General features: G+C 63.4%; 60 protein-coding genes (2 of these 60 cut by a window edge). 30 read left to right on the forward strand and 30 right to left on the reverse strand.

The features are described from left to right. Positions 1–372: the beginning of a M28 family peptidase gene (locus RBH26_RS05165; protein ID WP_306757025.1), read on the reverse strand. The gene continues 939 nt to the left of window position 1, outside the view; the window shows 372 of its 1,311 coding nt (coding positions 1–372); it begins with the start codon at positions 370–372; the stop codon falls past the left edge of the window. A gap of 145 nt (positions 373–517) precedes the next feature. Between RBH26_RS05165 and RBH26_RS05170 the strand changes: the two genes are divergently transcribed. From RBH26_RS05170 to RBH26_RS05210, 9 genes are all read left to right on the forward strand, one after another. Beyond that, complete coding sequence (locus RBH26_RS05170) at positions 518–1,582, forward strand: polyprenyl synthetase family protein (RefSeq protein WP_306757026.1); 1,065 nt, start codon at positions 518–520, stop codon at positions 1,580–1,582. 155 nt (positions 1,583–1,737) lie between these two features. Next, complete coding sequence (locus tag RBH26_RS05175; protein ID WP_306757027.1) at positions 1,738–2,112, forward strand: hypothetical protein; 375 nt, start codon at positions 1,738–1,740, stop codon at positions 2,110–2,112. Positions 2,113–2,500: 388 nt separating this feature from the next. After that, positions 2,501–2,764: a hypothetical protein gene (locus tag RBH26_RS05180; protein ID WP_306757028.1), complete on the forward strand. Its 264-nt coding sequence runs from the start codon at positions 2,501–2,503 to the stop codon at positions 2,762–2,764. A gap of 59 nt (positions 2,765–2,823) precedes the next feature. Then, complete coding sequence (locus RBH26_RS05185; RefSeq protein WP_306757030.1) at positions 2,824–3,624, forward strand: hypothetical protein; 801 nt, start codon at positions 2,824–2,826, stop codon at positions 3,622–3,624. 77 nt (positions 3,625–3,701) lie between these two features. Next, a complete protein-coding gene (locus tag RBH26_RS05190) occupies positions 3,702–3,947 on the forward strand; it encodes a hypothetical protein (protein ID WP_306757032.1) in 246 nt (81 codons plus the stop codon). A gap of 264 nt (positions 3,948–4,211) precedes the next feature. Further along, positions 4,212–5,756 carry a thermosome subunit alpha gene (thsA, locus tag RBH26_RS05195; protein WP_306757371.1) on the forward strand — a complete coding sequence of 515 codons (1,545 nt, stop codon included), beginning with the start codon at positions 4,212–4,214 and terminating at the stop codon, positions 5,754–5,756. A 202-nt stretch (positions 5,757–5,958) separates the two neighbouring features. After that, positions 5,959–6,228: a HalOD1 output domain-containing protein gene (locus RBH26_RS05200; protein ID WP_306757033.1), complete on the forward strand. Its 270-nt coding sequence runs from the start codon at positions 5,959–5,961 to the stop codon at positions 6,226–6,228. Positions 6,229–6,437: 209 nt separating this feature from the next. Beyond that, positions 6,438–6,881: a hypothetical protein gene (locus RBH26_RS05205; protein WP_306757036.1), complete on the forward strand. Its 444-nt coding sequence runs from the start codon at positions 6,438–6,440 to the stop codon at positions 6,879–6,881. 48 nt (positions 6,882–6,929) lie between these two features. Then, on the forward strand, positions 6,930–7,226 hold the full coding sequence (locus RBH26_RS05210) for a hypothetical protein (protein ID WP_306757037.1): 297 nt from the start codon (positions 6,930–6,932) through the stop codon (positions 7,224–7,226). Positions 7,227–7,462: 236 nt separating this feature from the next. Here RBH26_RS05210 and RBH26_RS05215 read toward each other — a convergent pair whose 3' ends face one another. Both RBH26_RS05215 and RBH26_RS05220 read right to left on the reverse strand, forming a co-directional pair. After that, positions 7,463–8,320, reverse strand: a complete 858-nt coding sequence (locus tag RBH26_RS05215) for an SAM-dependent chlorinase/fluorinase (protein WP_306757038.1) — start codon at positions 8,318–8,320, stop codon at positions 7,463–7,465. 39 nt (positions 8,321–8,359) lie between these two features. Next, positions 8,360–8,878: a nicotinamide-nucleotide adenylyltransferase gene (locus RBH26_RS05220; protein ID WP_306757039.1), complete on the reverse strand. Its 519-nt coding sequence runs from the start codon at positions 8,876–8,878 to the stop codon at positions 8,360–8,362. Between the two features lie 456 nt (positions 8,879–9,334). Between RBH26_RS05220 and lonB the strand changes: the two genes are divergently transcribed. From lonB to RBH26_RS05235, 3 genes are read left to right on the forward strand one after another with little or no spacing between them, the layout of a single operon-like run. Beyond that, a complete protein-coding gene (gene lonB, locus RBH26_RS05225) occupies positions 9,335–11,539 on the forward strand; it encodes an ATP-dependent protease LonB (RefSeq protein ID WP_306757040.1) in 2,205 nt (734 codons plus the stop codon). A 6-nt stretch (positions 11,540–11,545) separates the two neighbouring features. After that, a complete protein-coding gene (locus tag RBH26_RS05230; protein ID WP_306757043.1) occupies positions 11,546–12,547 on the forward strand; it encodes a CPBP family glutamic-type intramembrane protease in 1,002 nt (333 codons plus the stop codon). A 25-nt stretch (positions 12,548–12,572) separates the two neighbouring features. Then, a complete protein-coding gene (locus tag RBH26_RS05235) occupies positions 12,573–12,926 on the forward strand; it encodes a hypothetical protein (protein WP_306757044.1) in 354 nt (117 codons plus the stop codon). A 43-nt stretch (positions 12,927–12,969) separates the two neighbouring features. On the opposite strand, the gene RBH26_RS05240 is transcribed toward RBH26_RS05235, so the two are convergent. Both RBH26_RS05240 and RBH26_RS05245 read right to left on the reverse strand, forming a co-directional pair. Continuing rightward, positions 12,970–14,463 carry an HTTM domain-containing protein gene (locus RBH26_RS05240; RefSeq protein WP_306757046.1) on the reverse strand — a complete coding sequence of 498 codons (1,494 nt, stop codon included), beginning with the start codon at positions 14,461–14,463 and terminating at the stop codon, positions 12,970–12,972. A 209-nt stretch (positions 14,464–14,672) separates the two neighbouring features. Then, positions 14,673–15,143, reverse strand: a complete 471-nt coding sequence (locus RBH26_RS05245; protein ID WP_306757047.1) for an MGMT family protein — start codon at positions 15,141–15,143, stop codon at positions 14,673–14,675. 175 nt (positions 15,144–15,318) lie between these two features. Between RBH26_RS05245 and trpC the strand changes: the two genes are divergently transcribed. Genes trpC through RBH26_RS05265 form a run of 4 tightly spaced genes read left to right on the forward strand, consistent with a single transcriptional unit; the run spans position 15,319 to position 19,140 of the window. After that, a complete protein-coding gene (gene trpC, locus RBH26_RS05250; protein WP_306757048.1) occupies positions 15,319–16,146 on the forward strand; it encodes an indole-3-glycerol phosphate synthase in 828 nt (275 codons plus the stop codon). Between the two features lie 28 nt (positions 16,147–16,174). Continuing rightward, complete coding sequence (trpB, locus tag RBH26_RS05255; protein WP_306757049.1) at positions 16,175–17,446, forward strand: tryptophan synthase subunit beta; 1,272 nt, start codon at positions 16,175–16,177, stop codon at positions 17,444–17,446. Next, positions 17,443–18,318 (forward strand): tryptophan synthase subunit alpha, encoded by an 876-nt coding sequence (gene trpA, locus RBH26_RS05260; RefSeq protein ID WP_306757050.1) that lies wholly within the window; start codon positions 17,443–17,445, stop codon positions 18,316–18,318. Before trpB ends, trpA begins: the two co-directional genes overlap by 4 nt. Before the next feature lie 24 nt (positions 18,319–18,342). Further along, complete coding sequence (locus RBH26_RS05265) at positions 18,343–19,140, forward strand: 2-amino-3,7-dideoxy-D-threo-hept-6-ulosonate synthase (protein ID WP_306757051.1); 798 nt, start codon at positions 18,343–18,345, stop codon at positions 19,138–19,140. A gap of 103 nt (positions 19,141–19,243) precedes the next feature. Here the strand turns inward: RBH26_RS05265 and RBH26_RS05270 are convergent, their stop codons facing one another. Then, positions 19,244–20,200, reverse strand: a complete 957-nt coding sequence (locus RBH26_RS05270) for a phosphorylase (protein WP_306757053.1) — start codon at positions 20,198–20,200, stop codon at positions 19,244–19,246. 393 nt (positions 20,201–20,593) lie between these two features. Here RBH26_RS05270 and RBH26_RS05275 point away from each other — a divergent pair, with 393 nt between their 5' ends. Then, a complete protein-coding gene (locus RBH26_RS05275; protein ID WP_306757054.1) occupies positions 20,594–21,169 on the forward strand; it encodes a SprT-like domain-containing protein in 576 nt (191 codons plus the stop codon). 79 nt (positions 21,170–21,248) lie between these two features. Next, on the forward strand, positions 21,249–21,782 hold the full coding sequence (locus RBH26_RS05280) for a hypothetical protein (protein ID WP_306757056.1): 534 nt from the start codon (positions 21,249–21,251) through the stop codon (positions 21,780–21,782). Between the two features lie 62 nt (positions 21,783–21,844). Here the strand turns inward: RBH26_RS05280 and RBH26_RS05285 are convergent, their stop codons facing one another. Further along, positions 21,845–22,522 (reverse strand): HAD family hydrolase, encoded by a 678-nt coding sequence (locus RBH26_RS05285; protein WP_306757057.1) that lies wholly within the window; start codon positions 22,520–22,522, stop codon positions 21,845–21,847. 120 nt (positions 22,523–22,642) lie between these two features. Here RBH26_RS05285 and RBH26_RS05290 point away from each other — a divergent pair, with 120 nt between their 5' ends. Beyond that, a complete protein-coding gene (locus RBH26_RS05290; RefSeq protein ID WP_306757059.1) occupies positions 22,643–23,464 on the forward strand; it encodes a DUF6293 family protein in 822 nt (273 codons plus the stop codon). Between the two features lie 153 nt (positions 23,465–23,617). On the opposite strand, the gene RBH26_RS05295 is transcribed toward RBH26_RS05290, so the two are convergent. Then, on the reverse strand, positions 23,618–23,935 hold the full coding sequence (locus RBH26_RS05295; protein WP_306757061.1) for a hypothetical protein: 318 nt from the start codon (positions 23,933–23,935) through the stop codon (positions 23,618–23,620). A gap of 298 nt (positions 23,936–24,233) precedes the next feature. Between RBH26_RS05295 and RBH26_RS05300 the strand changes: the two genes are divergently transcribed. Together RBH26_RS05300 and RBH26_RS05305 are read left to right on the forward strand one after the other, a co-directional pair. Beyond that, a complete protein-coding gene (locus RBH26_RS05300) occupies positions 24,234–25,430 on the forward strand; it encodes a 3-dehydroquinate synthase II (protein WP_306757063.1) in 1,197 nt (398 codons plus the stop codon). A 215-nt stretch (positions 25,431–25,645) separates the two neighbouring features. Next, a complete protein-coding gene (locus tag RBH26_RS05305; protein WP_306757065.1) occupies positions 25,646–26,776 on the forward strand; it encodes an NADH dehydrogenase subunit in 1,131 nt (376 codons plus the stop codon). Positions 26,777–26,809: 33 nt separating this feature from the next. Here the strand turns inward: RBH26_RS05305 and RBH26_RS05310 are convergent, their stop codons facing one another. The 5 genes from RBH26_RS05310 to RBH26_RS05330 form a co-directional block, all read right to left on the reverse strand. Further along, positions 26,810–26,977: a hypothetical protein gene (locus tag RBH26_RS05310; protein ID WP_306757067.1), complete on the reverse strand. Its 168-nt coding sequence runs from the start codon at positions 26,975–26,977 to the stop codon at positions 26,810–26,812. 166 nt (positions 26,978–27,143) lie between these two features. After that, positions 27,144–27,563, reverse strand: a complete 420-nt coding sequence (locus RBH26_RS05315; protein WP_306757069.1) for a zinc ribbon domain-containing protein — start codon at positions 27,561–27,563, stop codon at positions 27,144–27,146. A gap of 310 nt (positions 27,564–27,873) precedes the next feature. Next, positions 27,874–28,890, reverse strand: a complete 1,017-nt coding sequence (locus RBH26_RS05320) for a CAP domain-containing protein (RefSeq protein ID WP_306757071.1) — start codon at positions 28,888–28,890, stop codon at positions 27,874–27,876. A 174-nt stretch (positions 28,891–29,064) separates the two neighbouring features. Then, positions 29,065–29,751 (reverse strand): type I 3-dehydroquinate dehydratase, encoded by a 687-nt coding sequence (locus tag RBH26_RS05325; RefSeq protein ID WP_306757072.1) that lies wholly within the window; start codon positions 29,749–29,751, stop codon positions 29,065–29,067. A 54-nt stretch (positions 29,752–29,805) separates the two neighbouring features. After that, entirely contained in the window at positions 29,806–30,798 is a 993-nt protein-coding gene (locus tag RBH26_RS05330; protein ID WP_306757073.1) for a transcription initiation factor IIB, read from the reverse strand. A gap of 219 nt (positions 30,799–31,017) precedes the next feature. Between RBH26_RS05330 and yjjX the strand changes: the two genes are divergently transcribed. Together yjjX and RBH26_RS05340 are read left to right on the forward strand one after the other, a co-directional pair. Further along, positions 31,018–31,551: an inosine/xanthosine triphosphatase gene (gene yjjX / locus RBH26_RS05335; RefSeq protein ID WP_306757075.1), complete on the forward strand. Its 534-nt coding sequence runs from the start codon at positions 31,018–31,020 to the stop codon at positions 31,549–31,551. Between the two features lie 189 nt (positions 31,552–31,740). Next, positions 31,741–31,974, forward strand: coding sequence for a hypothetical protein (locus RBH26_RS05340; protein WP_306757076.1), 234 nt, complete (start codon positions 31,741–31,743; stop codon positions 31,972–31,974). A gap of 206 nt (positions 31,975–32,180) precedes the next feature. Here RBH26_RS05340 and RBH26_RS05345 read toward each other — a convergent pair whose 3' ends face one another. The 5 genes from RBH26_RS05345 to pyk all read right to left on the reverse strand — a co-directional run bounded on the left by RBH26_RS05345 (position 32,181) and on the right by pyk (position 37,069). Next, positions 32,181–32,798 (reverse strand): MarR family transcriptional regulator, encoded by a 618-nt coding sequence (locus tag RBH26_RS05345; RefSeq protein ID WP_306757078.1) that lies wholly within the window; start codon positions 32,796–32,798, stop codon positions 32,181–32,183. Positions 32,799–32,922: 124 nt separating this feature from the next. Beyond that, a complete protein-coding gene (locus tag RBH26_RS05350) occupies positions 32,923–34,065 on the reverse strand; it encodes an SPFH domain-containing protein (RefSeq protein ID WP_306757080.1) in 1,143 nt (380 codons plus the stop codon). Positions 34,066–34,137: 72 nt separating this feature from the next. Beyond that, entirely contained in the window at positions 34,138–34,719 is a 582-nt protein-coding gene (locus tag RBH26_RS05355; RefSeq protein ID WP_306757081.1) for an NfeD family protein, read from the reverse strand. An 85-nt stretch (positions 34,720–34,804) separates the two neighbouring features. Next, entirely contained in the window at positions 34,805–35,215 is a 411-nt protein-coding gene (locus RBH26_RS05360) for a hypothetical protein (protein ID WP_306757083.1), read from the reverse strand. Between the two features lie 96 nt (positions 35,216–35,311). Next, complete coding sequence (pyk, locus tag RBH26_RS05365) at positions 35,312–37,069, reverse strand: pyruvate kinase (RefSeq protein WP_306757084.1); 1,758 nt, start codon at positions 37,067–37,069, stop codon at positions 35,312–35,314. 137 nt (positions 37,070–37,206) lie between these two features. Here pyk and RBH26_RS05370 point away from each other — a divergent pair, with 137 nt between their 5' ends. Continuing rightward, positions 37,207–37,494 (forward strand): GYD domain-containing protein, encoded by a 288-nt coding sequence (locus tag RBH26_RS05370; protein ID WP_306757086.1) that lies wholly within the window; start codon positions 37,207–37,209, stop codon positions 37,492–37,494. 81 nt (positions 37,495–37,575) lie between these two features. Next, a complete protein-coding gene (locus RBH26_RS05375) occupies positions 37,576–39,297 on the forward strand; it encodes a formate--tetrahydrofolate ligase (RefSeq protein WP_306757088.1) in 1,722 nt (573 codons plus the stop codon). Between the two features lie 5 nt (positions 39,298–39,302). Here the strand turns inward: RBH26_RS05375 and RBH26_RS05380 are convergent, their stop codons facing one another. Together RBH26_RS05380 and metG are read right to left on the reverse strand one after the other, a co-directional pair. Beyond that, positions 39,303–40,151, reverse strand: coding sequence for an NAD(P)-binding protein (locus tag RBH26_RS05380; protein ID WP_306757089.1), 849 nt, complete (start codon positions 40,149–40,151; stop codon positions 39,303–39,305). A gap of 308 nt (positions 40,152–40,459) precedes the next feature. Next, positions 40,460–42,562, reverse strand: coding sequence for a methionine--tRNA ligase (gene metG / locus RBH26_RS05385; protein ID WP_306757090.1), 2,103 nt, complete (start codon positions 42,560–42,562; stop codon positions 40,460–40,462). A 362-nt stretch (positions 42,563–42,924) separates the two neighbouring features. On the opposite strand from metG, the gene RBH26_RS05390 reads away from it, so the two are divergent. Then, positions 42,925–44,292, forward strand: a complete 1,368-nt coding sequence (locus tag RBH26_RS05390) for a sodium-dependent transporter (protein ID WP_306757091.1) — start codon at positions 42,925–42,927, stop codon at positions 44,290–44,292. Positions 44,293–44,305: 13 nt separating this feature from the next. On the opposite strand, the gene RBH26_RS05395 is transcribed toward RBH26_RS05390, so the two are convergent. The 7 genes from RBH26_RS05395 to RBH26_RS05425 form a co-directional block, all read right to left on the reverse strand. Next, the gene (locus RBH26_RS05395) at positions 44,306–44,644 is read right to left on the reverse strand and encodes a hypothetical protein (protein ID WP_306757092.1); all 339 of its coding nucleotides are present in this window, start codon (positions 44,642–44,644) and stop codon (positions 44,306–44,308) included. Positions 44,645–44,779: 135 nt separating this feature from the next. Next, positions 44,780–44,998, reverse strand: coding sequence for a DUF2892 domain-containing protein (locus RBH26_RS05400; RefSeq protein WP_306757093.1), 219 nt, complete (start codon positions 44,996–44,998; stop codon positions 44,780–44,782). Between the two features lie 159 nt (positions 44,999–45,157). Next, entirely contained in the window at positions 45,158–46,243 is a 1,086-nt protein-coding gene (gene mfnA, locus RBH26_RS05405) for a tyrosine decarboxylase MfnA (protein WP_306757094.1), read from the reverse strand. A 174-nt stretch (positions 46,244–46,417) separates the two neighbouring features. Next, positions 46,418–48,751, reverse strand: coding sequence for a phosphoenolpyruvate synthase (gene ppsA, locus RBH26_RS05410; RefSeq protein WP_306757095.1), 2,334 nt, complete (start codon positions 48,749–48,751; stop codon positions 46,418–46,420). Positions 48,752–48,900: 149 nt separating this feature from the next. Then, the gene (locus tag RBH26_RS05415; protein WP_306757096.1) at positions 48,901–49,674 is read right to left on the reverse strand and encodes a methyltransferase domain-containing protein; all 774 of its coding nucleotides are present in this window, start codon (positions 49,672–49,674) and stop codon (positions 48,901–48,903) included. A gap of 3 nt (positions 49,675–49,677) precedes the next feature. Beyond that, positions 49,678–50,061 (reverse strand): nascent polypeptide-associated complex protein, encoded by a 384-nt coding sequence (locus RBH26_RS05420; RefSeq protein ID WP_306757097.1) that lies wholly within the window; start codon positions 50,059–50,061, stop codon positions 49,678–49,680. Between the two features lie 107 nt (positions 50,062–50,168). After that, positions 50,169–50,687 carry a VTT domain-containing protein gene (locus RBH26_RS05425; RefSeq protein ID WP_306757098.1) on the reverse strand — a complete coding sequence of 173 codons (519 nt, stop codon included), beginning with the start codon at positions 50,685–50,687 and terminating at the stop codon, positions 50,169–50,171. Positions 50,688–50,912: 225 nt separating this feature from the next. Between RBH26_RS05425 and RBH26_RS05430 the strand changes: the two genes are divergently transcribed. After that, positions 50,913–51,665, forward strand: coding sequence for a phosphatase PAP2 family protein (locus tag RBH26_RS05430; RefSeq protein ID WP_306757099.1), 753 nt, complete (start codon positions 50,913–50,915; stop codon positions 51,663–51,665). 15 nt (positions 51,666–51,680) lie between these two features. Here RBH26_RS05430 and RBH26_RS05435 read toward each other — a convergent pair whose 3' ends face one another. After that, entirely contained in the window at positions 51,681–52,175 is a 495-nt protein-coding gene (locus RBH26_RS05435) for a PUA domain-containing protein (RefSeq protein ID WP_306757100.1), read from the reverse strand. A 122-nt stretch (positions 52,176–52,297) separates the two neighbouring features. On the opposite strand from RBH26_RS05435, the gene RBH26_RS05440 reads away from it, so the two are divergent. Next, entirely contained in the window at positions 52,298–52,480 is a 183-nt protein-coding gene (locus RBH26_RS05440) for a hypothetical protein (RefSeq protein ID WP_306757101.1), read from the forward strand. 84 nt (positions 52,481–52,564) lie between these two features. Here the strand turns inward: RBH26_RS05440 and RBH26_RS05445 are convergent, their stop codons facing one another. Next, positions 52,565–53,062 carry an NYN domain-containing protein gene (locus tag RBH26_RS05445; RefSeq protein ID WP_306757102.1) on the reverse strand — a complete coding sequence of 166 codons (498 nt, stop codon included), beginning with the start codon at positions 53,060–53,062 and terminating at the stop codon, positions 52,565–52,567. Positions 53,063–53,238: 176 nt separating this feature from the next. Beyond that, positions 53,239–54,063: a M48 family metalloprotease gene (locus RBH26_RS05450; RefSeq protein ID WP_306757103.1), complete on the reverse strand. Its 825-nt coding sequence runs from the start codon at positions 54,061–54,063 to the stop codon at positions 53,239–53,241. Between the two features lie 369 nt (positions 54,064–54,432). On the opposite strand from RBH26_RS05450, the gene dapA reads away from it, so the two are divergent. Both dapA and dapB read left to right on the forward strand, forming a co-directional pair. Continuing rightward, positions 54,433–55,380, forward strand: coding sequence for a 4-hydroxy-tetrahydrodipicolinate synthase (gene dapA / locus RBH26_RS05455; RefSeq protein ID WP_306757104.1), 948 nt, complete (start codon positions 54,433–54,435; stop codon positions 55,378–55,380). Then, a protein-coding gene (gene dapB, locus RBH26_RS05460; RefSeq protein WP_306757105.1) for a 4-hydroxy-tetrahydrodipicolinate reductase crosses the window boundary here: on the forward strand, positions 55,377–55,624 show its start. Its footprint extends 520 nt past the window's final position; only the first 248 of its 768 coding nucleotides appear in the window; the start codon lies at positions 55,377–55,379; the stop codon falls past the right edge of the window. Before dapA ends, dapB begins: the two co-directional genes overlap by 4 nt.

Below are 55,624 nucleotides of genomic sequence, written 5' to 3' on the forward strand. Positions count from 1 at the left end.
ATGGTCGGGGACGTCGCTGCGGACCATGACGATCGCACCCTCGAGGTCTGCGGTCTCGAAGTCCGCTGGGAGGCCGTAGCCGAGGTCGACCAGTTGTCCGGTAACACGCTCGGCGGGACTTCGCGGGAGCGCGATGCAGTCCTGTGTCGTCCCGTCGGCGACGATCGAACTCGTCTCGCGCGTCCAGCCCTGTATGTCGAAAGAGTCGACGCGGGCGTTTCGCGCACCGACGTCCGAGAGGACCTCTCGGGTTCGTTCGGCGGCCTCGCGCTCGCCGTCGCTGCCCGCCATTCGATCGCCGATATCGACCAGCGTCTCGAGGTGGGTCCAGCCAACGTCGCTCGTGAAGAGATGACCGATCCAGTTCGACATATCGAAGCCGAGAACCCATGTCTTGGTAACTGTACCGTTCATCTGTCGAACGAATCACACTGAATCGATATCCGAACGGACACACTTTCGAGACTGATAGGTGAAACTGGCAATCTTTTTTACGTCGCTCCCTCTCGGAACGTGTATGCGGGAGACGCTTGCCGAGTGGCGGCCGGCTATCGACGAGGCGATCGCCGATCTGGTCCCTCGTGAAATCGAGACCGAATATCTGGAGTCGTTTTTCGGTGCTCCGACCTACGAGTACGACCCACACGGCATCCAGCAATCACTGTCGACCCCGCTGTGGGATCTGCTCGATCGGGGTGGAAAACGGTGGCGTGCGGTGCTCTTTCTCGTCTTCATCGAAGGGTTCGGCGAGGACCCGGCCGAGTACGTTCATTACGCCTGTATTCCGGAGATTCTCCACAACGGAACGATCATCGTCGACGATATCGAGGACGAGGCGTCGATCCGTCGGGGCGAGCGCGCGTTACACCATACGTACGGCGAGGACATCGCGCTCAACGCCGGCAACGCGATGTACTTCCTGCCGCTGAAGATACTGACCGAGGATCCCGCAGATCTCCCCGCGGATCGGCGACTGGCTGCCTACGAGATGTTGATGTACGAACTCAACCGAACGCATCTCGGCCAGGGGATGGACATCTGCTGGCACAACGAACGCGAGGTTCGAGTCACGCCCGAACAGTATCTCGAGATGTGTGCCTGCAAGACGGGCTGTCTCGCCCGAATCGTCGCGCGCCTGGCCGCGATCATCACCGACCAGCCCGACGAGGTCGAGGAAGCCGTCGCCACCTACGCGGAACTGACCGCCATCGCCTTCCAGATCGGCGATGACATCCTGGACGTCGAACACTCGCTGGGACGGGCCGGCGACTTCGGCAAAGAGTTCGGCAACGACATCCGTGAGGGGAAGAAGACGCTGCTTGTCATCCACGCGATCCAGGAGAGCGACCCCGAACAGGCCGAGCGTCTTCAGGAGATCCTCGGTGCCGAAACGAACACCGACGCGGAGATCGTCGAGGCTCTCGAGATCATCGAAGACGCGGGCAGTCTCGAGTACGCCCGCGACCATGCCCTCGAACTGGCCGCCCAGGCCCGCGAGGAGATCGACGAACTCGACTTCGACCCGGAGACGACCCGGAAGCTCCACGAGTTCACCGAGTTCGTTATCGAGCGCGAGGAGTGATACTGCCGGACAGAACTATTCGCCGCTTCCGTCCGGTGAATTCGCTTCACTGAAACGATTTACACACCGATCGCAACGCCGTCCGCCGCTCGGGTGTGCAGTGACGTTCAGTAGCGACGATAGCTACTACTAACCCGACGTGGAACCGTCCCGTAATGGCCGACCACTCGAGTGCGAACGACCGCGAACGACCGACCGCGAGCCCGTGGCCCGTCCTGATCGCGCTCGGACTCGCGGGATCGGAGATCGGTATCATCCTCGATCTGTTTCCGGTCGCGGTCGGTGGACTCGTGTTGTTCGCCGGCAGCGTCGGCGGGATCCTCGCCGAGTCCGACCACGCCTCGAGTCCGTTGCCCGTCGCGGCGGGGTTTGGCGTCCTCTTCGTCCTCGTGGGCGGAGTGCTCTACGCGCTCGCTACGGGGGCGTTTTCGACCGACGGATTCGCCGGGCTTGCGACCCGCGGGCTCGTGCTCGTCGTCGCCGGCGTTATCACGCTCGTCGGGACGGCTCTCGTCCGGTATCGTCGATAATCGGGACTCTCGAGGCTGGAAGCGATTCACGTTCGTCGAAAGGGGGGAGGATGCGGTGAGTGGCAGCGACGGTGGCAGGGGTGCCTGCCGTGGGTTGTCGTGGGAGCCACGACGAGTGTGGAGCGATCGAACGGTGGGTTGGAGTGGGGTGGGTGGGTGGGTGGGTGGGATGCGACGGCAGGGCGCCGGAAGCGGTCCAGTGCCGACGATCCTGCCGTATCTGCATAGAGGGGATACTCGTCAATACATGTACTTCCAAACTGCTTTGGGACCGGATTCGGGACCGTCGATTCGACGACGAAACGGACGGTTCGTGTCCGCGACGGCCCGCTCCGGTTCGTGGGGCGAAAACGTAACAGCCTCGTTCACGCGGTCTGAACCGTCACCCATGAGTGTCGATCACGAACGGGACGGCCGGAACGTCGTCGGTCTCGTCCTCGCATCGGTCGCCGTCGCCGCTGCCGTCGGTGCTGCCATCGGCTACGTCCTGCCGACCTGGGCCGGCCTCGAGGGAATTACCGTCCTCGAGTTGGTGATCCCGATCTCGCCGACCGCAGTCGCTCTCTATGCCGGTGTGACGGTCGGCGTCTTCCTGGGCACGCTCGTCCTCGTCGTCGCGGTCATCTCGCAATTCGAGGAGTTCGAAGACTGATCGAAGACGTTCGAACGCCTGTCGCGGGAGTTATCCATCCGCGCTCGTAACCCAATGGTATGCCGACGGAATCGATCGCGATGAGTGGACTGTTGATGTTCGGTCTCGCGATCCTCGGTGCCGGCGTCTTCGTCGCGACGACCGGTCTCGATCGGATCCGAACCGCCCGAACGCTCCGTGAGACGGGCGCGGTCCCGCTTGCCGACCTCTCCGCTGCCGACGACCTCGTCGAGTTTACGGGAACCGCCCGGGAGGCGACCGAATCGCTCGAGGCGCCGCTCTCGGGAACGCCCTGTCTGGCCTACACTGTCCACTCCCGCGTCCGCGATGACCCGGACGCCGACGACTGGCAGTCCGATGGCCGGACGTCGGCGGGGGTCCCGTTTGCGGTCACGGACGGGACCGACCGCGTTACCGTCGACCCGACGAACGCCGTGTTCTCGCTCGAGGAGTGGACGGCCGACGAATCGGCGTGGACCGACTGGGACGACCTCTCGGCGGCCGTTCGGAAGCAACTGGCGACGGAGGGGCTTCCGGGTACCGACGACGGAAACGAGGGGACGGCGACGGTCGAGCGCCAGTACCGCGAACGGCGCATCGAGCCCGGGACCGAGGTCCGCGTCTTCGGCGGCTCGGTCGTCGACTCCAGCGGAACCGACCGAGCGGATGGCGAGGGCACGGGCCTTACGGTCGGTGGGGGAGACTGGTTCGAAATCTCCAGCGGCGAGAACTCGGCGGTCCGTTCTGACCACCGGCGGTCCGGCTCGCTGTATGTGATCTTCGGTGCCCTGGTGTCGATTCCGGGAATCGGCTTTACGCTCGCGGGGATCGCCGGCCTAGCGTCGCTGCTGGTTCTGTAGCCGGTCGCTGCGATCGGCCGACCGTTGCAAGCCAAACGTCTTTTCACGACTCGGCGGTAGCCGAAGACGGGATCACTATGTCCGAAAACACTGACGAGACCGGCAAGGACGAGCACGGGCGGGACGTCGAACTGGCACACGAGGACACCGAAGCCGACGAAGAAGAGGAGGAACTCACCGAAGCGGAGAAGGAAGCACGCGAGCGCCAGGACGAGGAACAGCGCCGCCAGGACATCGAACACAAGTCCGACGACCGCGTCGACGACGCCATCGAACAGGAGAACCCGGACCACCACCGGGACGAAGAACCCTACAACAGCTGATCGCAGCCGGTCGCTCGAGTCGTCGACGCCCGCCTGCCGGCGTGTTCTGTTTTTCCCTGCGATCTGAGCAGTACCGACGATATGTCACTACTACACCACTACTGTAGGCATTTCGGTACCGTTATGATTTCGCACGTTGGACCTGACTCGGCATAATCGCCAGACGGAGGTTCGACGGGAGCAAAACGCTTATATAGAAGTGCTAACGACATAGTTAGTGAGGATTCAACTATGGCACAACAGCAACGCATGGGCGGACAGCCTATGTTCATTCTGAGCGAGGATAGCCAGCGAACGCAGGGCCGTGACGCCCAGTCGTCGAACATTATGGCCGGCAAGGCGGTCGCCGAGTCGGTACGAACGACACTGGGTCCCCGCGGGATGGACAAGATGCTCGTCGACTCCGGCGGCGAGGTCGTCATCACCAACGACGGGGCGACCATCCTCAACGAGATGGACATCGAACACCCCGCAGCCCAGATGATCGTCGAAGTCGCCGACTCCCAGGAGGAGGAAGTCGGCGACGGCACGACGACCGCGGCCGTGATCGCTGGCAACCTGCTCGGTGAGGCCGAGGACCTCATCGAACAGGACGTCCATGCGACGACGATCGTCGAGGGCTACCACGAGGCCGCCGAGATCGCCCTCGAGGCGATCGCCGAGCAGGTCAGCGAGGAGACCGTCGACGACGACGTACTCAAGCAGGTCGCCGAGTCGAGCATGACCGGCAAGGGCACTGGCGGTCTCACCGCCGAGTCGCTGGCCGAGACGGTCGTCGAGGCCATCCGCCACGTCGAACTCGAGGACGGCGTCGCTCGTGACAACGTCACCGTCCACACCCAGATCGGTGCCTCCTCGAACGCGACGGAACTCGTCCCGGGGATCGTCATCGACGAAGAGCCCGCCCACGACGGCATGCCCGATGCGGTCGAAGACGCCTCGATCGCCGTTCTCGACGTCGAACTCGGCGTCCGTACCGGCGAGATCGATGCCGAGTACGCCATCGACTCGATCGATCAGCTCAACACTGCCCTCGACGCCGAGGAGAGCGAGGTCCGTGGCTACGCCGAGCAAGTCGCCGAAAGCGGCGCCGACGTCGTCTTCACCACCGAAGACGTCGACGACCGCGTCTCGACCTATCTCGCCGGCGAGGGCGTCCTCGTCTTCGAGAGCATCGGCGACAGCGACGCCAAAGACATCGTCTCCGCGACCGGTGCCACCCGCGTCGGTGCCCTCGAAGACCTGGAGGAAGCCGACTTCGGTCAGGCTGACCGCATCAGCTCCGAGAACTTCGGCGACGACGACCTCGCGTTCATCGAGGGCGGCGCGGCTGCCGAGACCGTCACCGTCTTCGTCCGCGGCGGTACCGAACACGTCGTCGACGAACTCGAGCGCGCTATCGGCGATGCACTCGACGTCGTCGCGACCGCACTCGAGTCCGGCGAAGTCGTCCCCGGTGCCGGTGCGACCGAGATCGCCATCGCGGACAAGATCCGCGAGGAGGCCGCAGGTATCGAGGGCCGCAAGCAGCTGGCCGTGACGGCCTTCGCCGACGCCTTAGACGTCGTTCCACGCACCCTCGCAGCGAACACCGGCCGCGACCCCATCGACGCACTTGTGGACCTTCGTGCCGCCCACGAGTCCGAGGGTCGAGCCGGGCTGATCACCAGTGGCGAGGACGTCACGATCGACGACCCCTTCGACTACGGCGTCATCGACCCGGCCGACGTCAAACGTGAGGCCATCGAGAGCGCCACCGAGGCCGCGACGATGATCGTCCGCATCGACGACGTCATCGCCGCCGAGTAACCGCGCTCGCCGAGTCCGAATCTCGCTCGTTTTTTCGCCGATCGCATCGCTTCCCGCGACTGTCCGTCGGCCATCATTGTTAAGTGTTGACACAAGGCAGTCAGAGCCGTATCATGTCAGGGACTACTCGAGATCGACTGACGGCGGTCGACGACGCCGGTCACCAGCCGCTCTACTACGACGACATCCGGGGACGTATCACATGTGGTGTGACGCCACCGACTACGAACCGGTGACGGCGACACTCCCCGCAGCCGTCTCGTCGGTCCGCGGCGTCGCGTTCGAGGATCTCGAGTCGCTCTCCCGACGCGTCGATCCCGACGCGCTGAACGCGATCGTCGACCACTGGACCGAGCGAGACATTCGGGGACGACGGACGATGTCGTTCCCGTTCGGCGACAGTGCCGTAACGGTCCACACCGACGGTGAGATCGTGATCGACCCGGAACAGCCCCTCGAGTGCGACGCCTAGGTCGACTCTTGAACAATCAGGAAATGCCCTATTTTCAATTTTAAAGCTAGAGTAAATATCATCTATAGAGAAGAAGTCAACCAGTGAGATTTGATATTTCACTTTCTGATTGGTGCAGTAATATATATATATATATATATATATATATATATATATATATATATATATATGTGTGTGTGTGTGTGTGTGTGTGAACTATTAATTCAACCATGGATAGAAGATCTTTAATAAAGGGCGCCGGACTAACTGTTGCACTGGGAACTATTAGAACGGTAAGCGCTAGGGGTGAAAAAATTGCTTCCAGTGAGGTCGGAATTGATAGCGAAGTCGAAAAGTTACTCTCTGACGGTCAGATTGAAAAGGCAGAGACTATTCTTGACCAGCATGATGTTGAATATTACTCGAAGGAAGAACTGATATCAAACAACAGCGAGCAAGAGAACGATGGAACAGTCTCTATAAATGGCCGATACTCTGAAAGTTACTCTCAACTACATATGAGTCTTGTAAACCGGGGGAATGATCAGTGGCTAGTAAGTGCTTATGGCACATTGCAAGGGTATTTATCCAGAGTTCGAGATGCATCTGTAATCGAAGACGGTTGTGGAATAATATTCGATAGTTCTGAATGGTCTGCTCCTGAACCATCTTGAGAAGGTGTGAACCTTAGTGCAACTACAGATGCACCTCAGCCGACATCTATGAACTATGAAGAATATAACCCAAACTATGGTGTTGCTGCAAGTGTTAATCTCCCATATGGTCTTCGCGCACCGACAGAGATTAGTATGCAAACCGATTTAACTCGTGCTGATACTGGCAATGATGATATTCCGGTACAGTTTATATATGAACATACGAGAGCATATATTGATACACCAGGCAGCATTAGCGTTGGTGTTACTGCAGGTGCTCTTGATGTCGACCTTAGCCGAGCATCTACCGCTTGGAAAAAAGAGATGACGGTATCACCTACTGACGATAGAGACGAATCATAGTGATGTCCAACTGTACAGCAATATCTACAAATAGTACATCATGAATAAACTTGAAGAGTCTATTGCTGGGATACAGATATCTCTAGTTGGAATAGTACTAACGATCCTATTGATGGATAGCGAACTTTTTTGGATTGGGCTGATACCAGTTATAATTGGAACCTATATCGTATTTTCACGGCTGATTAGCTAATCTCCACATATTAATCAGCACCATTAGTATACTTTCCGGCTGTTTATGGGATAGATGCGAGACAAACATGATCACCCGCCTCGAGACCGAACGCTTCGTCGCCACGGCCCTGATTGACGTCGAGTTCGACGTAGCCGTGGCTCCCGACGGTCGCCAGACGGTCGCCGGTCGGGACGGCCGCGAAGGTCTCGCCGACGGGGACGGTCTCCTCGTTTGCGACGATCCGGTCGTGATCCGAGAGAAAGCCACCCGGAACGTTCGTGATAACGTTGCCAAAGTCGTCGACGACCAGTACCTCGCCCACTGCGCGTGTGCCATCGTCCCCGTCCTCGAGCGTCGCTGCGGGGAGCCGACAGTCGACGGGGTCGTCCGCGAGCGGGTCGAGCCACTCGAGGTCGTCGAGGGCCTCGAGTCCTGCTTCGTGAACCGCAGCGGCAGCGGGAGCGAAGACATCCCGGCCGTGGAACGTGGCGCTTGCAGGTCCACTGCCGGGGGTGGCAGACTGCAACACCGCCGCACTCGAGGCGTCCGTTTCGGCTCCAGCGGGCTCGACCGGCTCGAGTCGGGTCTCGTCGACGACGTACGTCTCGGGGTCGGCGTCGCCGGCCAGCCGTCGTGCGGTCGGTAGCAGAACGCCGTTGTCGGGGCCGACGAGTGTGTGCTCGCCGGCACGAACGACCAGTGCGTTACGATCGGTGCCGACGCCGGGGTCGATCACGACGAGGTGAGTCGCCGGGGGAAAATACGGCAGGACTTCACGCAGCCAGAAGGCGGCCGCGCGAACGTCCTGGCGCGGGAAGTCGTGGGCGACGTCGACCAGTCTGGCATCCGTACGCTGACAGAGGACCCCTTTCATCGCTGCGGGGTACGGCGTCCCGAAGTCCGACGCGAGCGTGATCATAGCCGTCGATACGTGGGGCGCGGTGAAAATCGGTGCGTATCAGCTCTCGTCCGAGTCCGTATCGCTGATCATCTGGATGCGCTCGATACCGCCGATCTCGTAGACGACTTCGACGACGGCCTCGGGAACCAACGACTCCCAGTCACCGTCGTTGATCATCCGTTCGCGGACCTCGCTGCCCGACAGAACCTCCCGGTTGAACATCGGCGACTGGCGGACCTCGATATTGTCTTCACGAAAGAGCTGGATCACGAGCGGGTTGTTCGAGTAGGCGACGTCGAAATCGGGGCTCATACTCTGGACGTGGCTGACCCACACCGAGTTTCGCTCTAGGTCCTCGATCGGAACGGCGTAGGTCACGAGGTCGTAGTCGACGAGTGACTTCGTGATCATCATGATGCGCTCTCCAGCCGTAAACGGATCCCGGACCGTGTGTGAGTCGTCGGCGCTACCGATCCCGAGAACGAGTTCGTCGACGTCCTCGGCGATGCGTTCGACCATACTCAGATGGCCGTTGTGAAAGGGCTGAAACCGGCCGATGTAGAACCCACGTGTCATGCCGGACACTGCTCGGTGGGTACGCTTAAGGGTGGCGTGTTCACGGCCATAGGGATCGCTGTATCGCTGTACCGGCACAACCCCGATCTGGCTGCAATTGCACGACACTGATTTCCAGTAGTCCACATCAGGGGAGACATCGTCTCGGGATCGATGTGACGGTCGTTCTCGAGATCGTGGTGATGTGACCATTGATACTGTCGGACAGCAGTACGGAACCGAACGAGACGGCAATCGGGACAGCCGACGAAACACCGTGTTCGATACTGGCGGGCGAAAATCTGCCAGGATTTCGTCCGACAGGAGGAGCACTATACTACTCGGTGAAACCACTGGCAGAACGTGATCGGCCTCCTCGAGTGCTGTGCAAGCCGGTATCAGCCAGTGTCACCATGGTCCGCATGGAGAAAGTATATCAGTCCCAATCCCTTCGATTCAGGTACTGAACAGAGTTCTATGAGTAACGATACGAACGTTGACGACCCTCCTAAAGACGCCACCGAAACCGAGCCTGACGAGGAGCAGGATCGGTCCCGGCCCCAAAACGAGGAGCCGGAGTCGGAGCGTCAGGGAGATCGGTCGCCTCGCGACGGCGACGGTGACCGCCACGACGACGTCGACGATGGGGACGAGTTCGACGACCCGATCGACGATTTCGAACCGGACTCGAACGAGGCGGACGACGATATCGAGACCGTCGAAGACCTCGGGAGTACGGTCGACGTCGATCCGGGCGTCGAAATCGACGAGGAAAACGCCGAAGACGACTTGCTCGGTGGCCTCCAGATCGACTCGACGGAGGACATAGAAGTTCCCGACCGACTCGTCGACCAGGTCATCGGTCAGGACGAAGCACGAGATATCATCATCAAGGCGGCCAAGCAGCGTCGCCACGTCATGATGATCGGTTCCCCGGGGACGGGGAAGTCGATGCTGGCGAAGGCGATGAGCCAGCTGTTGCCCCAGGAGGATCTGCAGGACGTCTTAGTCTACCACAACCCGGACGACGGCAACGAGCCGAAGGTCCGAACCGTTCCAGCGGGCAAAGGCGAACAGATCGTCGAAGCCCACAAGGAAGAAGCCCGCAAGCGCAACCAGATGCGCTCGATCCTGATGTGGATCATCATCGCCATCGTGCTCGCGTACGCGATCCTCATTGCAGGTAACATTCTGCTCGGGATCCTCGTTGCGGGTATCATCTGGTTGATCTTCCGGTACACTTCGCGGGGCACGGACGCGATGGTGCCCAACATGATCGTCAACAACGGCGATCAGCGCCAGGCGCCCTTCGAGGACGCGACCGGCGCCCACGCCGGTGCGCTGCTGGGCGACGTCCGCCACGACCCGTTCCAGTCCGGTGGGATGGAGACGCCTTCCCACGACCGCGTCGAACCCGGGGCGATTCACAAGTCCAACAAGGGCGTGCTGTTCGTCGACGAGATCAACACGCTCGACGTCCGCACCCAGCAGAAGCTGATGACCGCGATCCAGGAAGGCGAGTTCGCCATCACGGGCCAGTCCGAGCGCTCCTCGGGTGCGATGGTCCAGACCGAACCCGTCCCCTGTGACTTCATCATGATCGCGGCGGGGAACCTCGATGCCATGGAGAACATGCACCCCGCGCTCCGCAACCGTGTCAAGGGGTACGGGTACGAAGTCTACATGGACGACACCATCGAGGACACTCCCGAGATGCGCCGGAAGTACGCCCGCTTCATCGCCCAGGAGGTCGAACGCGACGGCCGCCTGCCCCACTTCACCGACGAGGCCGTCGAGGAGCTGATCCTCGAGGCCAAGCGTCGTTCGGGTCGGAAGAACCACTTAACGCTGCACTTCCGCAGCCTCGGTGGACTGGTCCGCGTCGCCGGCGACATCGCTCGCGCCGAAGACCGCGAGTACACCACCCGCGACGACGTGTTGCAGGCCAAACAGCGCTCCCGGTCGATCGAACAACAGCTTGCCGACGACTACATCGAACGGCGCAAGGACTACGAGCTGCAGGTCACCGAAGACGGCGTCGAAGGACGGGTCAACGGTCTGGCCGTCATGGGCGAAGACTCGGGGATCATGCTCCCGGTTATGGCCGAGATCGCGCCCGCACAGGGCGGCGGCCAGGTGATCGCTACCGGCCAGCTCAAGGAGATGGCCGAGGAGTCGGTCCAGAACGTCTCGGCGATCATCAAGAAGTTCTCCGACGTCGACCTCTCGGAGAAGGACATCCACATCCAGTTCGTCCAGGCCGGCCAGCAGGGCGTCGACGGCGATTCGGCCTCCATCACGGTGGCGACGGCCGTCATCTCCGCACTCGAGGATATCCCGGTCGATCAGTCGGTCGCGATGACCGGCTCACTGTCGGTTCGGGGCGACGTCCTCCCGGTCGGCGGCGTCACCCACAAGATCGAGGCCGCCGCGAAGGCCGGTTGTGACAAGGTCATCATCCCGAAGGCCAACGAACAGGACGTGATGATCGAAGACGAGTACGAGGAGATGGTCGAGATCATCCCCTGCTCGAACATCAGCGAAGTGTTAGACGTCGCTCTGGAAGGCGAACCGAAGAAGGATTCGCTGGTCGACCGCCTCAAGCAGATCACCGGCTCGGCGTTCGATGGCAGCCAGAGTGCCGTCGGCTCCGCGGGCGGCTCCAGCCCGAGTCCGCAGTAACGATCGATGACCCAGTGGGCGACGTTTACCGGTATCACGGGCGTCGTCCTCGTTTTGCTGTTGGTACTGTCGCATCTCACGCAGACCGCGTTTTCCGAGTCGACCGAGGATCGGAAGTCGAGAGTCGAGTCGACCGACGACCGGGGCTCGACAGCCGAGCCGGCGGCTGCCGACACTGACGACGATCGCGGTTCCGACTCTGGATTCGACCTCGAGTCACCACGGGAGTCGGAATCGCGGGCCGAAACTGTCGACTCGAGTCGTTCGGACGAGCCCGCCGACACAGACCCGAGCGCAGCCATCGACGGCGACGAGTCGATCACAGTCGACCCGGCCTCGAGTCGGCCGGCCGACCCCAGCCGTAGCGCCCGCTCCAACCGGGAGGGAATCGATCCCGACTCGCTCTCGACGGGCGAACTCCTGGCGAACGTCGCGTTCTCTCAGGGGCTGTTCGCGCTCGTGTTGATCGGTGCGGTGATCTATACGGGGATTCCGGCCGACGCGCTGGGAATCGAGTACTCGCTTGCCTACCTCGAGTCGGGACTGCTTTTGGGGACGGTGTTCGGACTCGTCCTCTACGTCGCAAACGAGATCGGTGCGGCCACGGCGACGCATTTCGGCTTCGATCACGACGAGCAGTTACGGGAGCTGTTAGCCCCCGATTCAGCGCAGGGCTGGCTGGTGTTGTTCGCGGTCGTCCTTCCGATCATCGCCGTCTTCGAGGAACTGCTCTTCCGGGCCGCGATGATCGGCGTCGTCTCGGCCGGCTTCGGGATCGATCCGTGGCTGCTCGCGGTCGTCTCCTCGGTGGCGTTCGCCCTCGGCCACGGGATGCAGGGATCGGTCGGGATCGTCGTCACGGGCGTCCTCGGATTCGTCCTCGCGGCGATCTACATCGTCACGGGGAGTCTCCTCGTCGTCGTCGTCGCCCACTATCTCATCAACGCCCTCGAGTTCGCCGTCCACGAAGGGGTCGGCTTCGACTGGGCGAAGACCCTCGAAAGCTAAGGTTGCCGACGCGTTCGAGTAGGGTATGAACGGACTCGAGGACGCTCCGGAGTCGGTCTATCGGGCGATCTTTCTCGGTATCGTCTTCTACTTCGCGTTGCTCGCGTACGCAAGTATCAGCGGCGATCCGCTGGCGGCGTTGGCCGCGGAGTTCGTCTTCGGCGTCATCGCGGTCGGCGTCGGGACGGTTCTCTACCTGCAGGTCGAGGACGTGCGACGGCAGTCGATACTCCTGGCCGCGTCGGCCTGTCTCGTCGTCGGTGGTGCTCTCCAGTTCGCGTACCTGTTTACTCGCGTGCCGACAGTAGACGTCGCGTCATCGTTCGTCGTCTTCGTCGGGATCGGGTGTTACGTCTACGCGGTCTGGTACGCCGAGTAGCAACGCGACGGCGATCGGCGGGACGTGACGACAGGGGACCGTATCAACAGGCGTGCTCGATTCGCTCGTCTGCGATCGGGTCGCCGACCGGGCCATCCGCGTCGACCGGCTGATCGACCCGATAGATCCGCACCGCTTCGAGGTCGCGGTCCGATCGCTCACAGACCGTCGTCGCTGCGGCCGCGTAGTGGTGCTCGTCCGCGTACCGGAGCTCGGTTCCGTATCGGTGCCAGAGCGTCGTCGGATACGTCTCCGCGGCGTCGGGCGGTCGATCGAACGAGATGTCGCCGCCGTCGATCGTGTCGACCGCCTCTCCTGACTCGAGTTCGCCCGCGACGACGTACCAGGAGGAGGCATCGGGCGGGTTCGGCGCGAAGAAGGCCCAACTCGCCTCCGAGAGCGCCTCGTCGACGTCGGGCTGGGGGGCGTCGACGCCGACGGTCGCCGCGTGCCAGACTCCGATAAACAGGAGAAATCCTACGAGTATCGCGGCGCTGCTGGCCCGGAGACTGCGACGAATTTTGGGCCGTGATTCGAGAACCGGCTGGATACCGACTCGAGCGCGATCGCCGACGTTTGGCCAGATCTGTTGCCCCGCCAGCGGCTCGAGCGATCGGACGCGCTCGTCTATGCGGTCCCAGACCGACGGGGGGAGAAAGAGCAGGAGGCCGGCGATCATGACGAACGGGAAGATCCCCAGCCGCATCGTCGCGGCCAACCCGAGATGGGCGGCGACGAAGGCTGCGACGAGTGCGATCCGCGGACGCCCGGTGTAGACGACGAGAAACACCGAGACGGTGAGCAAAGCGACCCAGAGCCAGTTGGCTGCGGCGAGCAGCGTCGACTGCTCGGCCAGGAACGGACCGAGCCCGACGATGTACTCCTCGAGGTAGAATATCCGCGAGACCGCGTCACCGGCCATCCAGGCGTCGCTCTGGTACTTGAGAACGGCGTTGACCGCGTAGATGGCGGTGAAGTGGGCGAGCAGCGTCGCCGTCGCGAGCGAGCAGACCCGCTGATCGCCGTCCGACCTCTGACTGGCGTCGATCGCCCATCTGGCGTCCAGTGGGAGAAACAGCCCGAGGAAGAGAAAGCTGAGCAGGATCGTGTCGCCACCGTTGACCAACAGCGGGTTCCGGGCGTGCAGCGAGGCCAGGAGGACGAGCGAGACCGCAGTCGCGAGTCGCATTCGGTAGCCGACGAGTAGGCAGACGGCCGCGAAGGCGGCGACGACGAACAGCAGCGCCTGGACCCACGCCGAGCCGGCTATCGCGTGCAGCGACAGCGAGGCAAACGGCGGGTACGCCGCCGCGAGCGCCTCACGGGGAAGAACGCCGGCGTCGGTGTAGAAGTCGATCAGCCCCGGCGCTCGATAGCCGAGCAGGTCGGCGAGCAACAGGAATCCAAGCGCGATCCGGAACGCCGCCAGTGCCCGCAGATCGATCCCCAGTCGTGGCTTGACGATCGCGTGCGCCGACGCGAGCAGCGACTCGACCCGATCGGAACGGCCCGACCGAGAGCGACCGTGGCCTGTCATTCGAGGCCGCTGTTGTTAGCAGGAGTATAAGTGCTTTGTCGTCTCAGTGACGACAAAAACCGCAGCGGAGCACTCGCGGAGCCAAACCGGCGAGCGATCCCGTCAGATCGACGGTCCGAGTCGGCCGCTTGGCTCTCGAGTGGCGGTAATCGTCGGCGCCGACGAAACGCGATCGACGTTGGAACCGGTCACAGAGTCCGACGCGGCGGTCACAGGCCCTCGAGCGAGCGCAGCTTCTGTTCGACGGCCGGCGGTGCGGCACTTGGGCCATCGCGTACGCGGTGGTCGGGGATCAACAGCGGCGCCGGGTTCTCGTCTAAGGCGGTGCGGACGAGGATGACGTCGTCTTCGTCCTCGTGATCGAGGTCGGGCGTCATCCGGGCGAGCGTCTCGACGCCGACCTGATCGCCGTAGGGGATCTCACGTACCTGTTCGAGGACGGCCCGCTGGTCGGTCGGCACCGTCAGCGCAACCTCGACGTCGTCGAAGTCGATCTCCTCGAGGCCGTCGAGATACTCGAAGATCCGGTCGAGCACGGCGTGGTCCTCCTCGGCCCCCTCGTCCGGTGTGTCGGGAAACGAGACGCTCAGGACGCGCCCGCTCGCGATTCCGAGCTGAACGTATCGGTCGAGGTACGGCGATTCCTTCGCGTAGATTCCGGCGTCCGTGACGTCCTCCATGTGTGTGGCTTGGGGACAGGGACTTGAATAATCGCCGGTCGCGTGTTCTCGCATGGGTCGTCTCGACGTGTCTCGAGTGCGGTCACGCCGAGATGTCGATCCCGTCGACGACTCGAGCCCTGTCCGGCTGAATGACGCAAGGCTTTTGTACACATGAGTACGTTGATGTACAACAATGAACTCCGATACGGACCTCGCGCCCGCGGTGGCGTCGATCCTCGAGGCCGCCCGAGAGCGGACGGGCGGGGAGGACGTCGTCGACGTGGACGCGCGGTCGCTGCCGGACGCGATCGATCGGGCCGAGTCCGACGGCCGCGTGCCGATAATCGCCGAAGTAAAACCGACGAGTCCAACCGCCGATGGGACCCGCGACGACGATCCCGTCGAACTGGCCGAAGCGATGGTCGAGGGCGGTGCGACGGCGATCTCGGTGCTTACGGAACCGAGCCACTTCGAGGGCTCACCCGAGGCGCTGACCCGCGTTCGGGAGGCCGTCGACGTTCCCGTGCTCCGGAAGGACTTCGTCCTTGACGAGGCGGGGATGGACGTCGTCGAGGCGGACCTGCTGTTGCTGATCGCTCGCTTCGTCGACGATCTCGAGGGCCTCGTCGCGGCAGCCAGACGGCGGGGCTTCCAGCCGCTCGTCGAGGTCCACGACCGCGAAGAACTCGAGACGGCCCTCGCAGCCGGCGCCGAACTTATCGGCGTCAACAACAGGGATCTGGCGCGACTCGAGGTCGACCTCGAAACCTTCGAGTCGGTGGCGCCCCACGCGAGACGTGTGACACGTTCCGATGGAGCAAACGGCGACGCCGTACCCAACGCTCCTGACGACGTGACGCTGATCGCCGAAAGCGGCGTCTCGTCGCCGGCCGACGTCCGACGGATGCGCGCGGCCGGCGCCGACGCCCTGCTGGTCGGCAGCGCTATTATGGACCACGGCGCGGCCGACAGCGACGTGACCGAAAACACGCGGCGATTGGTCCAGGCGGAGGACGACTAACCATGGACGGGACAGACGGAGACGAGATATGAGCACGAGCGACCACGACCACGACAGTATCCGCGAGCGAGACAGCGAAGCCACCTTCGGTGACTACGGCGGCCAGTACGTCCCCGAGGCCCTGATGCCGGCGCTTCAGGAACTCGAGGACGCCTACGAACGCTACGTTTTGAACAACGAAGACGGCTTCATGGACGAGTTCCGCGAGCGTATGCGCGACTTCGGCGGCCGTCCGACGCCGCTGCAGCGCGCGGATCGACTGAGCGAGCGCTACGATCGCGAGATCTACCTCAAGCGTGAGGACCTCGTCCACGGCGGCGCACACAAACTAAACAACGCCCTCGGGCAGGTGTTGCTCGCGAAGTACATGGGCAAAGAGCGGATCATCGCCGAGACCGGCGCCGGACAACACGGCACGGCGACCGCGATGGCTGCGGCCCACCTCGACATGCCCTGTGAGATCTACATGGGCCGGACCGACGTCAACCGCCAGCGCCCGAACGTCTACCGGATGCGGATGAACGGCGCCGAGGTAAACCCCGTCGACGCCGGCAGCGGAACGCTAAAGGAGGCGATCAACGAGACGATGCGCGACTGGGCGACGACCGTCGAACGGACTCATTACGTCATCGGGTCGGTCGTCGGCCCCCACCCGTTCCCGAAGCTGGTTCGTGACTTCCAGGCCGTCATCGGCCAGGAGGCCCGCCAACAGATCCAACAGCAGGCCGGCCGGCTCCCCGACAGCGTCGTCGCCTGTGCAGGCGGTGGCTCGAACACGATGGGTACCTTTCACGAGTTCGTCCCGGACGACGACGTTTCCCTCTACGCCGTCGAGGCCGGCGGCTCGAGCCTCCAGATCGACGAGGACGAAGGCGTCGCTCCCAACTCCGCGACGCTCTCGACGGGTACCGACGGCGTCCTCCACGGTGCGATGACGAAACTCCTCCAGAGCGAGGACGGACAGATCGTCGAGTCCCACAGCGTCAGCGCCGGCTTGGACTACGCCGGCGTCGGCCCCGAACTCTCCCATCTCGTCGAGACCGGCCGCGTCACGCCGGTCAACGTCGGCGACGAGGCCGCGTTGAACGGCTTCCATCGGCTCTCGAACCTCGAGGGGATCATTCCGGCTCTGGAGTCGAGTCACGCGCTGGGGTATCTAGAGGAACAGCACGAGGAACTCGGCGACCTCGTCGTCGTCAACGTCTCCGGTCGCGGCGACAAGGACCTAGAAACCGTTCTCGAGGAGACCGAGACGCGCGATCTCGAGGCCGCCCCGGACGTGGAGGTGTTCGATTCGTGAGCGACGACGGACAGCCGACGACCGCCGCCGCCGGCAGCGACATCGAGGCCGCCATCCGCGAGAACCACCCCGCCTTGATCACCTACATCACCGCGGGCGACCCTTCACTCGAGGAGACGAAAGCGTACGTCGAGGCCCTCGACCGCGGCGGCGCAGACCTAATCGAACTCGGCCTCCCGTTTTCCGAACCGGTCGCCGAGGGCGCGACGATCCAGGCCGCGATCAACCGCGCGCTCGAGGCCGGCACGACCCAGGAGGGCTTTTTCGAGCTGGTCGACGAACTCGAGACCGAGGCGCCGCTGCTGGTGATGACCTACTACAACATGATCCTCCAGTACGGAGAAGCGACCGCGGACGTGGGGCCGTTCGTAGAGCGGGCGGCCGATGCGGGGCTGTCGGGGATCATCGTCCCAGATCTCCCCGCCGAGGAGGCCGATCCGCTGCGGACGGCCTGTGACGATCACGGGCTCGATCTCGTCTTTATCGTCGCGCCGACGACCGAAGGCGAGCGCCTCGACCGGATCATGTCCCAGGTGTCGGGCTTTGCCTACGTACAGGCTCGACTCGGGACGACCGGTGCTCGCGGCGACGTCTCGAGTGCGACCCACGAGAGTCTCGCACGACTCGCAGAGTACGACGTCCCCAAGGCCGTCGGCTTCGGCGTCAGCGAGGGCGACCACGCCGCCGAAATCGTCGAAGCCGGTGCCGACGGCGTCATCGTCGGCAGCGCGTTGATCGATATCATCGCCTCAAGTGACGATCCGGTTGCCGACCTCGAGGCGAAGGCGGCGGAGCTCAAACGCGGCGCCGTCCGTGGCGGAGAATCCCTCACGAACGATGTAGAAGATGCACCGGAACCAGAACAGCCATAACTGCAAGCTTGCTACACTCCCGCAATGACCACACCAGGCACTGAAGCACGACTCGATCGAATCGGTACAGACGGCTCCTACGTGATCGTTCCCATGGATCACGGCATCACCATCGGTGCCGTCCAGGGGCTGAAAGACATCGAATCGACGATCGACGGCGTCACCAGCGGCGGTGCAGACGCCGTCCTCACCCAGAAAGGGATCGCGTCCCGCGTCCACGAGAACAAAAACGGCAAGGGTTACATCGTCCACCTCAACGGGTCGACGACGATCGGCCCCGACGAGAACGACAAACGCATGACCGGTACGGTCGAGGAGGCCGTTCGTGCCGGTGCCGACGCTGTCTCCTTCCACATCAATGTCGGTTCGGACCACGAACCAGACCAGATCTCCCAGCTCGCCGAGGTCACCGAGGCGGCCGACCGGCTCGGGATGCCGGTACTCGCGATGGCCTACGCCCGCGGCCCGGGCGTCGACCCTGAAGATCCCGAAGCGCTCGGTCACGCAGTTCGCCTCGCCGAGGAACTCGGCGCCGACATCGTCAAGACGGGCTACAGCGGCGACGCCGAGAGCTTCCAGCACGTCGTCGAATCGACGCGGCTGCCGGTCGTCATCGCCGGCGGTTCGAAAGGGACCGACCGCGAGACGGTCGAGATGGTCCGTGGCGTCATGGACGCCGGCGGCGCCGGCGTCTCGATGGGCCGGTCGATCTTCCAGCACGAGGACCCCGAAGCAATCGCTCGCGCAGTCGCCGGTGTCGTCCACGACGACCTCCCGACCGAGGAGGCACTGGCCCGGGCCGGGCTGGCACTCGAGGCCTAATACGATCTCCTGTCGTCACTGCCCGCCGATCGCCGACCCCGCCCTGGCGATCGGCGGGAGCTCGGTACAGCAGTCCGTATAAGACCGGTCGTCGATCGTTATATCAGTCGGCACCGCAGAGATCGAGTGGGTCCGTCACGACGAGGGCCTCGACGACCGCAGAACCGACGCGAGCGGCGTTGTCGATCGCCAGCGAGAGACTCGAGGGATCGCCGTCGAAACTCTCCGTGACGGACTCGCCGGGTGCCGGCCGGTCGTAGTTAGAGACGGCACGAACGCTTAGGTATCGCTCGGACAGACCGAAGCGCCCGAGGGCGGTCGCCGTCGCGGCATCTTCCATCTGGGTCGTCACGTAGGGAGCGACGCCGTACTGCTCGCAGAGCCACTCGACCTCGCGAGCGTAGCGGGGACCGTGCCAGAATTCGTCACCACAGACGGTCGCCCCGCGTTCGATCGTCGGTCCTGAATCGGGTGCGTTCGGGTATCGTCGCTGGTACTCACGAGTGTCGTCGTCTTCGCAGAGGTCGACCGTCCGGGCTGCCTCGAGCGCACAGTCGACGACCGACCCCTCGAGGCGGTGGACGTAGTCCCGCGGGCGGTAGGCGAGGAGATCGATGGGACGGTCCTCGGCGCGCTCGGCTTCGTCTGCATCCGAGCGGTGGTCCCACCGGTGTTTCCGGTCCCAGTCGACGACCGCGTCGGCGATTGCGACCGAGCCGAGTGCAGTCGTTTCGGGCGACGAACCCGCGATCCCACTCGAGACGACGTAGGCCGACTCGAGATCGAGCCCCGGGTTCGCGAGGGTGGCGGTGACGGTCGTCGCCGCGTCGCTTTTGCCGATCCCGGTCGTCGTGACGGCGATTCCGGCGTCGGTCACGTAGACCGGCGTCTCGGCTCCCGGGATCGCGAGTGCGTCCGTGATCTCGTAGCGCTCGAGCCACGGCCGACGCTCATCGAGCGGATCCTCGAAAGCGGCAGTAAGGACCAGCGCGTCGGGACGGAGCGGATCGTCAGGGTCGGGCGCTCGGGGTGTCGGCAGTGAACGCGAGTCCGCGGTCATGCTCGAGCAACGGTTTCGTCCCCTTGTCAGACTGTCGGACAGCAGGCAGTGATACTGTCGGACAGAACTATTGTGAGAATTTGCCGCTTCCGTCCGGCGAATTCTCTTCAGTGACTTCTGTCCGGCAGTATGAGCCGTCGGTCGCGACGTCGCGGCCGCCACTCGCGGGGACGGCCCCAGTTATACGGTTTACTGTACGTCAGTGCCGGCGTAACCGCGACCCGGGCGGCGGTTACGCCGGTACATCGGTACAGGGATCCGTATCACGCGACCTGTGAATCGTGTTGTATCAACTACCCGATCGTCACGGACGTCCATAGTCGGCGTATGGATCGCCTGATCGGGATTGGGGTGACCGGAACACCTTCGAGAGCCGGGGACGTTTCATCGATCGTGACTACTGCGGACGACGAGCTCACGGTCGACGACGAGATCGTCGCTCGAGCCCGAATCCACACTCGCGACGTCCTCGACGGGTGTGACCTCGAGATCGATCGCGACGCCCTCGAGTGGACGGTCACGACCCGCCCGCGACGACGGGCCGGGGCGTGTCGATGGGACGCTGATCGCGAGGTGGCGACGATCGTCCTGACCCGGCAGGCCTACGAGCGCTACGAGTGGGAGGCGTTCGCTGGCGTCGTCCGCCACGAGCTCGTCCACGTCTGGGAGTTCCAGCGCTTCGGCGAGTCCAGCCACGGTCCTCGCTTTCGCGAGCAGGCAACACGCCTCGAGGCGCCTCGACACTGTGAGACGTTCGCCGAGCCGCGGTACGTCCTGCGATGTCTCGCAGCCGACTGCGATTGGGAGGCCCACCGACATCGTGCCTCGAAGCCAGTGAAAGCGCCCGGAACGTATCGCTGTGGGACGTGTGGGAACACATACGAGGTCGAGCACGTCGACAGCGGGCGTACCTGGACGACTGCGAGCGGATTCGGCGGGGCGAAAGCGGCACTCGGTGACCGCTGGTGAGGCCTGTATTCCCCGGGGACGGACGTTCCCGCGAGCGGGCCACGGAACACTTATTCGACTGCCCCTGTCTGTTTCAGCTATGGGAATACTCGATTTGATGCTGGGTCAATCCGAGCCCGGCGAGCAGGGGGTCGAGGGGCGCTCGTACAAACTGCCGAAAGAGACCCACGACTTCGTCTACCCGATCGCCGTGCGACGGCCCGAGATCGACGCGTTCACGTCGTTGCTCGAGGCCGAGGCCGATGCACCAGCACTCGAGGGCGACGCCGACGAACTCCAGTCCGTCTTCGACGACGTCCTCGGCGACAGCGAGATCGACGCCGAGGAGTTGGCCGAGAAACAGCGCAAACCGCGTCGCGAGACCGAACGGATCGTCGACCACTGGGACGAGCAGCTGACCGACGACGTTGGCGTCGTCTACGCCCGTCCGGGAACGTATCCGACGCTGCTATCCTTCGTCAAACGCTGCAAACAACGCGACGAGGACACTGCCGACGAGTTCGAACTTCCTGACGAGTTTGCCGCGGGCACCGCCCTACTCAAGCGCCTCGAGGAAGCGACAAGCGATCAGTACCGCGCCGTCGTGCACACGGATCTCCTCCCCGACGAATAAGATATCACGCTCTGTCGTCTCTCCTCTCTCGAGCGACCCGATCGCTCCGAGTGAACGAGTCGCTAGACGATCGTCTCGAGGGCCTCGAGCGACGACAGCTCGTAGGTCGGCTCGTGGCGCTGTCCGTCGAGTCCGCTGGCTTCGGTGTCGATCCAGGCCGAATCGAGCCCCATCGCGTTCGCGCCGGCGACGTCGGCGTGCAGCGAGTCGCCGACGTGGATCGCCGCGTTCGGGCTCGCGTCGAGTTCCGAGAGCGCGTACTCGAAGGGGGCTGTGTCGGGTTTCGGGTAGATGCCCGCACTCGGTTCCGTGAAGACGCGGACGTCGAAGGCGTCGGCGATGTCAAGCGCCTCGAGTTTCTTCGTCTGTGTCCGGCGACCACCGTTGGTGATCAGCCCGACTGGACCGACCTCGCGGGCGAGCTCGAGGGCGGTCTTCGCGCCCGGGCGAAACTCGACGGCGGTCGGATCCTGGACCGCAAGGTATCGGTCGGCGAGGATGGGAGCGACGTCGGGATCGGCGTCGGTACGGTCGGCGACCTCGCGAAAGAGGTTCTCGTAGAACTCGCGGTCCGTTTCCGCGGTCGGAAGCGACGGCACGGCCGCTTGCAGGTCCGCCGGCGTACAGAACTGATCGACGTCGGCCCGATCGAACGCCGACTCGAGCAGCGTCGCGGGGTCCTGCGTCGACTCACAGAGGGTGCGATCGAGATCGAAACAGATCGCGTCGTAGGCAGCCATTCGTCGAATGTTGGGCCGGACGCGTTCTTAACGTTTCGACGGCCGTGACGGCGTGGACGTCCTCGAGTTGACGCGTCGTCGATCCATAGACATTATTTTCACGCCCACATCTATCGTTCCATGAACGTCGTCAAACGCGTCCACATCGTCCCGCTTGGGTACGAGTACGATCGGATCCTCGAGCCGATCAGGGAACAACGGGCCGATATCGTCTACCTGCTCGAGGACGACGGGACGGCCGTGGGAACGCGCACCGGCGAGGCCGACTACCACGACGAGCTCCGAGCGGAACTCGAGTCGATCGTCCCCGAGGTTCGGACGCGTGAGTGTGATTTGACGGACGTCTACGCCGTCCTCGGCGAGGTGACGACGATCGCTGCCGACCACGCCGACGACACCGTCTCGGTCAACGTCTCCGGCTCTGGGACGATCCCCGCGATCGGCGCGACGATGGCCTGTATGGACGTCTCGACGGACGCCCACGCCTACTACGTCGAGCCCGAGGAGTACGCCCACGACGGCGAGCGCGAACCGATCTCGACGGGCGTAACCGCTACCGAACAACTCCCGACGTATCCAATCGATTCCCCGACGCCCGACCAGGTCGCGATTATGGCGTTTCTGGCCGACCCTAACGCCTGGGATGGCTACCACGACGCCAGAACCACGCCACCGAAGAAGAAAGATCTGATCGAGTACGCCCGCGATCGTGGACTCTCTTTTATGGCTGATCGTCGCCCGCCCACAGAGCGAAGCGGCGAAGACAAAGGTGCCTTTCGCGTCCTCGATACGCACGTCCTCGAGCCACTCGAGGCGGACGGCTACGTCACGATCGAATCCGTCGGCCGCCGCCGCGTCGTCGAACTCACGGAACGCGGCGAGAACGCGTATCGAGCGTTCAAACACAAACTCGCCGAGACCGACACTGGAGACGGCTCGTGATTGCTCGAGGACAGAACAGTCGGGAAACCCAATCCTAGCCCGTGGAGTGTCGACACGCTGGGGACGAAGAGTTGAGACGACGGTGAGGGAGGGCGTGAAGGGCAGGCGTCAGCAGGGTGTGGCGGCCGTCGCGGGACGACGACCCGGAATCGCTCATACTGTCGACCAGTAGGCCAATCGCGTCCCCAGCCGTGCGAACTCGAGGTCCCCCGAGGCGCTCGACGTGTGCTTGGAGGGCCGTCTCGTCGATGGCCTCTCGCGGTCGTCACGGTAGCCGTCCGTCTCGGCCGTCGCCCGCGCGATGAGGAACGGGACAGCGGCTGCCAGCCGCGAGTTGGGGAGTTCCGGGCCAGCGACACCCGTCCGGTCGGCGACCGCTTCGACCTCGAGTCGACGACCGGCGTCCTCGATCGAGGGCTCGCCGTTCGCGGCCGGCGTCAGTTCCGTACTCGGCGGGTGTCGCTGGCCCATACGAGATCGATCGTCGTGGCTGATATTATCTACTTCTGAGAAAGTATCGATACAATTGTTACTATCGTTACCATCATTATTTTTGCACCAACTCGAGTATCGCACCTCGTGGGCCCGTGGGACGGCGAGTTTCGATCCTGGCCCAGATCACGTCGGATCGAACCGCGGATAAAACCGGGATTCGAACCGACCGGCCGGTCGAACGTCCCATCGGAGTCGGCAAGAGACGACCGAACCGCCCGACGGGTCGCCTGCGGGATTCGCCACGTTCAAGCCGGTTCCCTTCGAGGGTCGAGATATGACGCGATCTGTCTGGGTCAAAGCCGACGACACCGTCGGCGACTGGGACGACCGTCGAGCGCGGATCACTGCCGCACTCGAGGCTGGCGCTGACTGGGTACTGGTCGATGAAGACGACGTCGAACGCGTACGCGAACTCGGCGACATCAACGTCGCTGCCTTCCGAACCGACGGCGACGTGACGCTGGTCGACGACGTCGACGCCGAAGACGAGTCCGAGCCGGACTCGGCGGCGAAACCTGATGCCGTCGTCGTCGGCAAGGACGGTGAGGGCGACGCGACGATCGACATCCCCGAGGACTTCTCCGGGTCGGCGGACCTCTCGACGCTTCGCCGCCGCGACGGCGACCTAGAGCGTGGCGCCTACGTCCGGATCCTCGGCAAGGAGTACGAACACTTCGCCGAGACCGCCGCCGAGGAAGCCGATCACACCATCGTCGTCGGCGAGGACTGGACGATCATCCCCCTCGAGAACCTGATCGCCCGCATCGGCGAGGAGACGGACCTCGTCGCGGGCGTCACCAGCGCCGAAGAGGCGAAGACAGCCTTCGAAACCTTAGAGATCGGTGCTGACTCCGTCCTGCTCGACTCGGACGATCCCGACGAGATCCGCCAGACCGTCGAGGTCCGCGACGAGGCCGAACGCGAGAGTCTCGACCTCGAGTACGCCGAAGTGCTCGACGTCGAACGCGTCGGCAGCGCCGATCGAGTCTGTGTCGATACGGGCAACTTACTCGACCACGACGAGGGAATGCTCGTCGGGTCGATGGCCCGCGGACTCGTGTTCGTCCACGCCGAGACGGCCGAATCCCCCTACGTCGCCTCGCGACCGTTCCGGGTCAACGCCGGTGCCGTCCACGCGTACGTTCGCACGCCCGACGGCGGCACGAAGTACCTCTCGGAACTGCAAAGTGGTGACGAGGTCCAGGTCGTCGACACCGATGGCAACACCCGTGAGGCCATCGTCGGCCGGGTCAAAATCGAGAAACGGCCGATGTTCCGGATCGCCTTAGAGACCGACGAGGGCGACCACGTCGAGACGCTGCTCCAGAACGCCGAGACGATCAAGGTTCCCACCCGTGAGGGTCGAACGGCCGTGACCGACCTCGAGGCCGGCGACGAACTCCTCCTCTACTACGAGGACACGGCACGCCACTTCGGCGAGGCCGTCGAAGAGAGCATCATCGAAAAGTAACGACCGTTCTACCTGTATATTTCCTGTCACCCATACGAATCAATTCGGAGCGTATCCTGCGTCGGATTCGTCCGAATCCGACCGATCGTATGGCAGATTCGCCGACTATAACCCATATTTTATACTATATTCGGTTTGTCTTTCCACTCGTCTATTATTTTGGGTTCGTAGCGAACAAGGTCTATGGTTCTTGTTATCGTCCCACTAGCTGTGCTATGAGTGTTACTCGAGAAACCATCCGATCGGTCGAACTGCCCGAATTTGCAGTGACGCTTCGAAACGCCGGGCTAGCAGGAGCTGGCGGCGCCGGATTCCCGACATACGCCAAGTGGGAACGCCTCGCAGAAGTCGACTCGCTGCTTGTCAATCACCAGGAGAGTGAGCCGAACTACTATATGGACAAGTGGCTCGGGCGCGAACGCACTGACGAACTCGCCGGCCTCTTCGACGGCCTCCTCGACGCCGCGTTCGATCGAATCGTCATCGCCGCCAAACACACCAATCGCGACGAGTGGCTTCGCGAACTCGAGGCCGCAACGGGTGCGACGATCTACGAGCCCGACGAGCTCCCGGTCGACGAGGACGAGACGGGCGTTTCGATCGCCTACACCGACGACAGATACGAGTACGGGATGGAATCGGTCCTCATGCGACTCGTGACTGACACCGTGCTGGGCGGTGACGAGTTACCGATGGACCACGGCTGGCTCGTCCAGAACACCGAAACGCTCTACAACGTCCGACGGGCGCTCGTCGAAGACGAACCGATGACGACGAAGTTCGTCCACGTCGACGGACGGGTCCCGACCCATCGCTTTCTGGAAGTGCCGATCGGAACGCCCGCAACCCGACTACTCGAGGCCGCGGGCCGAACCGATGGGTTAGACGACAACGAGGTCATCCTCGACGGCGGACCGGGCTGGTGTTTCGAGATCGAGGACCCACCCGAGACGTTCGGTGTCCGCAAGCGGACGAACTGCCTGCTCGTCATGGAGGAGTCGGTCGTCGAAGAGAACCGGATCGGGAGTGGTGGTCGCGTCAACGTCCTCGCACCCGCGGCGTGGAAACGATCGGTCCACGAAACGGAACCAACCGCAGGCCTTCGTCCTGATCGCGTCGAGGTACCCTTGATCACGAATCCCGATTTCGAGGGAATCGTGACTCCGAGCAACCCGGTCGTGGGAACGGGTGAGCAGGTCGAGGCCGGCGAGATGATCGCCCGGCCGGCCGACGGGATCAGCATCGCTCACCACGCTCCGATCGACGGAACGGTCACCCGCATCGGCAACTGGGCGATTACGATCGAGCAAACGGCCGAAACCGCGACCGAAGCCGGGTCGAGTTGAACGTCGCTGGCCGATGCGAGGAAGTGTCGGTCGCTATCGGCGACACGGTCGGAGAACCGTCGATCTGATCCACGCCGACGGGTTTCGCCGGTCACAGATGACTGTCCCCTCGTCGGCCTCGTACCGTACGTACTGGTCGAACTCGTGTTCGGTCGCGACGCTCTGATCGGTTTCGGTCTCGGGGTCGGTATGGCTTCGCATTCGAGATCACGTTCGCCGGCCACGATCGGTGACCGACGTGATAGCCGTCGTATCCGGCGTTCGAAGAAAAGGGCTCCGTAGAATGAACTACAGTGTGATAATATCCCGAATGAGTGATAGTACCGTGGTCGGCGAGGGTAGGTGACCGAGTTCCCGCAAGCGTCAGTTACGTTTTCGTCGGTTCCTCCTCGTTGGCTTTCGGTTCGAGGCGCGTCGTACACCAGTGACAGAACTCGAGGTCCTCGTCGAGCGCCTTCCCACATTCGGGACAGCTCGGGCCATCCCCATCACCGTTGCCGGATTCCGGTGGGAACCCGAGTGCGCGAAACGTCGCATCGAGCGCGGCGATCATCGTCACGAACAGGATCGTCAGCTGAGTCATCGTATCGATGTCGGCGGCGACGTCCATCATTTCGGACATCGAGCCCGCGGCGGCCAGTTGGTCGGTGGGGAAAAAGAGCCAGACCGTCGTGAAGTACAAACCCGCAAACAGGAGGGCACGAACCCAATCCCGAAGCACGGCGTGTCCAGCACCGGGGAGGAGCACCGAGAGGCCGGCGGCGGCGATCGCACGAAGCCATGTCATTGTACGTGGTGCTAGGGGACCCCGGCCCTTAACATTCCGATTTTTGATTCGTTTACCAGGATTCATACGGTCGACGTATTCATCGACCCAACGAATTGCCGGGACTATATACTCATAAGGAATTATATAGTATTTTATCTATAGTTATAGAAATTTATAGTATTGCAGATACCTCGAGACGACGGGACTGAACCCAAACCGTAGATAATCGAGAAAACCGATGTTTTGCGCCGAAGAAAATGGTTCGACGGCCGATCGTGTCCCGACCGAAACCGGGTCACTCCATCGTACCGTCGTCTCGCCGCTACCGTTAGCAGAAGTTCTGAGTGGCGTACACCTCGTCGTCCTCAGTCACGTGGATTCCGATCCCCTCGTTGTTCCAGTGTTCGGCGAGGAGATTCTCGCGGTGGCCGTCGGAGTTCATCCACTGGTCGACGATCCCGTCGGCCAGTTCGCGTTCGTCGGTGTATTCGACGACCGCACCTGTGTCGGTTTGGACCGGCTGGTTGACGTACGTCATGGCGAGGTTCTCACCACCGGTGTAGTAGCTGCCGTCACCGGTGTACGCCCGGCACTCGTAGCCGTGTGCCGCGTAGCGATCCTCGAAGGTGTTTCCGTCAGGATCGACGTGGGCGAAGTACCCGCGCTCGGCCATGTCCTCGCTGTGTGCACGTGCGATCTCCTGGAGATCGTCGTCGAACTCGAGGGCCTCGAGGCCACGGTCGGTACGTTCCTCGTTGACTGCCTGGTGGACGTACCGTTCGACGAGCACTCGGTCGAGTGTGTCGTCGTCGCTTTCGGCTGCATGGCTGTCGTCCTCGACGGCATCGTCTTCGCTCGACGCGTCTTCGTCGTCGGCCGGTGCACTCGAGTCGTTGTGTGTGGCGTCGTCTCCGGTTGGCTCGTCGGCCGGTGTATCGTCGGCAGAGTCGTCTGCGGTATCGCCGTCGGATCTGTCCGTGTCGCTATCGTCCGCGAACTCGTCACTGTCGTCCTCGTTTGCATCATCGTCGTCCGATGGCACGTCGGCCCCCGAATCGCGATCGTCGACGCCGGTTGCGTCGTCACTATCGTTCCACCCGCTGAACGGACTCGAGAACACGTCGTCAATCGCACTCTGGATGATGGCTGTCGTGTCGACGGTCAACGTGATATCAGCCGTGTCCGAACCGTCCGCCTCCACTGTCAACCAGTTCGAGGTGGCGAACGAATCATCCTCCGCATCCGGGCCGGCTGTCGCGGTCGCCGTGGCACCGACACCGACGACGCTCACGGCGAGGAGCGCGATCACTGCTACTGTTACCGTTACTCGTGAAAGTCGTTTCATCGATACAGTCACGACTATATAAACGTCGTAGGAGAACAGCCGTCTTCATATGTACATCAGTTTTAAGCCAGAACTGTATTGTCACCTTGATTTAAGGCACGTGTAGGAATATCCGAAAGTGGTTTCGTTCCGAACGGCGTCGGTCGTCGTCGAACTCGATACGTTCCGCTACGATCAGTTAAGCGCCGTGACCAGCTCAGAGAGCGTCTCGAGATCGTACTGTCCTGGCGCAGTCGCATCCGCAGCATCTACAGGTGCGTAGCCGATTTTCGACCCGTACACCGGTGCCACCGCACGCGTGTGACTTCCCGCTTCGCCCATCGCCATCGTCGCGACCGTATCTCCGTGATACGTCAGTTGCTCCGTCGCGGAGAGCAGTGCGATCGTATCCGACTTCGACTCCGCCGTAACGGCCAACTTGGCGACGTCACCGTACTTGCCCGCCTCGGTCAGCGTCGAGACCATCTCGCCTCGCGGTGGCGTCCCCTCGAAGTCGTGAGCCGAGACGATGATCGAGACGTCTCGCTCCCGGGCCGTCTCGAGCACTGCGTCAGTCCCGATCTCGTCGTCTCCAATCGCCTCGAGTTCCACGTCGATCGCTCCGACGGCGTCGAACCCGGTCGCCTCGGCTAGCACTTCCAGCCGCTTCTCGTCGTCACCGTCCCACTCGCCGCCTTCCCAGGCGGCACGGTTCGTCGCCAGGATCGGCAACTCTCCGTCGTAGTTCTCGAGCGCTTCCAGTGGCTCGTCGGTCAGGTCCATCCGAAACTCGATGGCGTCGGCATGCTCGCGGGCGGCGGGCTCTTCGCTGAGGTCGGCGGTCGATGCGGCGAGGACGAACTCGTCGAACTCGAGGCTCATCGCTCCGATGTAGCGCCGAGAGAAAGAAAAACGGTGTCGGTTCGTCCCGCAGAATCAGGCCATTCCCAGCGTCTCCTCGGCCTCGAGGAGTTCGTGGTAGCGGTTCCGAATGGTCACTTCGGAGATGTCGGCGACGTCGCTGACGGCGGCCTGGGTGGTCTTCTCGTTGGTCAACAGTGCAGCGGCGTATACGGCGGCCGCAGCGAGGCCGACCGGCGACTTGCCGCTGTGGACGCCCTTCTCCTTCGCGTTTTGGAGGAGCGCGCGGGCGCGGTGTTCGGCCTCGTCCGAGAGCTCGAGTCCGGAGGCAAAGCGGGGAACGTAGCTCTCGGGATCTGCGGGCTGGACCTCGAGGCCGAGTTCGCGAACCACATAGCGGTAGGTACGGGCGATCTCGTTTTTCTCGACGCGGGAGACGTCGGCGATCTCGTCGAGCGAACGGGGGACACCGGCCTGGCGAGCGGCAGCGTAGACACAGGCCGTCGAGACGCCTTCGATCGAACGGCCGGGGAGCAGATCCTCCTCGAGTGCGCGACGGTAGATGACGGAAGCGGTTTCGCGGACGTTCGTTGGCAGGCCAAGCGCCGAGGCCATCCGGTCGATCTCGCCAAGCGCCTGTTTCAGGTTCCGCTCTTTGGAGTCCCGCGTCCGGAAGCGCTCGTTCCACTTGCGCAGCCGTTGCATCTTCTCGCGCTGGCGCGACCCCAGGGAGTTGCCGTAGGCGTCTTTGTTCCGCCAGTCGATGTTCGTCGAGAGGCCCTTGTCGTGCATCGTGTTCGTCGTGGGCGCACCCACGCGGGACTTCTCGTTTTTCTCCGTGGCGTCGAACGCTCGCCACTCGGGGCCACGATCGACCGAGTCCTCTTCGACGACCAGGCCACAGTCCTCACAGACGGTCTCGCCGTGTTCGTCGTCGACGACGAGGTTACCTGCACACTCCGGACAGGCGAGGTCGTTTTGTTCGGACTCAGTCTCGGTTTCGCTCGTTCGCTCGGTCGTTTCGCGTTCGGTACGTCGTACTCTGGTGTTCGATGGTGTGTTGCTCATACGATGGCAAATGCTGACCGGCCGAACTGACTGCAAAAGCCCGGACGGGTTCGTTACCTACCTGGTTCAGACACTCGATGGTTAAGGGTTTCGAAATCGAAAGCCGACACCTCTCGAGACCGGGTAATTCGCGGGAACTAGTATTATCGATCAAAACATTAAAGCTGGGAAGCGTTCCCAAATCGGAGTCCCCAAAACCGTTCCGTTCGAACTGCCGGTATGGAGTTTGCGGTCGCAGTCGGCAGCACGAACCCGGTCAAAGTCGCGGCGGTCGAACGGACGCTCGAGCGATTCGAACCGACGGTCACCCCGGTCGGCGTCGACTCCGGCGTTCCCGAACAGCCGTGGTCGATCGAGGAGACCGTCACAGGCGCCGAGAACCGCGCCCGACGAGCGCTCGAGGCAACTGACACCGATTACGGCGTCGGTCTCGAGGGCGGCGTCGCCAGGGTCGACGGTGTGCCTGGGTTGGCGCTGATCATGTGGGCCGCCGTCACCGACGGTGATCGTATCGAACGCGGCGGCGGACCGACGCTTCGTCTTCCCGACGACGTCGCCGACCGACTCGAGGACGGCGGGGAACTGGGGCCGGTGATGGACGAGCGACTCGGCACCGACGGCATCGCCGAGACCGACGGTGCCGCCGGCGTGCTCACGGCCGGGCTCACCGACCGGACGCGAGCGCTCGGTGAGGCAGTCGCGTGTGCGTTCGGACCGTTCGTTGCCGACGAGTCGCGCGGAGGCGACTCGTGAAGACGAGTTCCGTGATACGGAAGTTCTTCGAACCGAGACGTTCATCGAATCCCATATATTAACCGGCCGTACCAAGGAAATCTTTCTACCCGATTATGCTCCGATTACTCGAGGGTAAAATCGCATGACGGCGGCGGGTTAACCGCACGTACCAAACCCCCTAAGGGCGTTCCACCGTTTCATACGAGTATGAGCACTGCAATGGCCGCCGACCTCACGAGCAAGCAACGTCGGATCCTCCAGTACCTTCGGGAAAACGCGGGGACGAAGACGTACTTTAAATCCCGGCTCATCGGTCAGGAACTCGGGATGACCGCGAAAGAGGTCGGATCGAACATCACGGCACTGCAGGAAGGCGACTTCGACATCGAGATCGAAAAATGGGGTTACTCCTCGAGCACGACCTGGAAGGTCGACGCATAACGTTCCCTTACATCCGCTTTCCGGGACTCGCGTAGGGGATCACCAGACCCCGATACGTCGATTTCGGTCGTCATATTTTCTCTTTCGACACTACTCCCCGAGTAGCGACGCTGGCCTGGAGCGACGCCGTCGGTTCGCCGTTGGGTCGATGAGAAAAATCACCGCTGTCTCCGAGTAAGTCCTTGTTACTCGGATGTATCGAGATACTACCCGTGGTACTCGAGTAGTTTATCGGCGTCACGTGCGAGTTGCTGTGCCGACTCGCCGAAGGAGTCGGCGTGACGCACGATCAGCAACAGGACGGTTTCGGGCCGTTCGACGGCGTAGCCGTCTTCCCGTGAGAGCAGACCGGCAGTCTCGAGTTCGCCAGCGTACTTGCTAACCGTCGGCGGCGAGACGTCGAGTGCCGTCGCGAGGTCGCCGGCGGTCGCCTCGGGGTTCTCGAGGAGTTGGATCAACATTCCGCGTGGCGTCTCCCGTCGGAGATAGCCAAGCGCTTGCTTTTCGAACTCGTCGAATCGACCGGCCGGAACGAACCGTTTGTAGTCGCCGTCCGGATAGTGCTCGATGACGCCGTGTTCCTCGAGGTGACGCAGGTGGTGTTGGGTCTCGCCGGTTCCGAGCTGGAGGTCGTCTCGGACCTTCGAGAAGTGGGCGCCGGGCGTCAGCGAGAGATAGCCGGCGATCGCGTCGCGGGCGTCGCTCTCTCCGGTTTCGGCCGCTGCCGATTCCGAAAGACCAGCAAGCGGTGTCGCCGCGCCGAGCGCGGCGAAGCGACGCAGGGTCGCTCGTTTCTCGTCGTCGACCCGCTCTGATCCTGTCATGCGATGCGTACTACCCGAAACGCGGCGCGCCCTAAAACCGGTTTCGCTCCGCTTTATTCACCGAAAACTGACTATCCTCCTCCAGAGAGGATTCTCCGTTCACGGCGGGCGTGAATTCAGTGCGCTAGTTGTTCGTGCTGGTGTCGGTGTCGCCCGCGAACTCCTGATCCATCTCTTCGATGACCTCGTCGGGATCGGTGATCGTACCGGCGTCTTTTCCTTCCTTGATCGCCTGGGCTTCCTGTTCCATCGCTTCGAGGTCCATCTCGGCTTCCTCGTCGATCTCGCCGATGATCTCGGCGATGTCGTCGAGGCCGATCAGTTCGCGAGTCTCTTCGTCGAACTCGAGGCTCTCGAGTTGGCCGTCGGTTTCGGCGACGTCGCTGCCGGTCAGGTGTTTGCCGTAGCGACCGACCATCGAGGACAGTTCCTGTGGCAGGACGAACGTCGTCGACTCGCTTTGGCCGATTTCTTCGAGGGTCTCCATGCCTTTGTCGATGACCGCGCGTTCGCCCATCGACTCGGCCGAGCGAGCGCGCAACACGGTCGAAATCGCGTCACCCTGGGCCTCGAGGATCTGGCTCTGTTTCTCACCCTGTGCGCGGATGATCTCACTCTGCTTGTCACCTTCGGCCTTCTCGACGGCGCTGCGGCGTTCACCCTGTGCTTCCAGGATCATGGCACGACGCTTTCGCTCGGCGGAGGTCTGTTGTTCCATCGCACGCTGGACGTCCTTCGAGGGGTTGACCTCGCGGACTTCGACGCTTTCGACGCGGATCCCCCACTCGTCGGTGGGTTCGTCGAGTTCCTGGCGGATGCGTGCGTTGATCTCCTGGCGCTTGTTCAGCGTGTCGTCGAGTTCCATGTCACCCAGGACGGCACGCAGGGTCGTCTGGGCGAGGTTCGAGACGGCCTTCTTGTAGTCGTCGACCTGCAGGAACGCCTTCTTGGCGTCCATAACCTTGATGTAGACGACGGCGTCGGCCGTGACGGGCGAGTTGTCACGCGTGATCGCTTCCTGGCGGGGGACGTCCAGGGTCTGTGTTCGCATATCGAATCGGTACGTGTTCGAGACGAACGGCGGGACGAAGTTGATCCCCGGCTCGAGGAGTTTTCTGTACTCGCCGAAGACAGTCAGTGCACGCTTCTCGTAGGCGTCGACGATCTCGATCGCACTGAGCAGTGCGGCGACGACGACGAGGAGGACGAGGGCACCTACGAACAGCAGGGCACCACCGGTGGTCTGCATTGGTATTTCTACGACCATAGTTCGCTCTTACGGTGGTGGCGGGAAAAACGTTCTCTTATTTCACCGACATATCGTGCTGATTCGAACTGATTAGCTCGATTTTTCGGTTTCGGTCTCGGTCTCTGGTTCGGACTCGGACTCGGACTGTGACTCTTCGTCGTCGGCCTGCCCGCGGGCGAGTGCACGATCGATCTCGTCTTCGCCGATCGCGCCCAGCGATTCGACCGTCAACACGTTCCCGCCGCCGGGATCGAGGACGATGATCTCTTCTCCCTCTTCGATCGTTCCACTCGTCGATCGAGCGCTGTAGTAGGGTGCGAAGCCGCCCTCGTCGAGTTTGACCTGCCCGTCGCGTGGCGTAACGGTCTCCGTGACGTAGCCCGTCGAGCCGGCCAGCGAACTCGAGTCCGACGTCTGGGCGGTGCCTTTCCCGCCGTAGAAGTCGAACTCGTTGTAAACGTACGCCGCGGCGAGTCCGATAACCAGCGTCAATCCGGCCAACACGAACGCGTTGGCAACGGGTGGAAAGAGTACGCCGATGAGCCCCGCACCGACCAGTGCGACGCCGATGACGATGAGGTGTGCTCCCGGCGAAATGGCCTCGAGACCCATCAGTATGAGCCCGACGACCAAGAGCACGAGTGGCATGTTCCCGAAGAGGAGTTCGAGCATACCTCGAGCTAAGTTCTCACCCGGATTAAAGGTTGTCGAGCCAGTGGGCACCCGAGCGCCGACTACCGATCGTCGGTGGCGGCCGTTACATCACCAGGCCGAACAGTCGAAAGAACACGAGCAACATCGCGATCGCACCGAGAAAGACGAAAATGGCGCCCTCGAGGGTCGGATTTCCGGGTTCGACCGGTGCCGAGCTCGGCTCCGGTCCATACTGGTCGTCGTCGGTCTCGGCTGTCTCTGTCGACTCGTCGTCGGTCTCGTCTGCACTTCCGGAGAGATCTAACGGGATACGGTACTCCGCAGCGTCGTCGTCGGATCGGTCCTCGCGATTCGGGAGGGTCCAGTCGTCTACGGTCGGCTGCCGATCGTTCGTCGTCGGTTGTCGGTCGTCTACGGTCGGCTGTCGGTCGTCGGTCTCCGACTGGGTGCCGTCCGGCTCGGTCGGCGGCGCTGATCGATCGTCGCCGCCGTCTCCGGACGCGTCCTCTGCCATACCCCACCGTAGCAGCCCCGGCATCAAAAATCCGCGGTCCGTCGACGACGGGCCACTCGAGTCACGCCGATCGTCGACTCCTGTTGTCCGACAGTATCAGGCGCGATCGGATCGCTCGCCGATCGTCCCGCCGTAGACGACGCCGCGTTCGGCGTCGAGGGTCACGACGTCGCCGTCGCCGAACTCGTCGCGGTCGGCGCCGCTGATCATCGGGACGTCCATCTCGCGGGCGACCAGCGCCGGATAGCCGGTCAGCCCTCGCTGGGCGTCGATGATGCCACCGATCTTCGTCAGATCGCCGTCGAACTCCTCGTCGAACTCCGCCGGCAGCGACAGGATCGCACCCTCGGGGACGGCCGAGAGGTCGCCGTCGGTGAGTTCGACGACGGGGCCGGTCACCCGTCCGTCGACGACGACCCGCCCGGTCGTCAGCGCCTCCGCAGCGACGTGGACTTTCAGCATGTTCGTCGTGTTCGCCCCCTCGAGTTCGGTCATCATCCCACAGAGGACGACGACGGTATCACCGCTGTCGGCGACGCCGGCATCCAAGGCGGCCTGGACGGCCTTTTCGACGACGGCGTCGGCACTTTGATCCGAGACACGAGCGTACAGCGGCGTCACGCCCCACGAGAGCGCGAGTTGACGGCGCACTTCGTGGCTCTGGGTCGAGGCGACGACCGGCATGCCGGGGCGGTACTTCGCCGTCTTCAGTGCCGTGTAGCCGGACTCCGTCGCGGCCACGATGGCGTCCGCACCGATATCCCGCGCCAGGAACCGGGCCGACCGCGCCAGTGCGTCAGTCCGTGCCTCGCCCGCGGTCGGGACGCGTTGCTCGAGCAGTTCGTCGTACTCCGCGGAGCCTTCGACCTCGCGGACGATGCTGTCCATTGCATCGACGACCGCGACGGGGTGGTCCCCGATGGCGGTCTCGGCCGACAGCATCACCGCGTCGGTCCCGTCGAGGACGGCGTTGGCGACGTCGGAGGCTTCCGCCCGCGTCGGTCGGCGCGCGTGGACCATCGAGTCGAGCATCTCCGTCGCCGTGATCACCGGCGATCCCGTGTTGCGACACTTCCGGATGATCCGTTTCTGGATCATCGGGACGTCCTCCATCGGACACTCCACGCCCAGGTCTCCCCGGGCGACCATGATCCCGTAGGACGCTTCGATGATCTCGTCTAAGTTCTCGACTGCGCCCGAACGTTCGATCTTCGAGATGATCGGAATCTCGGCGTCTAGCTCCTCGAGCACCTCGCTGACCTCGTAGACGTCTTCGGCGTCACGGACGAAACTGGCCGCGACGAAGTCGACCTCCTTCTCGGCGGCCAGCTCGAGATCCTTGCGGTCCGACTCAGTGACGATATCGAGATCGAGGTCGACCCCTGGGACGTTGACGCCTTTGCGACCGCCCAGTTCGCCGCCGGTCTCGACGCGCGCTCGGACGGCGTCGTCCTCGCGTTCGATGACGGTCGTCTCGATCAGCCCGTCGTCGAGCAGGATGGTGTCGCCCGCTTCGACGGCGTCGATCGACAGTGAGAGCCCGATCGTGTCCGGCGAGACCTCCTCACCCTCGAGGAACCGGATCTCGGAGCCGGTCTCTACGGTTACCGTCTCGCCGTCCGGCAACGGCGCGGTCCGGATCTCCGGGCCTTGCATGTCTACCATTACTGCGACGGGCTCCTCGCGTGCTTCGTCGACAGCTCGCACGCGATCGATCAACTCGGCACGATCCGCTCGGCTCCCGTGGCTCGCGTTCAACCGCGCGACGGACATTCCCGCATCGGCGAGCTCCCGGATCGTCGTCCGATCGCTCGAGGCCGGCCCCAACGTACAGACGATCTTCGCGTTTCGCATAGCTCGAGCTAGCGCGACTGCGAACAAAAAGATAGCCGGTTTACTCGATATCGAGTATCGTTGTCACCTGATGGGCGTCGTCCGTCCCGTCGATTGCCACGCGAACCGTTTTCTGCGCCAGTGCCCTCGGCCGAGACATGGCCACGTACGCCTCGCTCGTGGACGTCGACGATCGTAACGTGCAGAACGCACAGGAGCTCACGTCGATCTGGGGCGAGATCAGGACCGAGTTCGAAGAACACGAGGCAGACGTGATCGACTCGTACGCGATCCTCGGCAAGCACGACTTCCTCGTCGTCTTCGACGCGGCCGATCGGGAGTCGGCGTTCAAGTCGGCGCTGACGTTGCGCCGACACGGGCTGTCCGCTCAGACGATGGAGATCGTCGACACCGACGACTTCTCACAGGTAGTCGACGAGGTCTGATACCGGAGTACGGCGACGCGTGTTTCCAGCCCGTGGCAATCAGGTGCGGTATTTGACTTGCGGGATGGTGTAGACCGTCACATGACGACACCACCGGCGGAGGGATCGATCCCTTCGGACGCGGAGATCGCCCGAAACGCGGGGACACGCCCGATCGAGGAGGTCGTCGATCCTCTCGGTCTCGAGCCGGCCGACCTCGAGAACTACGGCGAGAGCGTCGCCAAGCTCACCCCGGAGACGACTGATCGGCTCGTCGATCGGGCCGGCCAGTCCGAGACACGGTACGTCCTCGTTACCGGTGTGACGCCGACGCCACGCGGAGAAGGGAAGACGGTGACGAACATCGGTCTCGCCCAGGCGTTCGACCGGCTCGAGAAAACGGCTGTCTCGACGATCCGCGAACCCTCGCTCGGGCCGGTGTTCGGACTCAAAGGCGGTGCGGCCGGCGGCGGCTACTCACAGGTACTCCCGATGGAGGATATCAACCTCCACTTTACGGGTGACATTCACGCTGTGACCGCCGCACACAACCTGATCGCCTCCACCCTCGACAACCACCTCCACGGGGACAACGAGTTAGATGTCGACGTCACTGAGGTCGTCTGGCCGCGGGCACTCGACGTAAACGACCGGGCGCTGCGAGAGCTCGTCGTCGGACTCGGCGGGTCGATAAACGGTCGCCCGCGCGAGGATGGGTTCGTCCTGACGGCGGCCTCGGAGCTGATGGCCGTCCTCTGTCTGGCCGACGATATTACCGACCTGAAGGAACGAATCGGACGGATCGTCGTCGCCTACGACGGCGACGGCGAGTCGATCACGGTCGACGACCTCGAGGTGACCGGCGCGGTCGCGGTAGTGCTTGCGGACGCGTTCCGACCAAATATCGTCGGGACGATCGAGGGAACGCCGGCGTTCGTCCACGGCGGCCCGTTCGCGAACATCGCCCACGGGACGAACTCGATCGTCGCAGACCACGCTGGCGGCGCACTCGCCGACTACGTCATCACCGAGGGCGGCTTCGGCTCAGATCTCGGCGCCGAGAAATTCTTCGACATCGTCGCACCGGCCGCCGACATCGAACCGGCGGCCGCCACGCTCGTCGTTTCCGTCCGCGCGCTGAAGTACCACGGCAAGGATATGTGGCCGGTCGAGTTCGACGCCCTGGAAGCACCCGACGTCGACGCGGTCGAAAACGGCTTCGAGAACCTCGATCGGCACGTCTCGGTCCTTCGGAAGTACGGCGTCCCAGTCGTCGTCGCGGTCAACCGGTTCCCCGACGACACCGACGACGAGGTCGACGCGATCCTCGAGCACTGTCGGGCCGACCTCGACGTCCGGGCGGCCGAGTCGACGGTCTATCAGGACGGCGGCGGGGGCGGGATCGAACTCGCGGAGGCCGTCGACGCCGCCATCGACGACCACGACGGCGAGTTCGAACCGATATACGACTCGGCGGCACCTGTCGAGGAGAAGATCGAGACCGTCGCACACGAGGTCTACGGCGCCGACGGCGTCACGTTTACCGACGACGCCCGCGAGGACCTCGAGCAACTCGAGACGGTCGACCTCGAGACGGCACCGGTCTGTCTCTCGAAGACCCCCTACTCCTTCAGCGACGATCCGTCGAAAAACGGCGCACCGACGGGATGGGAGCTGACGGTCCGCGAACTCCGCCCGGCGGCGGGGGCCGGCTTCGTCGTCGCGCTCACCGGCGACGTCCTCACGATGCCCGGGCTGCCCGACGAGCCGGCTGCGGTCGGGATGGATCTCGAGGACGACTGGACCGTCACCGGGCTATTCTAGTGTCATCACGCGTCGTCGGCTCTCATCGTCGAGCCGGCGGACGACCCGTCTCCCTCGAGTGGCTGGCCAACGGAGCCGACGGATCCGGAACTGTCGGTCGACCCCTCGAGCAGCTGGGTCACTCGCTGTCCGCTGACGATCTCGGGGATGACGACCTCGTCGGCCCCGGCCTCCCTGGCGACCGACTCGTACATCTCGTCGCCGACGCGGACGAGCAGTTCGGGGGCGTTCGTCGCCGTGCCGCCGACGATCGCGATCTGGATGTTTACGTTCGAGTCGTCGATGGCGGCGACGACTTTCGACGCGCGGTCGATGCCGGCCTCACGCAGGACGTGTTCCTGTCTGGCGTCGCCCTCGACGAGCAGGTGGCCGTCCTCGCGTACCCGCTGTGCGGTTCCGTCCTCGATTTCGATGACGACGACGTCCCGTCCTTGCTCGGTGAGGCGGTTCGCGACCGTCCGTCCGAACATCCCGTAGCCACAGACGATGACGTGGTCGTCGGTCTCCGAAATTCGTCGTTGCATCGTGATTCGTGTCACCTCCGATCGGATCTGGCCGCCGAACGCCGCTGTGAGCACCGTTTCGCCGATCCACAGCCCCGAGACGACGAGCCCGGCCGTGACCAGAACCGCGTAGGCCTTGACGGCCCGTTCCGGGCCGTCGTGGTGCTCGAAGTGAAGTTCGATGCTGGTCAGATCGACAAGCCAGAACGTCGCCTGTACGAGTCCGACGTCCCCGAGGACGGCGAAGCCGACGATACCGGCGACGGCGACCGTGAGGAAACTGCCGATCGGCGCCAGTATCCGCCGTCGTATCGGATGGTCCTCGAAGGAAGTCGGGAATCCGGGGCGCACACCTGGTGGTTGCTACCATTCAACATAGAGCTATCCGTTGGTGTAATACTGACGTCCAGCGCTCAGTGATACGGTCGCCTGGCCTCACGTCCCGCCGATGGCCAGATTGGGGTCGGCGATCAGGGATAAATCGGTACAGCAGTCCGTCTGCGGCATCGATCGCGACGGCGCGGACGGTATCGGGCGGGCAATCACACTCGAGCGACCGTCGGACCGTCCTCTTCGGCAGTATCGGTACCGATCGAACGCAGACGAGATCAGTACTTACGGATGGGGACGTCGCGATCGAGGTCCCGTAGACGGCGTGACTACTGGACTTTCGTTCCGACCTCGGCGTCGCCGTGAGTCGTCAGCAGGTCCGCCTCCTCGCCCGCCGCGAGGATCATCCCGTTGGACTCGACGCCGAACAGTTCCGCGGGCTCCATGTTCGCCAGCAGGATGCACTTCTCTCCCGGTAGCTCCTCGAGGTCGTGTAGTTGCTTGATGCCGGCGACGACCTGGCGGGTCTCGAAGCCGATGTCGACCTCGAGTCGTGCGAGGTCGTCTGCGTCCTCGATGCCTTCGGCCGATTCGATGCGGCCGACGCGGATGTCTAGCTCCTGGAAGTCTTCGAAGCCGATGCGATCCTCGGCCAGCGGCTCGAGGTCGTCGATGTCTGCCATATCGCTCGCTTCGCCCGCGGCGGTGTCGTCGCTTTCGGTTTCCGCGTCCGCTCCTTCGTCGTCATCGTCCGACGCAGCGGCGACGCGTTCCGCGAGTTTCTCGTTCAACTCGGCGACGCGGTCGTCTTCGATCTTTTCGAAGAGTTCGCCGGGTTCCTCGAAGGTTCGAGGCGGGGCTTCGAGGGCAGCCTCGAGGTGGGCATCGGCGACCGCGCCGTCCTCGCCTAGCTGTTCCCACAGCGCCTGGGCTTTGTCGGGGGTGATCGGCTCTAAGAGGACGCCGACGGCTTTGGCGATCTGGACGCAGTCGCGGATGACCTGCGCTGCCGTCTCGGGTTCCTCGTCGGTGAGCTTCCAGGGCTCGTTGCGCTGGATGTACTCGTTGCCGTACTGTGCGAGTTGCGTTGCTGCCTGCCCGATCCCGCGGAGGTCGTACTCGTTGACGCTCTCGCGGACGTCGTCGATGGCGCCCTCGATACGCGCTAAGACCTCCTCGGAGACGTCCGTCTCTGGTGTCCCCTCGTAGTTGCGGTAGGCAAACAGCAGCGAGCGGTACCAGAAGTTACCGACCGTGCCGACGAGTTCGCCGTTGACCTTCTCCTGGAAGGCGTCCCACGAGAAGTCGACGTCCTGCTGGAGGCCGCCGGTGGTCGTCAGATAGTACCGTAGCAGGTCGGGGTGGAACCCCTCATCGAGATATTCCTTCGCCCAGATCGCACGATTCCGGCTGGTCGAGAGCCCCTTCCCGTTGATCGTGATGAAGCCGGTCGCGGCGATCCCGCGGGGCTTGTTGTAGCCTGCACCCTCGAGCATCGCGGGCCAGAAGATCGTGTGGTGCTGGATGATGTCCCGGCCGATGACGTGGACGATGTCGCCCTCGTCTTTCCAGACCTGTTCCCAGTCGTACTCGTCTTTGCCGACGCGTTCGGAGTGCTGCTTGGTCGAGGCGATGTACTCGATCGGCGCGTCTACCCAAACGTAGAGGACGATGTCCCGTTCTTCCTCGCCGGGGTAATCGATCCCCCACTCCATGTCACGGGTAAGACACCAGTCCTGCAGGCCGTCCTCGATCCACTGACGGGGCTGGTTGCGCGCGTTCGAGGTCCCCTCGAGGCCATCCAGAAACTCCGTGAGGAAGTCGGCGAACTCCGAGACCTCGAAGAACTTGTGGGTACGCTCGCGGTACTCGGCGGGGTTGCCGGTGATCGTACTCGTCGGGTCCTCGACCTCGCCGGGCTCTAAGTGGCGCTGACAGCCCTCGTCACACTCGTCGCCGCGGGCTTTCTCGCCGCAGTAGGGACAGGTTCCCTCGACGTAGCGGTCGGGGAGATACTGGTCGGCGTCGGGGTCGTAGGCGACCTGGATCTCCTTTTCGTAGATGTATCCCTCTTTGTCCAGTTCGCGGACGATCTCCTGGGTGAGTTCGGTGTTGGTCTCGTCGTGCGTGTGGCCGTAGTTGTCGAACTCGACGTTGAACTGCGGGAACGTCTCCTCGTACTGTTCGTGCCACTCTAAGGCGAACTCCTCCGGTTCGACGCCCTCCTGTTCGGCGTTGACGGCGACGGGCGTCCCGTGCATGTCCGAGCCACAGACGTAGGCCGACTGCTGGCCAAGCGTCTGGAGCGCGCGGTTGAACGCGTCGGCACCGATATACCCCCGCAGGTGACCGATATGGAGGTCCCCGTTGGCGTAGGGCAGCCCACAGGTCACCACGGCGGGACGGTCCGTCGGAAACTCGTCGTTGCTCATATACGCCATGAGTCGGTGGCGGGCGTAAAACCCGCCGGTTTTCGATCGCCGACGGCGGGGTGGGACTCGAGCGGTGCTGTCGTATTTACCGATCCCTGTACCGACATGCCGGCGCAACCGCGACCCCGCTGTGGATGCGCCGTCGCTGACGGGCAACAGCCCGTATTATACTGTTGGACAACACGATTCGACGATCGGTCGCGCGACTGCGGCCGTCCCGAGGGTGACGGCCGCGAGTTCGCAACCGACGGCTCACTGACTGCTGTCCGACAGTATTATCGTCGCCATACCGTCTACAAAGCGACTGTTACTGCATTGGACCATCATGTGTATTTTTGACACGTCATGTGATGGATCCGACCATGAGCTCCGTCGACATCCCACGTGAGCAGTGGGCGACTCGAGTCGGCTTCATCTTCGCCGCGGTCGGCAGTGCCGTCGGACTCGGGAACATCTGGCGGTTCCCCTTCCAGGTCGGTCAGGAGGGTGGAGCCGCTTTCCTGTTGATCTACCTGCTGTTTATTCTCCTCATCGGGTTCCCGGCGATGCTCGTCGAGTTCGTCGTCGGCCGTCGTACCGAACGCAACCCCGTCGGCGCGCTCAAACAGATCGGGCCGGGTGCCTGGCAGTACGTCGGCTGGATCTTCGTGGTGACGGGGTTCGTCATTCTCTCGTACTACAGCGTCGTCGCCGGCTGGACGATCCGCTATACGATCCTCGGGCTCCAGGACGGCTATCTCGCCGATGCCGGCGAAGCCGAGGCCCAGTTCGTCGAGCTCGCAAGCGGCCTCGACGCGATCTTCCTTCATGCCGTCTTCATGATCGCCGTCATCGCCATCGTCGCGATCGGAATCCAGCGGGGGATCGAACTCGCAGTGAAGGTGATGGTCCCCGCGATCATCATCATCACCGTTGGCCTGGCGATCTACGCAGCCACGCTCGAGGGCGCCGGCGACGCCTACGGGTACTATCTCTCGCCGGAGTGGGGAACGATCGCCGCCGAGTGGCAGAGCATCCTTCCGGCCGCAGCCGGCCAGGCCTTCTTTACCCTCTCGTTGGGGATGGGCGTGATGATCACCTACGCTTCCTATCTCGGTGAAGACCGGAATCTCGCAGAGGACGGTGCGATCATCATCGGCTTCGACACCGCGATCGCCTTCATCACGGGACTGATCGTGTTCCCGATCCTCTTTACCGCCGGTGTCGATCCGGCCGACCCCGGTGCCGGCGCGATCTTCGTCTCGCTGGCCGCCGCCTTCGGCGATCTGACGCTTGGCTGGCTCATCGGTGCCGTCTTCTTCGCGACCGTCGCCATCGCCGCCCTCTCGAGTGCGATCAGTCTCATGGAAGTCGTCGTCTCCTATGCCATCGACGAACTGGGGATCGATCGCGTGACGGCGACGCTCGGCATCGGCGGCGCGATCTTCTTGCTCGGGATCCCGTCGGCGTACGATCTCGTCTTGCTCGACCTGTTCGATCTGTTCGCCGACCAGATCCTGCTGGTGCTGGGCGGACTGCTCCTGGTGATCCTCGTGAGCTGGTCGCTGGCGAATCTCGCGATCGACGAACTCCAACGCGGCATCGGCGATCTCGGCCCGCTCGGCTCGGCCTGGATCTGGGCCGTTCGCGTTCCGGTCGTCGTCGTTCTGCTCGTCGCACTCGCACTCGGGATCCTCGACTACTACGAGTTCCTCACCGGCCCCTTCGCGGAGTGGCTCGGCGAGCAGTAACGGTTCTCCCTCGCTACTCGAGTTGCTTCTCGTTCCCGTCGACGCTCCAGACGTCGAGTAACACGCCGTATCGGCCACCGAGCAACAGTATCGCGCCGAGCAGTCCCGAGCCGACGACCGTGACCACGAGCGCCGGGCCACTCGGTGCGACGACGACTCCCACCGCCGCGACGAGCCAGGCGAGCCAGCCCAGCGCTTCCCAGGGCTGGCCGTCGTACAGTCGCCAGAGCGACAGCGACAGCAGAAAGCCGCCGAAGGCGGCCGCGACGACGACGGTCTCGAGCGCGAAGGCCACGCTCAGTGCCACGATGCCGAGCGATCCGACGACGGTCACGGCGTCTATCCGGTCCATCACCGGCTTGCTCTCGTCGCGACGGAAAACGTGTGTCGGTTCCGTCGCTCGAGGTTATACTGTCGGACAGAACTATTGTGAGAATTTGTCGCTTCCGTCCGGCGAATTCTCTTCAGTGACTGCTGTCCGACAGTATTAGTTCCCGCCGCAGGTGTCGATACCGGCGACGTGATACAGCGGACACAACTGGATCGTTCCCGTCCCGAGCAAGACGAGACCGACGAGCAACGCGACGGCGCCGACGACCGTCCCGAACGCGAGGAACTCGCCGAGGACGGCGACACCAGCGATTGCGAGTACTGCACCGAGTCCGATTCGGACCACCCGATCGATCGCACAGACGTTCGTCTCCATACGTCATCGGTCGGACGAATCGATGATAAATCGGCTGGTACGATCGTCGAAACCAGAATCTGATCGTTTCATACTGCCGACCAGCACTCGTGTGCGCAGTCGCCGCTCGTGTCCAGCCAACCCGTTTCGGTGACTGCTGTCCGCAGTATCAGTTCACCATCAGTCGTCGCTCGCGACCGGCACGCTCGCACGCACCTCGAGTCGGTCCAGATCGCCGACGAACGACGCCAACATTTCGCGGGTGACGTGGGGCATACACACGACGCGCAACTCCCCGGTCCCCGTCCGGGAGATGCGCCAGCCTTTGGCCCGTAACGCGTCGAACGTCGACCGCGGCACGTCGGCTGCGACCAGCGGCAGCGTCGGCTCGACGACATCGTAGCCCCGTTTTTCTAAGGCGTCGGCGAGCCACTCGGCGTTGTTCTGGGCGCGGACGTACTGGCGTCGGTAGCCGTCGGGCCACAGTTCGTCCATCGCGGCGACGGCGCTTGCGACGCCCGCACCCGACCGGGTCCCCGTCAGCGTCGCCTGCGAGGTCGACTCGAGGTAGGGCGTGTCGACGGCGAGTTCGTCGAGCAACGTCGACGAACGGGCGAGCAAGCCGCCGGCGGGGATGGCGGCCTGGCCCATCTTGTGTGGATCGATCGCCATCGTGTCGACTGGCGCGTGGCCGAAGTGCCACTCGTAGTCGGTAAACGGCAGGACGAACCCGCCCCAGGCAGCGTCGACGTGGAGCATGGCGTCGACCGACCGGGCGATCTCGCCCAGTTCCGGAATCGGATCGACGCGGCCGTACTCGGTCGTCCCGGCGACGCCGACCACCAGTGCCGTCTCCTCGTCGACGGAACTGCGGACGGCCTCGAGATCGGCTCGGTGTGTCTCGTCGGTCGGAACGATTCGCAACTCGACGCCGAGGACGTCGGCCGCTTTCTGGAAGCTGAAGTGGGCCGACTCCGGCATGACGACGTTCGGCGTCCGCGTCGCGACGCGGTTGCGGGCGATCCGCACCGCCTGAATGTTCGCTTCCGTCCCGCCGCTTGCGATGTAGCCGGCAGGCTCCTCGAGGCCGGCGACCTCCCCGAGCGTCTCGATCGCCTCCTCCTCGAGGGCCGACACCGACGGATACGTTCCCGGATCGCCGGGATTGGTCGCGAGAAACCGCTCGGCCGCCTCGCGCGCTACCGGGTGTGGCTCCGTACACATCGACGAAAGCACCCGGTCGAACGCTTGCGGCTCGATTTGCATATCACGCACAAATACGTTCACGGGTTTAGACGTTGCGTTTGTGGAATCGATCGACGGGACCGATACCGTCGGTACAACGAACGAAAACGTCGATTCTCGAGTCGGCTGAACTCGGCGTCGGACTCGAGCGCAGGCGTCTCGACGTACTCGAGACGTGAGTGTGGCAGTACTCCGTTAGCGGACCGAGTCGAGCAACAGCTTCTGCTCGACGCGTTTGACTTCGTGTTGGACGTCGCGGACGGCGTCGATGTTCGCCGAGATCGAGCTGATTCCCTCGTTGACGAGGAACTGGACCATCTCGGGCTTGGAGCCGGCCTGGCCACAGATACTCGTGTCGACGTCGTGTTCGCGACACGTTTCGATGACGTTACCGATCAGACGAAGCACCGACGGGTGGAGTTCGTCGAAGCGGTCGGCGACGTTCTCGTTGTTCCGGTCGACGGCGAGCGTGTACTGAGTGAGGTCGTTCGTCCCGAAGGAGGCGAAGTCGATGCCGGCTTCGGCCATCTCCTCGACCGCCAGCGCAGAGGCGGGGGTCTCGACCATCGCTCCCCAGCGGCGCTTTTCGGGGTCGATGCCCGCCTCTTTCATCAGTGCCTTGGCCTGATAGATGTCTTCGGCGTCGTTGACCAGCGGGAGCATGATCTCGACGTTGTCGTACCCCATCTCGTAGAGCCGGCGGAACGCCTCGAGTTCGTGGGCGAAGACCTCCGGCCGGTCGAGCGAGCGACGGATCCCACGGTAGCCGAGCATCGGGTTGTGTTCCGTGGGCTCGTCCTCGCCGCCCTCGAGTTGGCGGAACTCGTCGGTGGGCGCATCGAGAGTTCGAACGCGGACGGGACGGGGGTAGAACGCGTCGGCGACGCCGCGGATCCCGTCGACGAGTTCGCTGATGTAGGCGTCCTCGCCGTTTTCCGCGATGTATTTCGCCGGCGTCTGATTCAGCGAGAGGATCATGTGCTCCGTACGGAGGAGACCGACGCCGTCGGCGCCCGTCGCGGCCGCCCGTTCGGCGGCTTCCGGAATGGAGACGTTGACCTTCACCTCGGTCGCAGTCATCGGCTTGACCGGCGACTGTGGGCGAACTTCTTCGACGGGTTCGGTCTCCTCGTCGGGTTCGACTTCCTCGCCCTCGAGGACCTGTCCCTTGTCGCCATCGAGCGTGACGACCTGGCCGTCCTCCAGGACCGTCGTGGCGTTGGTCGTGCCGACGATCGCGGGAACGCCGAGTTCGCGGGAGACGATCGCGGCGTGGCTGGTCATCCCGCCCTCGTCGGTGATGATCCCCGACGCGCGTTTCATCGCTGGCACCATATCGGGCATCGTCATCTCGGTGACGATGATGTCGCCCTCGCCGACCTTCGCAAGGTCGTCTAACTTTTTCACGATCCGTGCGGCACCGCTTACCTGTCCCGGACTCGAGCCCAGTCCGTCGACGATAACCTCGCCGGAGGTGTCCGGACTCGCCGACTCGCCGCCGGTCGTCGCCTGGACGCTGCCGCTGCCGTCGGTAAGTCCTGCCGACGCGTCGACGCTGCCGCCGGCCGGGTCGGCCGTCTCGCCGCTCTCGTCGATGGTCGTGATCGGTCGCGACTGGAGCATGAAGACCTCCCCATCGACGATGGCCCACTCGACGTCCTGGGGTTCGTCGTAGTGATCCTCGACGCGTTCGCCGAGGTCGAGGAGTTCGTCGAGCTCTTCGTCGGCGAGTACGCGCTCGTCGCGTTTCTCCGCTGGAACGTCGCGTTCGACTGTTTCACCGGTCTCTTCGTCTTTGACGTGCATCACCTTCTTTTCGGCGACGGTGACGTCGACGTCCCGATCCTCGCGCTCGACGACGTAGTTGTCCGGCGAGACGGCACCGGAGACGACCGCTTCACCGAGTCCCCAGGCGGCCTCGATGATCATCGTCGGATCGCCCGTCGAGGGATGGCTCGTGAACATCACGCCAGACTTCTCGGCGTCGACCATCTGCTGGACGACGACCGCGATGTTGACCGCGGAGTGGTCGAATCCCTGCTCCTGTCGGTAGTAGATCGCCCGCTGGGTAAACAGCGACGCCCAACACTCCCGGACCCGATCGAGTAGTGCCTCCTCGGTGACGTTCAGGAACGTCTCCTGCTGGCCCGCGAAGGAGGCATCCGGCAGGTCTTCGGCCGTCGCCGAAGAGCGGACGGCGACGAACGCCTCGCCGTCACCGACCCCGTGGTAGGACTCGAGGATTTCCTCGCGCAGGTCGTCGGGGAACGGCGTCTCGAGAATGAGTTCCTGTGCGCGGTCGGCCGCGTCGGCTAGGGCCGCGGAGTCGTCGACGTCGACGTCGACGGCCTCGAACAGTTCCTCGTCGATTTCGGCTTCTTCGATGAACGATCGATATGTCCCGGCAGTTACGACGAATCCCGGCGGTACGGGCAGCCCAGCACCCGTAAGTTCGCCCAGGGAGGCGCCTTTACCGCCGACCTTCTCGAGGTCGCCGGCACTGATCTCGTCCAGCCAGAGTACAGCCATTGCTATCTGATTCGACTGGCGAGCGAATAATGAAGGTTGCGAACAGCCGCCACCGTTCGCAACTCGTAGCCGAGTTAATATCTATGTAGGTGTCGGTTTACAATTCGGGTCGCGAACGAAGCCGTGGCCGTTTCACACCGTCGAGCCGATCACACGTTTCGAGCGATCGTCAGATAGCCCGTGTGACCGACCGGGGCCGTCGACGGCCGGGAGCCGCGGTCGTCGAACTGCATCTCTCGCTGAATCGTCTCGCGAGTCCGGACGTTCGCAAGGTCGACCTCGCGGGCCGTCTCGACGACCTCGCGAGTCGACTCGATGAAGGGACTGTAGACGGCGACGAAGCCGCCCTCGACCAGCAGCTCCGGGGCGTGTTCGACGATCGACGCAGCATCGCCCGTATCGAGAGTCACCACGTCGAACGACGAGCCCTCGAGTTCGTCGACGGTTTCGGTCAGATCGCCCGTCCGGACGTCGACGCTGTCCTCGACGCCACCGAGTTCCATGTTCTCGCGTGCGACCTCGGCGAACTCCGGATCGCGCTCGTAGGTCACTACGTCGGCGCCCGCACGCGCCATCGAGGCCGCGAGCACGCCGGTTCCGGTGCCGGTGTCGAGCACTCGATCACCTTGCGAGACTCCCGTCTCGCCGATCACCAGCCCGACGTCGCGGGGGACCATCGGTGCCCCCGTCCGCTCGAACTGATGGAACAGGTCGGGACCGCGCAGTCGCCGCACCTGAAACGCCTCGCCTAGATGTGTCTCGACGGTATCGCCCGGCTGGACGTCGTCGGGCACCTCGAGGACGCCGAGATCGGTCCCCTGTTCTGCGCCGGGTTCGATCAGGAACTCCCGATCACCACGGACGAGCAAGACGGGGACGCGGTCCTCGCCGACCGTCTCGTCGGAATCGCTATCGCTGCTCACGCGTCACTCGAGGGCTTCGACCGCCGCGGCGAGGTCGCCGTCGACGTCCTCGAGTGCTGCGCGGGCTTCGTCTTCGCTGACGCCGGCGCGGGTCGCGACGAGTTCGACGTCCTCGTCGGGGATCGCGCTTCCGGCGTCTTCGTCGGCGCCGCCGGCGTCGCCACCTGCCGTGCCGGCCTCGACCTGTTCTGGCGAGCCGATGACCTGGTAGGTCTCCTGGCCACGGGCGTCCATCTTCGTGACTTCGGCGTCGTCGAAGACGAGATCGTACTCCTCGGTGCGGATGATAACTTCCTCGGCGTCGACGTCCTCGACGTCGATACCCATCTGTTTCATCATCTGTTCCATCTTGCGCGGATCGAGTCCGCCGCCTCCTCCTCCGAACATACCCGACACGTCGCCACCGGCACCCTTTTACTTTGTCGTTCGGCCGGCACTGATACTGATCGCCGTCAGTCATACTGTCGGACAGGTACAGGGCCGTCTAACTTCGCCTACGTGAGGATCGCCAATCCGACCAGCGGGACGGTGACGTAGACGGCGTGATACAGCAGCGTCGAGCTCCCGACGTGGACGAAGTAGCGACCGGACGGGTAGTCGCTGACGCCGGCCGGGACGGCGATCAGGCCGCGGCTCCACGGAATGACGTTCGTCACGAACACCGCGAGCCCGCCGTAGCGGGCGAACCAGTCCTCGATTCGCCGAAACTGATCGGAGTCCGGATCGATCTCGAGGCACGGCAGTCGAGTGAGCACGTCGGTTCCGTACCGCTTGCTGGCGCCGTAGACGACGAACTGGCCGATCACGTGAGCGACCGTCACGAGAACGACGATCACTGCGGCAGTCAGATACGTCGGTCCGATCGCGACGACGTACCCAGAAAGGACGACGCTCGTCGGAAACACTTTCCCCACGAGTGCGCCTTTCAGGACGAACACGACGAACAGCGCCGGCAGTCCGACGACGTGGACGACGTCGATTACGATTTCGAGTGTGGTCGAGAGGGGACTCATGGTGGGCGTCTCGGACCGTCGGTTCCGTCAGCCACGACCGGGATCGGTCTCGAAGTCGCGACGGGAGGGTAACAGCGGCTGAATCCGGTCGCAGGGCCCACGTGACGGCCCGAATGCGGAACGTACTCGAAAGTAGTTCGTTTAGTAACATAAATATTCGCTCGAAGTTTCTCAACTAGAAAACACTCGCGCCCGATTTGACGTGTGCCCACACAGTGTTCGTCGATGTGGTTCGACATCGCGGTCGTCGAAACGATTCGAAACGCCGTTCCGACGCGGTTGGCGGTCGTCCTTCTGCTGATCTCCTTTCTCGGCAGTGTCTACGTCATCGTGCCGGTCGTCGCTGCTGCCGTCGTTTCGAACGTCCGGTGGCGAACGTCCGAACTCGACACGTGGCCGGGGATCGTGATCGGCGGCTACGGCCTGTTCGTTTCACTCAAGCCGCTGTTTTCGGTCCATCGACCACCAGTCGATCCGCCGTTTACGCGGGAGACGCTCCCACTCTGGCTCGAGCCGCTGTACGGTCTCGGTGTCGGATTCGGCTCCGCGAGTTTTCCGAGCGGCCACGCTCTCGCAGCGACGGTGTTCTGGGGACTGGTCGTCCTCGAGTTACCGATCGCGACGCGACGAAAACGGGCTCTCGTCGGCGGCGCCGTCGTCGCGCTCGTCTGTCTCTCTCGGGTCGCACTCGGCGTCCACTACCCCGGTGACGTCGTCGCCGGCGTCGGACTCGGCTTGCTCTATCTGGGCGTCGTACACCGGCTCAGAGCGCTGGCGGCGGATCCGGTTCGGCTGACGCTTCTCGTCGGTGGAGCGTTGGCCGCCGGCGGCTTTCTCTCGGGACGATACGTGGACGCGGCGATTCTACTCGCGGCGGCCACGGTCGCTGGCACAGGCCATTGGCTGCGCGTCCGTTCCGGCACGTCTCCCCGAGCCAGCCGTTCGGACGGCGGATCGGACTCGAACTCGAGTCTGTGATTCGGACCGCTGCCGTTACTCGTCGGCCGGCGCACCTTCACGGACGTTGACCGCCATCCCCGTCTCGAAGTCTTCGATCGCTTCCGCATCGAGTTCCGCCGTTCCGACCGCGATTAACTCGCCGCGTTCGTGAACCACGAGCACCTCGTCGCCCGGCCGGATCTCCGGCCCGGCCTCGAGGACGAACTTCGTGAAGACGTTCTTCTCGTCGCGGACGAACGGTTCGCTCTCGTCGTCGACGACGACCCTGTAGGCGGGGTGTGCGAGCGTCTCGTGGAGTCGGCGCCCGCCCTCGAGGCCGAGCGTGAACCGGCCGTCGGTACCGAACGAGACGACGCGACCGGCGTCGGCGTGGATCTGCTGGGGTCGGCCCGAGGAGGTGCGTTTGACCGTCAACGATTCCGCGGGCGGAAACAGCGCCGTCCCCGCACCCGCACCGAACTGGTAGTCCGCGATCGTCCGTAACTCGGGCAGTCCCGCCTGTCCGTTGCCGTCGGCTGGATCGCTCATCGGGCGTCCTTTCGCGCCAGCGGTCGAAAGGCCTTCGACCTCGAGGCGAAGACGATGTGTCGTTCCCAACCGAACTGGATAGCGAAGGTTATAGTCCTCGATTCAGTAGTAGCCGATATCGCATGGACGTGACGCAAGTCGGCCTCGGGATCGCGCTGCTCGTTCTGGGGTCGCTAACGCTTGCTGGACCGGCGCCGCTCGCTTCGGGACCGGTCGTATACCTTCTGACGGCGTCGACGCTGCTCGTCACCGGCTACGCGCTGCTGATCGGCCTCTGGCAGGGCCGTCATCCACGCCGGACCTAAACGACCAACTCCGTCGACTCGAGGGGTGTGGTCGACGGTCGCAGTCCTGTGGCCGATCGGTGACTCGTGCTGTCCGACAGTATACTACAACAGGAACGTCTCGTGGCGCTCGCCGAGATCGAGAAACGAGTCGGCGGCCTCGATCAGTTCCTCGGCGGTCGAGGACTCGAAGGCCATCACTTCGACGCGAACACCCTCGTGGCGCAGGTGCGAACAGAGCCGCGAGAAGTCCCCATCGCCGGTACAAAGGACGATCGTGTCGACGTGGTTCGCAAGCGTCACCGCGTCGAGACTCATCCCGACGTCCCAGTCGGCCTTTTTCGTCCCGTCGGCGAAGGTCTTGATATCCTTGATCTTCGGCTCGAACCCGATGTCGACCAGTGCCTCGAAGAAACTCTCCTCCTCGGGGGCCTCCGCGCGGATCACGTACGCGATTGCACGGGTGAGCTGGCGGTCCTGGACGGCCTTCTCCAGCAGCGCGGAGTAGTCGATGTTTCGGCTATGCAGGCTCTGGGCGGTGTGATAGAGGTTCTGGGCGTCGACGAGGACGGCGACGCGCTGTCCTGGATGTATCTCGGTCATAGGCTACGTTCGATGGGCTACCGTTAAAAAGTCGCGTCGTTCCGACCAGTACCACCGGGACTCGAGTGCGATACAGGAGCGCAAACGAGCGTATCGACTCGTCGGTTCACTAGCGGGCAGGAGTCCGTACGAACGGACCGGCGGAAAATCGTGCCGTCGGGTCCGATCTGCGTGAATTAGCTACGCAGCTTCTCGATTCGCTTCTCCGTCGGCGGGTGGGTCGAGAACAGCTGCTGGAGGGTGCTGCGGTCGGTGTTCAGGATACAGAGCGCGCTGACACTGTCGTCGACGTTGGATTCGCGGCCTTCGGAACCCTTGGAGATCTTCTCGAGTGCGCGAGCGAGCGGGTCGCCGCTGCCGATGTACTGACGAGCGTCGTCGTCGGCGACGTACTCGCGGTAGCGCGAGATAGCCATCACGAAGATCATCGTCAGCATCTGGGCGACGATCGAGGCGGCGTAAGCGACGATGAAGTTGCCAGCGCCCTCGCCCGACTCGCGGACGAGGAAGAACGTCGCGTAGCTGACGACCATCCCAACGGACTGACCGAGGATCATCGTGATCGTGTCGCGGTTGTTCAGGTGAGCGAGCTCGTGGGCGATGACGCCCTCGAGTTCGTCGCGCTCGAGCAGCTGGATGAGCTCGTTGGAGACACAGACGACGCCGGCGCCCTTGCGGCCGGTCGCGAACGCGTTGGGGACGCCCATGTCCTGGACGACGAGTTTGGGCTTGTCGAGTCCCATGTCACGCGAGAGGGACTCGGTCATCTCGTGGACCTGGCGGTACTGGCCCTCGTTGGGCATCTCTTCGGTACCACGAAGCGCCATCCACTTACCGAGTTTGTACTGCGCCGCGGGCAGGACGATGATACTGAGTGCCAGTATCGGGAGGAGACCAATACCCGGGAACATCGCGTCGAAGACGAGCGCGGCCCCGAAGTAGAGGGCAAACAGGATGACTCCGACGATCGCCATCCGAAGTTTCAGCTGTGTATTTCGCATACGTAGCAGTAACCAATCGGGAAGTATAAAACAAGCGGGAACCGACGACAAAAGTGAGAATACGTAACACGATCGTCGATGTCACGTAGATGGTGTGTTCTCGACGGAAGCCACAACCACTAAGTTCTCGTAGATCACTGGTTCGCGTATGAATCGTATCGCTCGCCCCGTCGCTCGTGGGTCGCCGAGCGGTGCGATCTCCGGTTCTCCTGTTATCAAAAAACGCCCGTGAGAGTGCTCGAGGCGGGCGTAGCGCCCCCGTCTCGGGTGCGATCCGGGCCGCGAACGGATTCGATCTTCGACTGTCGATCCGACGCGACACGTACATCACATAGAACGTAGTCACTACAAGCAGAACCCAACACAACAATGACAGCCACTATCGACTTCAGCGGCGTCTTCCCGGCGATGTGTACGCCGTTCGACGAGGACGAACGTATCGACTTCGAAACCCTGCAGGCCGACGCACAGCGACTCGAGGCAGCCGGCGTCGACGGGCTCGTTCCCGTCGGCTCGACCGGCGAATCGGCCACGCTGACCCACGACGAACACGTCCGCGTCGTCGAGGCGGTCATCGAGGCCGTCGACGACGTGCCAGTCATCGCGGGCACCGGATCGAACAACACCCGCGAGGCGCTTGAACTCTCCGAACGCGCCGCCGAAGCCGGCGCCGACGCGCTCCTGTTGATCTCGCCGTACTACAACAAGCCCGAACAGCGCGGACTGGTCGACCACTATCAGACGATCGCGGACGCCGTCGACCTCCCACAGATCGTCTACAACGTCCCCTCGCGGACGGGCCGGAATATCGAACCCGACACGGCCGTCGAACTCGCCTCTCACGAGAACATCGCGGGATTCAAGGCTGCAAGCGGCGATCTGGGCCAGATCGGCGAGATCGCAGAACGGACGACCGACGAGGAGTTTGCCGTCCTCTCGGGTGACGACGCGCTTACGCTGCCGACCATCTCGGTCGGTGGGACGGGGACGATCAGCGTCGCAGCGAACATCGAACCCGAGCGAACGTGTGCGATGGTCGGCGCCGCACTCGACGGCGACTACGAACGTGCCCAACAGCTCCACCACGAACTCGGACCGCTGTTTCGCCACCTGTTCGTCGAGACCAATCCGATCCCGGTCAAGGAAGCGATGGAGATCCGCGGCTACGGGCCGGCCCGTATGCGCTCGCCGCTGACCCGGCTCTCCGAGGAGTACCGCGACGACCTCGAGGCCGTCCTCGCCGCCCTCGAAAACGAGTCCTGGACCGCCGGCAGCACCGACACGAGCGACGAGGCTGCAGTGGAGGGTGATCGATGACGGTACGGATCGGCGTCACCGGCGCGACCGGCCGGATGGGACGGGAAGTGATCGCCGCCGTCGACGACCACGCCGACTGTGAGGTCGCATTCGCGGTCAACCGCAGCCCCGACGGCGAGACGGTCGACGGCGTCGAAGTCGAACCCGCAGCCGAGTTCGACTCGCTGGTAGCCGACCGCGAACCCACTGCCGTAATCGACTTCACCGGCCCCGAGTCGGCCGTCGACTACGTCGAGGCCTGTAC

The organism is Natronolimnohabitans sp. A-GB9 (assembly GCF_030848565.1).
Taxonomy (GTDB): domain Archaea; phylum Halobacteriota; class Halobacteria; order Halobacteriales; family Natrialbaceae; genus Natronolimnohabitans.

Coding starts and splice junctions, on each gene's coding strand:
- RBH26_RS05170 (WP_306757026.1), top strand. CDS start 518: ATGCGGGAGACGCTTGCCGAGTGGCGGCCGGCTATCGACGAGGCGATC.
- RBH26_RS05175 (WP_306757027.1), top strand. CDS start 1,738: ATGGCCGACCACTCGAGTGCGAACGACCGCGAACGACCGACCGCGAGC.
- RBH26_RS05180 (WP_306757028.1), top strand. CDS start 2,501: ATGAGTGTCGATCACGAACGGGACGGCCGGAACGTCGTCGGTCTCGTC.
- RBH26_RS05185 (WP_306757030.1), top strand. CDS start 2,824: ATGCCGACGGAATCGATCGCGATGAGTGGACTGTTGATGTTCGGTCTC.
- RBH26_RS05190 (WP_306757032.1), top strand. CDS start 3,702: ATGTCCGAAAACACTGACGAGACCGGCAAGGACGAGCACGGGCGGGAC.
- thsA (WP_306757371.1), top strand. CDS start 4,212: ATGTTCATTCTGAGCGAGGATAGCCAGCGAACGCAGGGCCGTGACGCC.
- RBH26_RS05200 (WP_306757033.1), top strand. CDS start 5,959: ATGTGGTGTGACGCCACCGACTACGAACCGGTGACGGCGACACTCCCC.
- RBH26_RS05205 (WP_306757036.1), top strand. CDS start 6,438: ATGGATAGAAGATCTTTAATAAAGGGCGCCGGACTAACTGTTGCACTG.
- RBH26_RS05210 (WP_306757037.1), top strand. CDS start 6,930: ATGAACTATGAAGAATATAACCCAAACTATGGTGTTGCTGCAAGTGTT.
- RBH26_RS05215 (WP_306757038.1), bottom strand. CDS start 8,320: ATGATCACGCTCGCGTCGGACTTCGGGACGCCGTACCCCGCAGCGATG.
- RBH26_RS05220 (WP_306757039.1), bottom strand. CDS start 8,878: ATGACACGTGGGTTCTACATCGGCCGGTTTCAGCCCTTTCACAACGGC.
- lonB (WP_306757040.1), top strand. CDS start 9,335: ATGAGTAACGATACGAACGTTGACGACCCTCCTAAAGACGCCACCGAA.
- RBH26_RS05230 (WP_306757043.1), top strand. CDS start 11,546: ATGACCCAGTGGGCGACGTTTACCGGTATCACGGGCGTCGTCCTCGTT.
- RBH26_RS05235 (WP_306757044.1), top strand. CDS start 12,573: ATGAACGGACTCGAGGACGCTCCGGAGTCGGTCTATCGGGCGATCTTT.
- RBH26_RS05240 (WP_306757046.1), bottom strand. CDS start 14,463: ATGACAGGCCACGGTCGCTCTCGGTCGGGCCGTTCCGATCGGGTCGAG.
- RBH26_RS05245 (WP_306757047.1), bottom strand. CDS start 15,143: ATGGAGGACGTCACGGACGCCGGAATCTACGCGAAGGAATCGCCGTAC.
- trpC (WP_306757048.1), top strand. CDS start 15,319: ATGAACTCCGATACGGACCTCGCGCCCGCGGTGGCGTCGATCCTCGAG.
- trpB (WP_306757049.1), top strand. CDS start 16,175: ATGAGCACGAGCGACCACGACCACGACAGTATCCGCGAGCGAGACAGC.
- RBH26_RS05265 (WP_306757051.1), top strand. CDS start 18,343: ATGACCACACCAGGCACTGAAGCACGACTCGATCGAATCGGTACAGAC.
- RBH26_RS05270 (WP_306757053.1), bottom strand. CDS start 20,200: ATGACCGCGGACTCGCGTTCACTGCCGACACCCCGAGCGCCCGACCCT.
- RBH26_RS05280 (WP_306757056.1), top strand. CDS start 21,249: ATGGGAATACTCGATTTGATGCTGGGTCAATCCGAGCCCGGCGAGCAG.
- RBH26_RS05285 (WP_306757057.1), bottom strand. CDS start 22,522: ATGGCTGCCTACGACGCGATCTGTTTCGATCTCGATCGCACCCTCTGT.
- RBH26_RS05290 (WP_306757059.1), top strand. CDS start 22,643: ATGAACGTCGTCAAACGCGTCCACATCGTCCCGCTTGGGTACGAGTAC.
- RBH26_RS05295 (WP_306757061.1), bottom strand. CDS start 23,935: ATGGGCCAGCGACACCCGCCGAGTACGGAACTGACGCCGGCCGCGAAC.
- RBH26_RS05300 (WP_306757063.1), top strand. CDS start 24,234: ATGACGCGATCTGTCTGGGTCAAAGCCGACGACACCGTCGGCGACTGG.
- RBH26_RS05305 (WP_306757065.1), top strand. CDS start 25,646: ATGAGTGTTACTCGAGAAACCATCCGATCGGTCGAACTGCCCGAATTT.
- RBH26_RS05310 (WP_306757067.1), bottom strand. CDS start 26,977: ATGCGAAGCCATACCGACCCCGAGACCGAAACCGATCAGAGCGTCGCG.
- RBH26_RS05315 (WP_306757069.1), bottom strand. CDS start 27,563: ATGACATGGCTTCGTGCGATCGCCGCCGCCGGCCTCTCGGTGCTCCTC.
- RBH26_RS05320 (WP_306757071.1), bottom strand. CDS start 28,890: ATGAAACGACTTTCACGAGTAACGGTAACAGTAGCAGTGATCGCGCTC.
- RBH26_RS05325 (WP_306757072.1), bottom strand. CDS start 29,751: ATGAGCCTCGAGTTCGACGAGTTCGTCCTCGCCGCATCGACCGCCGAC.
- RBH26_RS05330 (WP_306757073.1), bottom strand. CDS start 30,798: ATGAGCAACACACCATCGAACACCAGAGTACGACGTACCGAACGCGAA.
- yjjX (WP_306757075.1), top strand. CDS start 31,018: ATGGAGTTTGCGGTCGCAGTCGGCAGCACGAACCCGGTCAAAGTCGCG.
- RBH26_RS05340 (WP_306757076.1), top strand. CDS start 31,741: ATGAGCACTGCAATGGCCGCCGACCTCACGAGCAAGCAACGTCGGATC.
- RBH26_RS05345 (WP_306757078.1), bottom strand. CDS start 32,798: ATGACAGGATCAGAGCGGGTCGACGACGAGAAACGAGCGACCCTGCGT.
- RBH26_RS05350 (WP_306757080.1), bottom strand. CDS start 34,065: ATGGTCGTAGAAATACCAATGCAGACCACCGGTGGTGCCCTGCTGTTC.
- RBH26_RS05355 (WP_306757081.1), bottom strand. CDS start 34,719: ATGCTCGAACTCCTCTTCGGGAACATGCCACTCGTGCTCTTGGTCGTC.
- RBH26_RS05360 (WP_306757083.1), bottom strand. CDS start 35,215: ATGGCAGAGGACGCGTCCGGAGACGGCGGCGACGATCGATCAGCGCCG.
- pyk (WP_306757084.1), bottom strand. CDS start 37,069: ATGCGAAACGCGAAGATCGTCTGTACGTTGGGGCCGGCCTCGAGCGAT.
- RBH26_RS05370 (WP_306757086.1), top strand. CDS start 37,207: ATGGCCACGTACGCCTCGCTCGTGGACGTCGACGATCGTAACGTGCAG.
- RBH26_RS05375 (WP_306757088.1), top strand. CDS start 37,576: ATGACGACACCACCGGCGGAGGGATCGATCCCTTCGGACGCGGAGATC.
- metG (WP_306757090.1), bottom strand. CDS start 42,562: ATGAGCAACGACGAGTTTCCGACGGACCGTCCCGCCGTGGTGACCTGT.
- RBH26_RS05390 (WP_306757091.1), top strand. CDS start 42,925: ATGAGCTCCGTCGACATCCCACGTGAGCAGTGGGCGACTCGAGTCGGC.
- RBH26_RS05395 (WP_306757092.1), bottom strand. CDS start 44,644: ATGGACCGGATAGACGCCGTGACCGTCGTCGGATCGCTCGGCATCGTG.
- RBH26_RS05400 (WP_306757093.1), bottom strand. CDS start 44,998: ATGGAGACGAACGTCTGTGCGATCGATCGGGTGGTCCGAATCGGACTC.
- mfnA (WP_306757094.1), bottom strand. CDS start 46,243: ATGCAAATCGAGCCGCAAGCGTTCGACCGGGTGCTTTCGTCGATGTGT.
- ppsA (WP_306757095.1), bottom strand. CDS start 48,751: ATGGCTGTACTCTGGCTGGACGAGATCAGTGCCGGCGACCTCGAGAAG.
- RBH26_RS05420 (WP_306757097.1), bottom strand. CDS start 50,061: ATGTTCGGAGGAGGAGGCGGCGGACTCGATCCGCGCAAGATGGAACAG.
- RBH26_RS05425 (WP_306757098.1), bottom strand. CDS start 50,687: ATGAGTCCCCTCTCGACCACACTCGAAATCGTAATCGACGTCGTCCAC.
- RBH26_RS05430 (WP_306757099.1), top strand. CDS start 50,913: ATGTGGTTCGACATCGCGGTCGTCGAAACGATTCGAAACGCCGTTCCG.
- RBH26_RS05435 (WP_306757100.1), bottom strand. CDS start 52,175: ATGAGCGATCCAGCCGACGGCAACGGACAGGCGGGACTGCCCGAGTTA.
- RBH26_RS05440 (WP_306757101.1), top strand. CDS start 52,298: ATGGACGTGACGCAAGTCGGCCTCGGGATCGCGCTGCTCGTTCTGGGG.
- RBH26_RS05445 (WP_306757102.1), bottom strand. CDS start 53,062: ATGACCGAGATACATCCAGGACAGCGCGTCGCCGTCCTCGTCGACGCC.
- RBH26_RS05450 (WP_306757103.1), bottom strand. CDS start 54,063: ATGCGAAATACACAGCTGAAACTTCGGATGGCGATCGTCGGAGTCATC.
- dapA (WP_306757104.1), top strand. CDS start 54,433: ATGACAGCCACTATCGACTTCAGCGGCGTCTTCCCGGCGATGTGTACG.